Annotated in this window: 55 protein-coding genes and 2 pseudogenes (2 of these 57 running past the window's edge); 10 read left to right on the plus strand and 47 right to left on the minus strand. The window is 46.7% G+C overall.

Going from position 1 to position 57,671, the window contains the following annotated elements; translation table 11 throughout:
- The 3 genes from mdh to citZ form a co-directional block, all read right to left on the minus strand.
- Nucleotides 1–734: the 5' portion of a malate dehydrogenase gene (gene mdh / locus COP04_RS15475; RefSeq protein WP_100488844.1), read on the minus strand. Its footprint begins 202 nt before the window's first position; 734 of the gene's 936 nt are visible here — the first part of the coding sequence; it begins with the start codon at nucleotides 732–734; the stop codon falls past the left edge of the window.
- Between the two features lie 171 nt (nucleotides 735–905).
- Nucleotides 906–2,174 carry an NADP-dependent isocitrate dehydrogenase gene (gene icd, locus COP04_RS15480; RefSeq protein ID WP_100489721.1) on the minus strand — a complete coding sequence of 423 codons (1,269 nt, stop codon included), beginning with the start codon at nucleotides 2,172–2,174 and terminating at the stop codon, nucleotides 906–908.
- 101 nt (nucleotides 2,175–2,275) lie between these two features.
- Entirely contained in the window at nucleotides 2,276–3,391 is a 1,116-nt protein-coding gene (gene citZ / locus COP04_RS15485) for a citrate synthase (protein ID WP_100488845.1), read from the minus strand.
- A 230-nt stretch (nucleotides 3,392–3,621) separates the two neighbouring features.
- On the opposite strand from citZ, the gene ytvI reads away from it, so the two are divergent.
- Nucleotides 3,622–4,764 carry a sporulation integral membrane protein YtvI gene (gene ytvI / locus COP04_RS15490; RefSeq protein ID WP_100488846.1) on the plus strand — a complete coding sequence of 381 codons (1,143 nt, stop codon included), beginning with the start codon at nucleotides 3,622–3,624 and terminating at the stop codon, nucleotides 4,762–4,764.
- Here ytvI and COP04_RS15495 read toward each other — a convergent pair.
- The 10 genes and pseudogenes from COP04_RS15495 to COP04_RS15540 all read right to left on the minus strand — a co-directional run bounded on the left by COP04_RS15495 (nucleotide 4,761) and on the right by COP04_RS15540 (nucleotide 16,944).
- Nucleotides 4,761–5,192 carry an FxsA family protein gene (locus COP04_RS15495; RefSeq protein WP_100488847.1) on the minus strand — a complete coding sequence of 144 codons (432 nt, stop codon included), beginning with the start codon at nucleotides 5,190–5,192 and terminating at the stop codon, nucleotides 4,761–4,763. The genes ytvI and COP04_RS15495 overlap by 4 nt on opposite strands.
- Complete coding sequence (locus tag COP04_RS15500; protein WP_100488848.1) at nucleotides 5,189–5,611, minus strand: acyl-CoA thioesterase; 423 nt, start codon at nucleotides 5,609–5,611, stop codon at nucleotides 5,189–5,191. Before COP04_RS15500 ends, COP04_RS15495 begins: the two co-directional genes overlap by 4 nt.
- A gap of 166 nt (nucleotides 5,612–5,777) precedes the next feature.
- Nucleotides 5,778–7,214, minus strand: a pseudogene (gene pyk, locus COP04_RS15505) (pyruvate kinase); the annotation flags it as partial.
- 96 nt (nucleotides 7,215–7,310) lie between these two features.
- Entirely contained in the window at nucleotides 7,311–8,270 is a 960-nt protein-coding gene (pfkA, locus tag COP04_RS15510) for a 6-phosphofructokinase (protein WP_100489722.1), read from the minus strand.
- Nucleotides 8,271–8,298: 28 nt separating this feature from the next.
- A complete protein-coding gene (accA, locus tag COP04_RS15515; RefSeq protein WP_100488850.1) occupies nucleotides 8,299–9,306 on the minus strand; it encodes an acetyl-CoA carboxylase carboxyl transferase subunit alpha in 1,008 nt (335 codons plus the stop codon).
- Nucleotides 9,284–10,162 carry an acetyl-CoA carboxylase, carboxyltransferase subunit beta gene (accD, locus tag COP04_RS15520; RefSeq protein ID WP_100488851.1) on the minus strand — a complete coding sequence of 293 codons (879 nt, stop codon included), beginning with the start codon at nucleotides 10,160–10,162 and terminating at the stop codon, nucleotides 9,284–9,286. The genes accA and accD overlap by 23 nt, the downstream gene beginning before the upstream one ends.
- 239 nt (nucleotides 10,163–10,401) lie before the next feature.
- Complete coding sequence (gene dnaE, locus COP04_RS15525) at nucleotides 10,402–13,800, minus strand: DNA polymerase III subunit alpha (RefSeq protein ID WP_100488852.1); 3,399 nt, start codon at nucleotides 13,798–13,800, stop codon at nucleotides 10,402–10,404.
- Between the two features lie 111 nt (nucleotides 13,801–13,911).
- The gene (locus tag COP04_RS15530) at nucleotides 13,912–14,847 is read right to left on the minus strand and encodes a DHH family phosphoesterase (protein WP_100488853.1); all 936 of its coding nucleotides are present in this window, start codon (nucleotides 14,845–14,847) and stop codon (nucleotides 13,912–13,914) included.
- A gap of 60 nt (nucleotides 14,848–14,907) precedes the next feature.
- Entirely contained in the window at nucleotides 14,908–16,227 is a 1,320-nt protein-coding gene (locus COP04_RS15535; RefSeq protein ID WP_100488854.1) for a DRTGG domain-containing protein, read from the minus strand.
- 33 nt (nucleotides 16,228–16,260) lie between these two features.
- The gene (locus COP04_RS15540; RefSeq protein WP_100488855.1) at nucleotides 16,261–16,944 is read right to left on the minus strand and encodes a metal-dependent hydrolase; all 684 of its coding nucleotides are present in this window, start codon (nucleotides 16,942–16,944) and stop codon (nucleotides 16,261–16,263) included.
- A gap of 390 nt (nucleotides 16,945–17,334) precedes the next feature.
- On the opposite strand from COP04_RS15540, the gene COP04_RS15545 reads away from it, so the two are divergent.
- Entirely contained in the window at nucleotides 17,335–18,432 is a 1,098-nt protein-coding gene (locus tag COP04_RS15545; RefSeq protein WP_100488856.1) for a M24 family metallopeptidase, read from the plus strand.
- A gap of 452 nt (nucleotides 18,433–18,884) precedes the next feature.
- Here the strand turns inward: COP04_RS15545 and COP04_RS15555 are convergent, their stop codons facing one another.
- From COP04_RS15555 to ezrA, 17 genes are all read right to left on the minus strand, one after another.
- A complete protein-coding gene (locus tag COP04_RS15555; protein ID WP_100488858.1) occupies nucleotides 18,885–20,087 on the minus strand; it encodes an acetate kinase in 1,203 nt (400 codons plus the stop codon).
- A 21-nt stretch (nucleotides 20,088–20,108) separates the two neighbouring features.
- Complete coding sequence (locus COP04_RS15560; protein WP_100488859.1) at nucleotides 20,109–21,083, minus strand: class I SAM-dependent methyltransferase; 975 nt, start codon at nucleotides 21,081–21,083, stop codon at nucleotides 20,109–20,111.
- 48 nt (nucleotides 21,084–21,131) lie between these two features.
- Nucleotides 21,132–21,284: a hypothetical protein gene (locus COP04_RS19750; RefSeq protein ID WP_157800338.1), complete on the minus strand. Its 153-nt coding sequence runs from the start codon at nucleotides 21,282–21,284 to the stop codon at nucleotides 21,132–21,134.
- A gap of 270 nt (nucleotides 21,285–21,554) precedes the next feature.
- On the minus strand, nucleotides 21,555–22,028 hold the full coding sequence (ytfJ, locus tag COP04_RS15565) for a GerW family sporulation protein (protein WP_100488860.1): 474 nt from the start codon (nucleotides 22,026–22,028) through the stop codon (nucleotides 21,555–21,557).
- 2 nt (nucleotides 22,029–22,030) lie between these two features.
- On the minus strand, nucleotides 22,031–22,636 hold the full coding sequence (locus COP04_RS15570; RefSeq protein WP_100488861.1) for a DUF2953 domain-containing protein: 606 nt from the start codon (nucleotides 22,634–22,636) through the stop codon (nucleotides 22,031–22,033).
- A gap of 184 nt (nucleotides 22,637–22,820) precedes the next feature.
- Complete coding sequence (gene hisIE / locus COP04_RS15575; protein WP_100488862.1) at nucleotides 22,821–23,492, minus strand: bifunctional phosphoribosyl-AMP cyclohydrolase/phosphoribosyl-ATP diphosphatase HisIE; 672 nt, start codon at nucleotides 23,490–23,492, stop codon at nucleotides 22,821–22,823.
- Nucleotides 23,489–24,247, minus strand: coding sequence for an imidazole glycerol phosphate synthase subunit HisF (gene hisF / locus COP04_RS15580; protein WP_100488863.1), 759 nt, complete (start codon nucleotides 24,245–24,247; stop codon nucleotides 23,489–23,491). The genes hisIE and hisF overlap by 4 nt, the downstream gene beginning before the upstream one ends.
- The gene (hisA, locus tag COP04_RS15585; RefSeq protein WP_100488864.1) at nucleotides 24,216–24,974 is read right to left on the minus strand and encodes a 1-(5-phosphoribosyl)-5-[(5-phosphoribosylamino)methylideneamino]imidazole-4-carboxamide isomerase; all 759 of its coding nucleotides are present in this window, start codon (nucleotides 24,972–24,974) and stop codon (nucleotides 24,216–24,218) included. Before hisA ends, hisF begins: the two co-directional genes overlap by 32 nt.
- Complete coding sequence (hisH, locus tag COP04_RS15590) at nucleotides 24,974–25,639, minus strand: imidazole glycerol phosphate synthase subunit HisH (protein ID WP_100488865.1); 666 nt, start codon at nucleotides 25,637–25,639, stop codon at nucleotides 24,974–24,976. The genes hisA and hisH overlap by 1 nt, the downstream gene beginning before the upstream one ends.
- Nucleotides 25,636–26,229 (minus strand): imidazoleglycerol-phosphate dehydratase HisB, encoded by a 594-nt coding sequence (gene hisB / locus COP04_RS15595; RefSeq protein WP_100488866.1) that lies wholly within the window; start codon nucleotides 26,227–26,229, stop codon nucleotides 25,636–25,638. Before hisB ends, hisH begins: the two co-directional genes overlap by 4 nt.
- Nucleotides 26,222–27,511 (minus strand): histidinol dehydrogenase, encoded by a 1,290-nt coding sequence (gene hisD, locus COP04_RS15600; RefSeq protein ID WP_193437482.1) that lies wholly within the window; start codon nucleotides 27,509–27,511, stop codon nucleotides 26,222–26,224. The genes hisB and hisD overlap by 8 nt, the downstream gene beginning before the upstream one ends.
- Nucleotides 27,492–28,142: an ATP phosphoribosyltransferase gene (gene hisG / locus COP04_RS15605; RefSeq protein ID WP_100488868.1), complete on the minus strand. Its 651-nt coding sequence runs from the start codon at nucleotides 28,140–28,142 to the stop codon at nucleotides 27,492–27,494. The genes hisD and hisG overlap by 20 nt, the downstream gene beginning before the upstream one ends.
- On the minus strand, nucleotides 28,127–29,341 hold the full coding sequence (locus COP04_RS15610; RefSeq protein WP_100488869.1) for an ATP phosphoribosyltransferase regulatory subunit: 1,215 nt from the start codon (nucleotides 29,339–29,341) through the stop codon (nucleotides 28,127–28,129). Before COP04_RS15610 ends, hisG begins: the two co-directional genes overlap by 16 nt.
- Before the next feature lie 358 nt (nucleotides 29,342–29,699).
- Nucleotides 29,700–29,900, minus strand: coding sequence for an alpha/beta-type small acid-soluble spore protein (locus COP04_RS15615; protein WP_100488870.1), 201 nt, complete (start codon nucleotides 29,898–29,900; stop codon nucleotides 29,700–29,702).
- Nucleotides 29,901–30,021: 121 nt separating this feature from the next.
- Complete coding sequence (gene thiI / locus COP04_RS15620) at nucleotides 30,022–31,221, minus strand: tRNA uracil 4-sulfurtransferase ThiI (RefSeq protein WP_100488871.1); 1,200 nt, start codon at nucleotides 31,219–31,221, stop codon at nucleotides 30,022–30,024.
- 5 nt (nucleotides 31,222–31,226) lie between these two features.
- On the minus strand, nucleotides 31,227–32,369 hold the full coding sequence (locus tag COP04_RS15625) for a cysteine desulfurase family protein (RefSeq protein WP_100488872.1): 1,143 nt from the start codon (nucleotides 32,367–32,369) through the stop codon (nucleotides 31,227–31,229).
- Nucleotides 32,370–32,479: 110 nt separating this feature from the next.
- Nucleotides 32,480–34,180, minus strand: coding sequence for a septation ring formation regulator EzrA (ezrA, locus tag COP04_RS15630; protein ID WP_100488873.1), 1,701 nt, complete (start codon nucleotides 34,178–34,180; stop codon nucleotides 32,480–32,482).
- Between the two features lie 222 nt (nucleotides 34,181–34,402).
- Here ezrA and COP04_RS15635 point away from each other — a divergent pair.
- Nucleotides 34,403–35,169 (plus strand): annotated as a pseudogene (locus tag COP04_RS15635) (sulfite exporter TauE/SafE family protein).
- Here the strand turns inward: COP04_RS15635 and refZ are convergent.
- On the minus strand, nucleotides 35,154–35,828 hold the full coding sequence (gene refZ / locus COP04_RS15640; RefSeq protein ID WP_100488874.1) for a forespore capture DNA-binding protein RefZ: 675 nt from the start codon (nucleotides 35,826–35,828) through the stop codon (nucleotides 35,154–35,156). The pseudogene COP04_RS15635 and the gene refZ sit on opposite strands and share 16 nt — an antisense overlap.
- A 409-nt stretch (nucleotides 35,829–36,237) precedes the next feature.
- Between refZ and COP04_RS15650 the strand changes: the two genes are divergently transcribed.
- The 3 genes from COP04_RS15650 to COP04_RS15660 all read left to right on the plus strand — a co-directional run bounded on the left by COP04_RS15650 (nucleotide 36,238) and on the right by COP04_RS15660 (nucleotide 40,341).
- Nucleotides 36,238–36,687, plus strand: a complete 450-nt coding sequence (locus tag COP04_RS15650; protein WP_100488876.1) for a GAF domain-containing protein — start codon at nucleotides 36,238–36,240, stop codon at nucleotides 36,685–36,687.
- Between the two features lie 289 nt (nucleotides 36,688–36,976).
- Nucleotides 36,977–37,579 (plus strand): 30S ribosomal protein S4, encoded by a 603-nt coding sequence (rpsD, locus tag COP04_RS15655; protein WP_100488877.1) that lies wholly within the window; start codon nucleotides 36,977–36,979, stop codon nucleotides 37,577–37,579.
- Between the two features lie 170 nt (nucleotides 37,580–37,749).
- Nucleotides 37,750–40,341, plus strand: coding sequence for a transglycosylase domain-containing protein (locus COP04_RS15660; RefSeq protein ID WP_100488878.1), 2,592 nt, complete (start codon nucleotides 37,750–37,752; stop codon nucleotides 40,339–40,341).
- A 117-nt stretch (nucleotides 40,342–40,458) separates the two neighbouring features.
- Here the strand turns inward: COP04_RS15660 and ccpA are convergent, their stop codons facing one another.
- The 8 genes from ccpA to COP04_RS15700 all read right to left on the minus strand — a co-directional run bounded on the left by ccpA (nucleotide 40,459) and on the right by COP04_RS15700 (nucleotide 48,699).
- Nucleotides 40,459–41,457 (minus strand): catabolite control protein A, encoded by a 999-nt coding sequence (gene ccpA, locus COP04_RS15665; RefSeq protein WP_100488879.1) that lies wholly within the window; start codon nucleotides 41,455–41,457, stop codon nucleotides 40,459–40,461.
- Nucleotides 41,458–41,672: 215 nt separating this feature from the next.
- Nucleotides 41,673–41,957 (minus strand): YtxH domain-containing protein, encoded by a 285-nt coding sequence (locus COP04_RS15670; protein ID WP_157800339.1) that lies wholly within the window; start codon nucleotides 41,955–41,957, stop codon nucleotides 41,673–41,675.
- A gap of 28 nt (nucleotides 41,958–41,985) precedes the next feature.
- The gene (locus COP04_RS15675; protein ID WP_100488881.1) at nucleotides 41,986–42,408 is read right to left on the minus strand and encodes a DUF948 domain-containing protein; all 423 of its coding nucleotides are present in this window, start codon (nucleotides 42,406–42,408) and stop codon (nucleotides 41,986–41,988) included.
- 160 nt (nucleotides 42,409–42,568) lie between these two features.
- Entirely contained in the window at nucleotides 42,569–43,882 is a 1,314-nt protein-coding gene (murC, locus tag COP04_RS15680; protein WP_100488882.1) for a UDP-N-acetylmuramate--L-alanine ligase, read from the minus strand.
- A gap of 228 nt (nucleotides 43,883–44,110) precedes the next feature.
- Nucleotides 44,111–46,468 (minus strand): DNA translocase FtsK, encoded by a 2,358-nt coding sequence (locus tag COP04_RS20550; RefSeq protein ID WP_100488883.1) that lies wholly within the window; start codon nucleotides 46,466–46,468, stop codon nucleotides 44,111–44,113.
- Between the two features lie 35 nt (nucleotides 46,469–46,503).
- Nucleotides 46,504–47,133 carry a YtpR family tRNA-binding protein gene (ytpR, locus tag COP04_RS15690; protein WP_100488884.1) on the minus strand — a complete coding sequence of 210 codons (630 nt, stop codon included), beginning with the start codon at nucleotides 47,131–47,133 and terminating at the stop codon, nucleotides 46,504–46,506.
- A gap of 79 nt (nucleotides 47,134–47,212) precedes the next feature.
- Nucleotides 47,213–48,061 (minus strand): DUF1444 family protein, encoded by an 849-nt coding sequence (locus tag COP04_RS15695; protein ID WP_239984899.1) that lies wholly within the window; start codon nucleotides 48,059–48,061, stop codon nucleotides 47,213–47,215.
- A 107-nt stretch (nucleotides 48,062–48,168) separates the two neighbouring features.
- A complete protein-coding gene (locus tag COP04_RS15700) occupies nucleotides 48,169–48,699 on the minus strand; it encodes a DUF84 family protein (protein WP_420852766.1) in 531 nt (176 codons plus the stop codon).
- Between the two features lie 213 nt (nucleotides 48,700–48,912).
- On the opposite strand from COP04_RS15700, the gene COP04_RS15705 reads away from it, so the two are divergent.
- Complete coding sequence (locus tag COP04_RS15705) at nucleotides 48,913–49,239, plus strand: PepSY domain-containing protein (protein WP_100488886.1); 327 nt, start codon at nucleotides 48,913–48,915, stop codon at nucleotides 49,237–49,239.
- 50 nt (nucleotides 49,240–49,289) lie between these two features.
- On the opposite strand, the gene trmB is transcribed toward COP04_RS15705, so the two are convergent.
- The 4 genes from trmB to thpR form a co-directional block, all read right to left on the minus strand.
- Nucleotides 49,290–49,931, minus strand: a complete 642-nt coding sequence (gene trmB / locus COP04_RS15710; protein WP_100488887.1) for a tRNA (guanosine(46)-N7)-methyltransferase TrmB — start codon at nucleotides 49,929–49,931, stop codon at nucleotides 49,290–49,292.
- A gap of 173 nt (nucleotides 49,932–50,104) precedes the next feature.
- Nucleotides 50,105–50,908 (minus strand): phosphotransferase family protein, encoded by an 804-nt coding sequence (locus COP04_RS15715; RefSeq protein ID WP_100488888.1) that lies wholly within the window; start codon nucleotides 50,906–50,908, stop codon nucleotides 50,105–50,107.
- A gap of 204 nt (nucleotides 50,909–51,112) precedes the next feature.
- Nucleotides 51,113–51,883, minus strand: a complete 771-nt coding sequence (locus tag COP04_RS15720; protein ID WP_100488889.1) for an NERD domain-containing protein — start codon at nucleotides 51,881–51,883, stop codon at nucleotides 51,113–51,115.
- 85 nt (nucleotides 51,884–51,968) lie between these two features.
- On the minus strand, nucleotides 51,969–52,520 hold the full coding sequence (thpR, locus tag COP04_RS15725; protein ID WP_100488890.1) for an RNA 2',3'-cyclic phosphodiesterase: 552 nt from the start codon (nucleotides 52,518–52,520) through the stop codon (nucleotides 51,969–51,971).
- Between the two features lie 244 nt (nucleotides 52,521–52,764).
- On the opposite strand from thpR, the gene cysK reads away from it, so the two are divergent.
- From cysK to COP04_RS15740, 3 genes are all read left to right on the plus strand, one after another.
- Nucleotides 52,765–53,697 carry a cysteine synthase A gene (cysK, locus tag COP04_RS15730; RefSeq protein ID WP_100488891.1) on the plus strand — a complete coding sequence of 311 codons (933 nt, stop codon included), beginning with the start codon at nucleotides 52,765–52,767 and terminating at the stop codon, nucleotides 53,695–53,697.
- Between the two features lie 339 nt (nucleotides 53,698–54,036).
- Nucleotides 54,037–54,255 carry a DeoR family transcriptional regulator gene (locus COP04_RS15735; protein ID WP_100488892.1) on the plus strand — a complete coding sequence of 73 codons (219 nt, stop codon included), beginning with the start codon at nucleotides 54,037–54,039 and terminating at the stop codon, nucleotides 54,253–54,255.
- A 200-nt stretch (nucleotides 54,256–54,455) separates the two neighbouring features.
- A complete protein-coding gene (locus COP04_RS15740) occupies nucleotides 54,456–54,845 on the plus strand; it encodes a hypothetical protein (RefSeq protein WP_100488893.1) in 390 nt (129 codons plus the stop codon).
- A 90-nt stretch (nucleotides 54,846–54,935) separates the two neighbouring features.
- Here the strand turns inward: COP04_RS15740 and COP04_RS15745 are convergent, their stop codons facing one another.
- From COP04_RS15745 to leuS, 4 genes are all read right to left on the minus strand, one after another.
- The gene (locus COP04_RS15745; protein WP_100488894.1) at nucleotides 54,936–56,537 is read right to left on the minus strand and encodes a putative polysaccharide biosynthesis protein; all 1,602 of its coding nucleotides are present in this window, start codon (nucleotides 56,535–56,537) and stop codon (nucleotides 54,936–54,938) included.
- 267 nt (nucleotides 56,538–56,804) lie between these two features.
- The gene (locus tag COP04_RS15750; RefSeq protein ID WP_100488895.1) at nucleotides 56,805–57,089 is read right to left on the minus strand and encodes a hypothetical protein; all 285 of its coding nucleotides are present in this window, start codon (nucleotides 57,087–57,089) and stop codon (nucleotides 56,805–56,807) included.
- Between the two features lie 225 nt (nucleotides 57,090–57,314).
- Nucleotides 57,315–57,629 (minus strand): rhodanese-like domain-containing protein, encoded by a 315-nt coding sequence (locus COP04_RS15755; protein ID WP_100488896.1) that lies wholly within the window; start codon nucleotides 57,627–57,629, stop codon nucleotides 57,315–57,317.
- Between the two features lie 16 nt (nucleotides 57,630–57,645).
- Nucleotides 57,646–57,671 carry the final stretch of a leucine--tRNA ligase gene (gene leuS, locus COP04_RS15760; protein WP_100489724.1) on the minus strand. Its footprint extends 2,398 nt past the window's final position, so the window shows 26 of its 2,424 coding nt (coding positions 2,399–2,424); its start codon lies off the right edge, out of view — the gene reads right to left on this strand; it ends in the stop codon at nucleotides 57,646–57,648.

Below are 57,671 nucleotides of genomic sequence, written 5' to 3' on the forward strand. Positions count from 1 at the left end.
ATTGATTCCGCCATTTGGAATAATGCTGCTGCCGGGGCATAGTAAGCGCTGCCATTCCCGAGCAAAGAAACAATCTCTCCACCGCCCTTCCTTGTCCGTTCAACGATCGCCTCGATTCGTTCTTTCGAGATCAGCCGATCAATCGGTATCCCCCCCGCATAAGAGTAGCGGATTAGCGGAACCATGCAGTCCCCGTGCCCGCCAAGAACAAATCCCGTAATATCTTCAGCTGAGAGATTCAGTTCTTCGGCGATAAATGTCCTGAAGCGTGCGGAATCTAAGACGCCGGATTGGCCGATTACCCGATTCTTCGGGAATCCGGATTCCTTGTAAACGGTGTAAGTCATCGCATCCACCGGATTGCTCAGCACAATAATTGTGCAATCAGGTGAATATTTTACAATATTCCGTGTCACTTCCTTCATAATACCTACATTGATAGATACTAGATCATCCCGGCTCATGCCGGGTTTCCGTGCTACTCCCGCTGTGATGATGACAACATCGGAATCCGCCGTTTCACTGAAATCTGAAGTTCCTGCAACTTTTGTGTCAAATCCGAGAATCGGCGCAGATTCAAGCATATCCAACGCTTTTCCCCGGGTCGGTCCCTCCATCTTCGGAATATCCACCAGCACGACATCAGCCAAATCACTCCGGGCAATAAGAAAAGCGGTTGTTGAACCTGTAAAGCCAGCACCTACAACAGCGACTTTTCTGCGGTTAACCGACATTTTAATTCCCCCTATCAGTGTTGACATCAGCATTCTGTTCCTCAATTGGATGCGCTGTCATTTTGAAAAAGCCTAATGCAGGATAGCTTCCCGAGAAGAAAGATCTTCTGCATGGCTCATTTCTTCATATTATGATACAGCAGCGGGTGTGGTTATCATGATACTTTATTTTCATAAATTGCTAATCACCGCGTCCGCGAACTCCGAACACTTCACTTCATTTGCTCCATTCATCAAGCGGGCAAAATCATAAGTCACAGTCTTCGATGAAATAGTCTTCTCAATAGCCCGCGTGATCATTTTGGCTGCTTCATACCACTTAAGATGCTCAAACATCAGGACACCGGAAAGAATGACAGATGACGGGTTGACTTTGTCCAGGCCGGCATATTTCGGAGCTGTTCCATGCGTTGCTTCGAATATGGCTATACCCGTTTCATAGTTGATATTGGCACCCGGTGCAATTCCGATGCCACCAACCTGTGCAGCCAAGGCATCCGAGATATAATCTCCATCCAGATTCATTGTGGCTATCACGTCGTGTTCCGCCGGCCGTGTCAGTATCTGCTGAAGAAAATTATCAGCGATTGCATCCTTGATGATAATTTTTCCGTCAGATTCCGCCTGCTTCTGCGCTTTGGCAGCAGCCTGCTTTCCCTCTTTCTCGGCTATGGCATCGAACTGTCTCCACGTAAATGTCTGATCCGGGAACTCTTTTTCAGCAAGATCGTAGCCCCAGTTTTTAAAGGCACCCTCCGTGAATTTCATAATATTTCCCTTATGAACCAGAGTGACACTCTTGCGTCCTTCACTGATCGCGTAGCGAATCGCAGCACGCACCAATCGGCTGGTCCCTTCTTTTGAAACCGGCTTAATGCCGATTCCGGAAGTCTCAGGAAAACGGATTTTACGAACATCCATTTCATCCTGAAGAAAACCGATCACTTTCTTGACTTCAGGAGTTTCCGATTCAAACTCAATCCCTGCATAAATATCCTCAGTATTTTCACGGAAGATAACCATGTCTACATGTTCCGGATGTTTTACCGGAGATGGCACACCGTGAAAATAACGAACTGGACGGAGGCAGGTAAAAAGATCAAGTTCCTGGCGAAGCGCTACATTCAAAGAACGAATTCCCCCGCCCACAGGCGTTGTCAGCGGCCCCTTAATGGCAATCACATACTTTCTAATCTCGTCAAGGGTTTTCTGAGGCAGCCATTCACCGGTAAGATCAAAAGCTTTCTGCCCGGCCAGTACTTCTTTCCAGACAATTTCTTTCCGGCCCTGATAAGCTTTTTTTACCGCGGCGTTGAAAACTCTCGATGCCGCCTTCCAGATATCCGGACCGATCCCGTCCCCTTCAATAAAAGGAATGATCGGATGTTCAGGAACATTTAAAATACCGTCTTCTACTGTAATCTGTCTTCCCTCTGTCACGTTCATGCCTCCCTGCATCAGCTATACTCCACTTTTATTATACCAGCTTTTGCCGGGATCGTCGGCATACTGTGCCATTTGTGTCCGGCATTTCTCAATGATCAGCGCTCACTCATCGCCAGATATGGACGGAGTCCCGGTCCGTTATACTCGGCCCTCGGCCTGATCAGCCGGTTATCACTGTACTGTTCAAGAATATGAGCCACCCATCCCGACGTCCTGCTCATCGCAAAAACCGGCGTAAATAGATCTTTCTCAATACCCAGCGCATGGTAAAGTGTTGCCGAGTAGAAATCGGTATTAGGCAGCAATCCCTTTTTTTCTCTAAGCAATTGTTCAATGCGCACGGACATTTCATAGTACCGGGCGTCGCCGTCCAATTTCGTCAGCTGATCAGCCATTTTTTTGAGAATTCGGGCTCTGGGATCGCCATTTTTGTAGACTCTGTGCCCGAATCCCATAATTTTCTCCTTGCTTGCCAATGCGTTTTCAATATAAAAATTCACGTTATCAAGAGATCCGATTTTCTCCAGCATATTCATTACTTGTTCGTTTGCCCCGCCATGCAGCGGTCCTTTCAGCGCCCCGATCGCCGAAGTCACTCCGGAATAAATATCGGAAAGCGTTGCAACACAGACACGCGCTGTAAATGTCGAAGCGTTCAACTCATGATCAGCATGCAGAACCAGTGCCGTATCAAACGCCCGGGTTTCAACTTCCGTCGGAATTCGGCCCTTCAGCATATAGAGAAAATTTGCCGCAAAGCCGAGATTTTTATTGGGAGCAACAGGTTCAGCGCCCTGCCGGATCCGTGCAAATCCGGCTACAATCGTCGCGATTTTTGCCTGGATCCGGATGGCCTTGTCTTTGTTTGAAAGCAGATCCATGCGATCGGCATCAGGATCAAGAACACCCAGAGCGGAAACTGCCGTCCTGAGGACAGCCATCGGGTGGACGGTCTGAAGCGGATATGCCTTGATCAATGCAAAAATCTCATTGGGCACACCGGCATTCTCAGCAAGTTTATTCTTGAAAATATCAAGCTGATTGTCTGTGGGCAATTCACCATTCCAAAGTAAATAGATACACTCTTCAAAATTAGAATGTTCAGCCAGATCTTGAATGCTGTAACCGCGATATGTCAGCACATCGTTAGTGATCGAGCTTATGGCCGAGGTTGTTGCAACAACGCCTTCCAGACCCTTGGTCGTTGTCATGGAATCCCCTCCTTGAGAAAATTCTAGATTCATTAGCAGGCCAGTTTATCTGTAAGCGCTTTATAAACACTGGCCTAAAAAAACAACCTTTCAAGTTGATTATATCTGTTTGCGGCGATGTTGTGAACAAAAAACACCTCCGGAATATTTTTCTACTCAAACAGAGCGTGAAGGCCTGGACATATATTCTTCATTCCAGCATAGCGTAGGAAATAAGGTGGGATGAATAGATGAGCGCTCCTAACGCTAAGCCCTTCAGAGATTATTTGTTCATGGTACTGCGCGCACTGCTTGTTGTTGCAATAATCGGGCTGGCACTGACCATCTCATATTTTGCCGTCCGCATGGCTCTGCCCTTCCTGATCGCCTGTCTGCTGTCCCTGTTCCTTAATCCGGTTGTGACATTCATTGTGAAGAAAACCGGTATATCCCGCGGCCTGGCTTCATTTCTTCTGCTCTTTCTTGTATTCTCTCTTGCCGTCAGTCTGCTGCTCTTCATCTCTATTGCATTGATTAGGGGCATCACCTCGCTCACAAAGACTGTGCCCGGACAGCTTGAGTCACTGTTTGGCGATCTACAGACATTATTTTTTACAAAACTTCTCCCATCCTGGGAAAAAGCAGTTCATATTTTCTCAGGACTCACGAGCAGCCAGCAGCGTTTGATACAGGTCAATTTTGAAAGCATGACCGGAACATTGATCAATTTTCTGAACGATTCTGCCACCAGGCTGCTTTCAAGTTTGACACAATTTGTATCCTCTCTGCCTGATACCCTTTTTTCAACTCTATTTATTTTTCTTGCGGCATTCTTTCTTTCCAAAGACTCGGAACAAATCAAAACAAGGTTATCTCATTTGGCTTATTTCTCAGCACTTCGAACACCGGCGGTAAAAATGTGGCAGGAGCTGAAAAAAACATGTAGCGGATTTGTACGGGCCCAGCTTATTCTTGTTACTTTAACTATGATTCTTCTATATTTCGGGCTCCTTGTTTTGAAAGCTGACCATCCGTTTACGATTGCCTTTATTTCAGGAATGGTCGATCTGATTCCTTATCTTGGGACCGGCATTGTTTTTATTCCCTGGATTCTGTACCAGTTTCTGATGCACCACTATTTTTATGCGATTGGACTGACGGCTCTGTATACTGCTTCAGTCATCCAGCGCCAGCTGATTGAGCCAAAGATTCTTGCAACCGGCATCGGACTGGATCCGCTTGTCCTGCTAATCGCACTTTACTTCGGATTCAGATGGCTCGGATTTGCCGGGCTGATTATCTCGCCCCTTACGCTCATCATGGTCAGAGTACTTTACAAGGCAGGTGCATGGCACTTGATCTGGAACTACATCACCGGAAACAAGACAAGTTAAATCCTTTTTCGAAATGAAATGAATGTAAAGTCGCCGCGACTGATCTTGTTCTGAAACCAGCGTGCTATCCTTTTTCTCATAAAACCTCTCAATGAAGGAATGAGCAGGAGCAGGCCGACAGCATCGCTGATGAGTCCCGGAATAACTAAAAGAAGTCCTCCGAGAATCAGGCAGAGACCATCCAGAAGCGGCCGCCCCGGAATAATGTGCATACTGAGATCATCCCTGATGTGCCGCAAAATCGACAGACCCTGTTTCATGACCGTCCAGATTCCCAGTACTGCACTGATTAACAGCAATAGAAAAGTGTTCAAAGCACCAAAATGCCTTCCGACCCAAATCAGAAGGCTGATTTCCGCCAGAAGATAAATGAAAAATACGATCAGTGCTATCCGAAGGCGGGATCCGGTATTAATAGACCGCATCATGACAGCTCCGCCTCGTTAAGGATCAGCTGATGCAGCTCCGGATCTTTTTTTCTAAGAGAAATCGGACGCATTTGTTCGTCAGTCCAGCAATGCAGGCTCGTGCCATCAACAAGCAGCGTGCCGTCCGCTTCTTTCATCACTTTATAGCTGAAACTCATCTTAACACTGTCATAATTTTTTATCGTGGTTTCAACAATGACCGCATCATCAAACAGTGCCGGTGAATGGTAGTGAACCTCGATTCCAAGTACCGGCATCATCAGCCCTCTTTCCTCTATCTGGCGGAAAGAAAGGCCGGACTGCTTAATCCAGTCCGTGCGGGCAACTTCAAACCAGATGACATACTGGCTGTGATGAATAATGCCCATTTTATCTGTTTCATTATATCTCGCTACAATCCTTGTCCTGGAAGTTTTCAAACAAAGCACTCCAATCTCTATAAAATTTAAGAGAAGGCACCCGCTTGGAGTACCCTCTCTTATCATAAACCTTGCTATTCATGAAGAAAAACAAAAAATTTCTTTCAGGTTTACGGGTTACTGTAGCCCTGTAGCTTTATTTTTAACAAAAACCAGTTTCTTAAGCTTCCGTCAAACTTTCACCAACACGATGCACTCTGAGAACGTTCGTCTTGCCAGCTGCCGCAACTGGAAGTCCGGCAGTGATAACGACCAGATCGCCTTCCTTGACAAGTCCGGATTTAATTCCGCTGTCAACGGCAATTTCAAACATTTCATCAGTTGTTTTAGCCATTTCGCTTAATACTGGCGTTGCACCCCAGATGAGGCACATTTTATGAGCAACACGTTCTGAATTTGTTACGGCAATGATCGGAGCTTTCGGACGATAGTGTGACACAACACGGGCAGTATAGCCACTGACCGTAGACGAAATAATTGCACCGACGTTAAGTCCGAGAGCGGTATGTGCTACTGCTTCGCCAATTGCTGCGGTAACAGTCGGTTCACTTGACTCGCTCAACTTGCTCAAGATGCCGTGATAATCCAGTGCCGTTTCAGTTTTGGTCGCAATATTGTTCATCGTCGTTACGGCTTCAACCGGCCATTTTCCGGAAGCCGTTTCACCGGACAGCATGATTGCGTCCGTGCCGTCGAAAATTGCGTTGGCCACGTCACTTGCTTCGGCACGTGTACAGCGTGGATTTCTGATCATTGAATCAAGCATCTGAGTCGCTGTGATGACCGTTTTGCCGACTTTGTTACACATCCTGATCAGTCTCTTCTGAACGAGCGGAACATCTTCCGGCGGAATTTCCACACCAAGATCTCCACGGGCAACCATCAGGCCATCGGAAACTTCAAGAATTTCATCGATGTTGTCGACAGCTTCCTGGCTTTCAATCTTCGGAAAAATATAAACGTCATTAGCGCCGTGTTCCTTGCACAATTTACGGATGGCAAGAACGTCGGATGCGTGGCGGACAAAAGAAGCGGCAATAAAGTCAATGCCCTCGCCAATTCCGAACACAATGTCATCTGCATCCCTGTCTGTCATGCCGGGAAGATTAATGCTGACGTTAGGAACGATAATGCCCTTTTTGCTCTTCAGAACACCGGTATTCATAATCTTATTATGAATCAGGCCTTTTTCCTTATCAATGCCTGTTACAACAAGTTCAACCAGACCGTCATCAATCAGGATTCTCGATCCGACGCTTACATCGTTGATTAATTCAGCATAAGTAATGGAGAATTTTTCTGCTGTTCCAGCAACTTCGGTTGTCGAAATGTCAACAGATTTTCCTTCTTCCAGCAGCACTTCCGGAGTTGCCATGTCATGTGTGCGGATTTCAGGTCCCTTTGTATCAAGCAGTATACCAATTGTCTTGCCGGTTATCTCCATTGCTTTCCGCAAATTGACAACCTTCTGATGATGCTCTTCATGATCTCCATGGGAAAAGTTGAAACGTGCAACATTCATTCCTGCATTGATTAGCTGAACCAAACGTTCAACCGTATCACTTGCAGGTCCCAGCGTGCAGACAATCTTGGTTTTTCTCATCATAATACCCCCAGCTTTTTTTGTAGAGATTGTTCAAAATATCACAAGAAACAGCAACCGAAAAAACCGGCAATCTCATTTTATCTGAACTTTCTCTTATATGGATAATTCTTTTGCCAACTGATAGAGACTTTCATCAAATTGATGCTTCTTGGTTAAGAGGTCAAGAATGTCATGAGCAACAATTTTATTATTTTGAATAGCAATCATCTTGCCCTTTTCACCGCTCAGAAGCAGCTCAACAGCCTTGCTGCCCATACGGCTTGCCAGTACGCGGTCAAAAGCGGTAGGTGACCCGCCTCTCTGGACGTGCCCGAGCACAGTCACACGGGTATCCATATTGGCCTTGGATTTGATTTCCTTGGCAATTTCATAGGCGCTGCCGACACCTTCGGCAACAACAATAATGTTATGCTTCTTGCCGCGCTCAATGCCGCGGTTCAGACGTTCAACAATCGTGTTAATGTCTTCCTTTTTCTCAGGGATCATGATTGTTTCCGCACCGTCAGCCAGACCAGCCCATAAAGCAAGATCGCCGCATCCACGGCCCATGACTTCAATAATGAACCGACGTTCGTGGGAAGTTGCTGTATCCCTGATTTTGTCGATCGCATCAATGATTGTGTTCAGCGCAGTGTCAAAGCCAAGTGTGAAATCTGTCTCCGGAATATCGTTATCGATAGTTCCAGGGATGCCGATTGTCGGGAAGCCTAGCTGAGTCAGCTTGACACCGCCCATGAAGGAACCATCGCCACCAATAACGACAAGCCCTTCAATGCCAAATTTTTTCAGCTGTTCAATTGCAATGGCACGGCCTTCCTCAGTCTTAAATTCTTCACAACGCGCAGTATAAAGAATTGTTCCCCCGCGCTGTACGATGTCCCCGACATCGGCTACTCCAAGTTTCTTGATATTGCCGGTAATCAGCCCTTTGTACCCGTGATAAACGCCATAAACTTCGACACCGCGATAAATGCCCGCCCGAACAACGGCACGAATCGCCGCGTTCATTCCAGGAGCATCACCGCCGCTCGTCAGAACGCCAATCTTCTTAATCACAACTGTCACCTCATTTTTTTCCCATTTACTGTTTTATTGATAAATATGAAAATGCTGAATGATTTGCCGCATGACCTTGAATGGTGTCGAAATCGCCGATTGCCCGGTACTTTGCCAAGCGCTGTTCCCGTATCTGTTCCCCCGTCATCCCGTCAAGTTCCGACAGGGTTTCACACAAAGCTTCATCGATAAACTCCGACTGTCTTTTCGGGTCATGATGTGCACCACCCAAAACCTCCGGGATTAGTTTATCAATAATGCCGAGTTTTTTCAAATCCGATCCGGTAATTTTCATCGATTCGGCAGCTTTCTCAGCCTGTCCCGCATCTTTCCACAGAAGCGCTGCGGCGCCTTCCGGGGAAATCACCGAATACCATGAATTTTCGAGCATCAGCATCTTATTTCCGACACCAATTGCCAGGGCGCCGCCGCTTGCGCCCTCGCCAATGACTACGCTGATGACGGGAACAGTGAGCCATGACATTTCAAACAGGTTTCTTGCGATTGCCTCACTCTGTCCGCGTTCCTCTGCAGCTTTGCCGGGAAAAGCACCTTTTGTGTCAATAAATGTTACGATCGGCCGATGGAACTTTTCTGCCTGTTTCATCAGCCGCAGAGCCTTGCGGTAGCCTTCGGGATGCGGCATGCCAAAATTTCTTTTTAGATTTTCTTTTGTATCCCGTCCGCGTTGCTCGCCGATCACCGTTACAGGATGGCTGTGAAATTTCGCGATGCCGGCAACAATTGCGGCATCATCGCCGTAAAGCCGATCACCATGGCATTCAACAAAATCATTAAAAAGCAGTGGAATATAATCAAGGGTAGTCGGACGCTGCAGGTCTCTTGCGATCTGTACACGCTCCCATGGCGTCATATTGCTGTAGGTCTCTTTTTCGAGTTCCGCCAGGCGATCCTGCAGATGATTCAGTTCATCCGAAAGATCGATGTTTTTTTCATCCATGAACTGTTTCAGTTCTGTGATTTTATCCTTCAGTTCATTGATGGGCTTTTCAAACTCTAATTCCGGTCCCACCCGCAGCACCTCCTTCAGCATGTATTGATAATACATTCGCCAGAATCTGCTTCATTTCACTGCGCGGTACAACCTGATCCAGCTGTCCATGTTTCAGTAGAAATTCGGCTGTCTGAAAATCTTCAGGCAGCTCCTCACCAATGGTCTGTTCAATGATCCTTCGGCCGGCGAAACCGATCAAGGCGCCCGGTTCTGCAAAATTGTAATCGCCAAGAGAGGCAAAACTGGCGGAAACACCACCCGTCGTTGGGTGGGTCATGACCGAAATATAAAGTCCGTCGTGTTTACTAAAAATTTTCAGTGCAGCACTCGTTTTCGCCATCTGCATCAGGCTGAGCATGCCTTCCTGCATACGTGCGCCGCCTGATGCAGCGAAAATAAGCAGTGGAAGCTTTTCTTTATCGGCATATTCAATCACACGGGTAATTTTTTCGCCGACCACGGAACCCATGCTGCCCATCCTGAATCCCTTGTCCATAATCGCGACAGCAGCATTTAATCCTTCGATTCTGCCTCTTCCTGTCAGCACCGCTTCGTTCATTTTTGTTTTCAGTCTGTCTTTCTCAAGCTTATTCATATAGTTTGGAAACTGCAGTGGATTTTTTGAAATCATGTCTTTATCAAACTCTTCAAAAGAACCGCTGTCAAAAATCATCTCCACGCGGTCAAATGCCCCGAGAGGATAATGATACCCGCAGGACTGGCAGACATACAGATGCTTTTTTAATTCTTTGACGTACATGATTTTCTTGCACTTCGGACATTTCATGACAATGCCTTCAGGAACATCCTGTCTGGCCTGCGCCGAAGGAACCGTGGCATACTTTTTCTTTTTAACAAAAAAATCCTTTATCAAGTATATCACCCTCTATCTTGTTCAAGATAAAATTGCAGGCATCTCACCGACAATTCATTTTTTCTTCACTGATTATTCATTGAATCGTCGATTGTTTCCACCATATTTCGCAGTTTTTCGACTGAATTATCAAATTGCTAAAATAATGCCATATGGATCAGGGAGCCTTTTTGTGGCGGCTTACTAGCATGACGAAACGCTCCCAAACTTCATTATTATAACAGAGGAGCCCACAAATATTAAGAAAAAATCCTGCCGGACCTGATTGACACATTTTCTGTGCCAAGCAGTCTGCGCATATTTTCTATAAAGTCACGATTCAGTGAAACCGAAAATTGAGGAGCCAGGGCCATCGTTTTCCCATCGCGTTCATAATAAAGAACTACCCGGTGGATGCCATTGGCGTTTCCTATGGCCGTTTTCAGCTGAACTAATATTTCCGGGCGATGATGTTTCCTGTCGATTTTAAAAAAGAGGACAGCATTCTTCTTTTGTAAGTAATTCTGTAAAGTTTCCGCACGTACGACGTTAAGCTGGAGGCCTTCTTTCCTCTTTTTTTCGGATATACTGGCTTCAATAACCAACAGCCAGTCATTTTGGAGGATATTTTGATTTTTTTCAAAACACGCCGGGAAACAGACCGCATCTGCGGTTCCGGACTCATCGCTCAATGTCAGAAAAGCCATGGACTGGCCTGCTTTCGTCCGAATTATTTTCGACTCCTCCACCAGCACGGCAAGATATACTATCCGGGATTGATGGGATTGATCCATCCGACCAGCCTGCCCGATCGTCAAAAATCCGGGAGGCATCCCTTTCCTGAACCGTTCCAGTGGATGGGAAGACAAATACATGCCGAGTGCTTCCCGCTCATAGTGAAGTTTTTCCTTGGACGTCAGAGGAGGGACTTGCGTATAATCCTCTTCCCTGCTATCCGTCAGCCGCAGCGTCCCCTGGCCGGCAATATTCTTCTGTTCTTCTTCCCCCGAGCGGATCGCAAGGTCAAGCGTTGCCAGTAAAACTGCCCGATCCGTTCCGAATTCATCCATCGCCCCTGCAAAGATCATTGATTCAATGGCCTTCCTGTTCACCTTGCGTAACGACACTCTTCGGCAGAAATCATAGAGTCCCTGGTAGGCACCGCCTGTTTCACGCTGGTTCAAGATTTCATCAATCGCGCCTCCACCCAGATTTTTTATCGCTGAAAGGCCGAAACGTATTGCTCGTCCTGAAGGCTCGAAGGTTTTAAAGCTCTGATTAACCGATGGAGCAAGCAGTGCGATTTCCGATCTGCGTATTTCCTGCACAGCGGCATTCATTTTATCAGGATTCCCGGATATGCTTGAGAGGTGGCAAGCCATAAATGCCTGAGGATAGTGAGCTTTCAGATAGGCCAGCCGGTAGGACACGAAACCGTAGGCCACGGCATGCGACCGATTGAATCCATAATTTGCAAAACGGACAATCAGATCAAAAATCTGGCTGGCAGTTTCCAGGCTGTAATTATTTTTCTGGCTGCCACTGAGAAAGTCTTTTTTCTGATCTTCCAGCATGTTTCTTTTCTTTTTCGCCACGGCCCGCCGCAGAATATCCGCCTGACCGAGTGAATAGCCCGCCATTTTTACGGCAATCTGCATGATTTGTTCCTGGTACACAATCACACCGTAAGTCGGTGCAAGTATCTCCTCCAGATCAGGGTGCGGATAGATGACCGGTTCATCCCCGTGCTTCCGTCTGATATAACGATCAATGAATTGGACCGGGCCCGGCCGATACAGCGCAATAACAGCTACTACGTCCTCAAAGTCAGTAGGTTTCAACTTGCGCAGAACCTGTCTCATCCCTTCGGATTCAAGCTGAAAAACTCCGGTCGTCTCGCCAAGCCCAAGCATCCTAAATGTCGCCGGATCCTCCGCGGGGATCATTTCTGCTGTGAGCCGCTTCACGGAAAGAACGGAAACTCTCCTGATCACCTCTCTAAGAAAGGTCAGATTGCGAAGGCTCAGAAAGTCAATTTTCAACAGGCCCAGTGATTCCAAAACTTCCATTGGGTACTGTGTCACCGGAATACCGTCGTGCCCTTCCTGAACAGGGACTGTATCCGTCATTGGATTGTCACTGAATACAACCCCCGCAGCGTGGATGGACGTATGGCGCGGAAGTCCCTCGATTTGTTTTGCAAGATTAAAAAGTGCTGCCGCATCTTCCGAATCGCGGATCATCGCCTGCAGCTTCGGCGATTCCTTCAGAGCTTTTTCAAATGTCATTTTCGGGAGGGATGGAATCAGATGCGCCATTCTGTCGACCAGGCGCGGATCCGAATTCAGCACCCGGCCGACATCGCGGATAGAGGCTTTTGCTGCCAGCGTTCCGAACGTAATGATCTGGGCCACATGATCTTTCCCATATTTTTCACAGGCGTAAACGATCATTTTATCCCGGTCCACATCCGGAAAATCCATGTCAATATCCGGCATCGTAATCCGTTCTGGATTCAGGAATCGTTCAAACAGCAGGTGATACTTAAGCGGATCTACCTCAGTAATAGCCAATATGTACGCGACCAGTGATCCTGCGGCCGACCCGCGGCCGGGGCCGGGCGTATAACCGGATTCTCTGGCATGGCGAATCAGATCGCTGACAATCAGAAAGTAATCATTAAACCCCATCTGGCCGATAATTGCCAGTTCTTTTTCCAGGCGCTGCCTGACCTGTTCTGTAATCACCGGATATTTTTGCAAAAGTCCGTGCTCACACTGCTCCCTCAGAACCTGTTCCGAAGTTTTTCCTTCAGGCACGGGAAAAGCGGGAAGCCGCATGCGTCCGAATGAAAAATCGAGATGACACTCTTCAGCAATCTGCCCGCTTATCTCAATTGCCTCAGGCATGTCGGAAAATCGCCGGCCCATTTCAGCCGAGGATTTAAAATCGCTGTCGGCTTTTTCATTGATCAGATCATCCTCAAGCTTCGCACCGCTGTCAATGCATCTCAGGCATGAAAACGCCCGGGCATCGCCAGCGTCTAAATATTGAATGCTGTTTGTCGCAACGAGCGAAAGCGAAAGCGACCGGCCCAGTGTTCTTTTTGCCTGTTCCGTCTGATCACCGCGAACAGATCCGCGGCGCTGGCACTCCAGATAAAATCTGCCGGGAAACATCGCGCGGAATTGCTTTGCAATCATTTCAGCCTGCTGCACTTTTCCTTTTGAAAGAAGAAGATCAATGATGCCGTCCCTGCCGCCGGATAGAGCGATCAGACCCTCTGAATATCCGGCAATTGATGAGATTTCAACGCATCTTTCCTTCTGGCACTGGACAAGCGATGCCAGCTTAACAAGATGGACATATCCCGCATGATTTTCAGCAAGCAGGACAATGGCACCTGTATCCTGCCCGTTTCTATTCAAGTGATCATCGCCCGTGCCGGCAGCAATCGAAAGTTCCATGCCAATCACCGGATGGATGCCTGCTTTTTTGCATGCATTATAAAACGGAATCACGCCATATAAAACATTTTTGTCGGTCAGCGCAAGCGAAAGCTGTCCTTCTTTCTTCGCCCGTTCAACAAGTTCGCCAATGCGGCATGTGCTGTTGAGCAAGCTGTATTCACTGTAGACGTGTAAATGTGCAAAGGGCATGCTGCTTTCTCCTCCCCATCCGGTTTCTTCATTCGATCCGCCGAAAAATCACTTGTGTGAAATTTTATTAGCCTGAAAAATAGCGCACGCCTTCCAGATTCCCTCAGGCTCTCAGGCAGTCTGTCTGCAAAGCGCTTCAAGATCGGCAATCAGCCTATCCGCTTCCTCCCAGCTGTAAACCGTTGCACCTGATGCCAGGGAATGGCCCCCTCCATGATAGTTTGCGGCAAGCTGATTGATCACCGGCCCTTTTGACCGAATGCGGGCGCGGATCAGCCCCTCCTCTTCGGAAAAAAGAACCCATGCTTTCAGTCCCTTTGTATTTGCAAAACAATTAACCAGTGCCGAAGCATCAGATGACTGCAAATTGAAGGAATGAATCAAATCCTGAGACAGTTTTATAAAACCGAGGCCTTCGCCTGTCAGTGTAAAATGCTGAAGCACATATCCATTCAGACGGACCAGATCCAATTTTCTTTCATAAAGCGTGTCAAAGAATTTTTGCCGGTCAAAGGGCTGCTTCACTAATTCGGCAGCTGCAAGGAATGTTTCTTTAGTCACATTGCTGAACTGGAAACGCCCCGTATCCCCGACAATGCCTGCAAACAGCAGCCTTGCCGCCTGTTCGGTCAGAACAAATTCTGGATGGTTTCGATAAATGGACGTGATCATCTCGCTCGTTGAACTGGCTTCCGGCTCTACCCATTGGGGTTCTCCATAAGAGTCAACAAGTGGATGATGATCTATTTTTATGATGCGGGCACCGCTGGAATACCTTTCGTCTGAAACACGTTCCCGGTTTGCCGTATCGCACACAATCACCAATGCACCTTGGTAAAGGGTATCGGCAATTTCATCCATTGGCAAAAGGAAACGCAGATCATCGACTTCCTCGCCGACAATAAAAACCTGTTTTCCAGGAAAATTGTCCCGAATCAGGCAAGCCATCCCGCCCTGAGAACCAAGCGCATCCGGATCGGGCCTGACATGCCGGTGGATAATTATAGTGTCAAAGTGGCGGATCTGTTCAAGAATCTCATCAATCAATTTATGCTCCTCCAAGTAGCTAAAATTTGTTGCCGTGGCTCGGAATGCGCCACTTTGAAACTAAAACCTGTCTATAAACTGAACAGTCAGCAATGCTTTTCCACAGATCTGACCGTCAACAAATAACTCTATATCAAGTTTCCCATTGCGCCGCGTCTTTTCCAGAACTTTAGGCAGAACGGTCACTGTCTGTTCAATCTGCACGGGTTTAAAGAAATAAAAGGAAAGGTTGTCCGCGACCAGATCGCCTTTTTTTAAATGACTCAGAACACGCCTTCCGACAGCAGTGATCATCGACGTCATAATTCCGTACGAAAGAAAGCCGAGATAATCCGTCATCTGCGGCGACACAGAAAAACTGAAGGCATAGCGATCGTCCTCAGACAAATCCTTTAGGCTTGCCGAAACCAGATCCTCAACTGTTTCGCCCATCTGGGGCTGCTGCTGAACCATCTGCAGTGCCTTCAGAACATCCCGTCTGGTGATAATGCCAAGCAAATGTTTCTGTCCATCAACAACCGGAAGACATTCAATACCTTCCCAAATCATGCGGTGAGCAGCGGCAGCAACTGAAGTCGTTGGGCTGACTGTTAGTGGTTCCGGTGTCATCACCTCATGAATGAACCCAGCCTCTGAATGCGCCATAACATCTTTCATGGCCACAATGCCGACTACTTTCATTTTTTTATCAACAACCGGAAATCTGCTGTGCGACGTCAACCGGTTAAGTTCATGCCATCTTGCGGGCGGATCTTCACCCAGAAGAAAATGTGTCTTGGGCAGGGGAATCAGTATATCGGAAACATGGACAATTTCTTTCTTGATCAGTTGATCATATATTGCTCGGTTTATTTTTGCTGCTACCGTAAAGGTATCATATGACGTCGATATAACCGGCAACTGCAGACGGTCGGCAAGGCTGCGGATTTCATCACTTGCTTCGAAACCGCCTGTAATCAGAACCGCCGCGCCTTCAGTCAACGCATAGCGATGCACGGTATCCCGATTACCCGCAATCATCAGATCATTAGGACCTATATACCTCTTCATCGCATTCAGTTCCATGGCACCGATCACGAAATGGTTCAGTGTTTCTGACAGACCACTCTTTCCCCCGAGCACCTGCCCATCCACGATTTTAACGACGGAATCAAAGGTCAGTTTTTCTATATTCTGTTTTTGCTTTTTTTCAATGCGGATCGTGCCCACGCGTTCAACGGTACTGACGAAGCCCTGAATTTCAGCGTCTTTAATTGCGCGGTAAGCTGTGCCTTCACTGACATTTAAATTTTTCGCCGTCTGGCGGACTGAAATTCTGCTGCCGGTATCCAAATTCTGGATATATTTTAAGATCTGGTCGTGCTTTGTTTCCGTCTCCACGTCATTTACCCACCCTTTCCATATGCGGCTCTTTCAAAGCTCCATGGACTGACCGGGTTCAAGGACGATTCCATTGCCATTCAACCGGCCGGTAAATTTCGCCGGATCCTGGCGAATGACAGGAAATGTGTTGTAATGAACAGGGACAACTTTTCCTGCCCTTAACCATTTCGCTGCAATCAATGCATCATCGGGTCCCATGGTAAAATTATCACCGATTGGCAGAAATGCGAGATCAATGTTGTTTTGTTCGCCGATCAATTTCATGTCAGAAAAGAGAGCTGTGTCACCCGCATGATAAATAGTTTTCCCTTCAAGATCGAGGAGCAATCCCGCGGGCATGCCTGTGTAAACAATTTTTTGATTGGCCGTTTCTGTCACGCTGGATCCGTGGAATGCTTGCGTCAGCTTCACTTTGCCAAAGGGGAACTGATATGCGCCCCCAATGGACATCCCGTGCGTTCCGAGACCTTGCCATTCAAAATAAGTTGCAAGTTCAGCCACTGCAATAACCAGTGAACCGTCACGTTCAGCAATCTCCCGGGTATCCAGAGTATGATCGCCATGTCCATGTGTAAGTAATATCGCATCAATTTTAGGCAAGTCATTGATTGTTGTCTTTGCCAGACTATTTCCGGAAATGAATGGATCAATCAGCAGGTTCGCTTTCATTGTTTGGATAAGTACCGTCGAATGACCAATATAAGTGATTAACATACGATTTACCCCCGTTCACGTTTGAAATGCCGCAGCATCCGAAATTGACCTGCAATCCGGATCCTTTTTCAAAGGCTTTGTTAAACTAATCTGTTGCTTTTCGCTCCACGCGCTCGCTGTTCCCGCAGGAGCCTCGCACCTTCCAATCAATGGGCTGGTGAAACCAACATTGAACTTTAACACAGCCCCTTCAAAAAAAGTATTTTGCAAACTGAACCATACTGGTTTTAATAGATTTATTATACACTACACTCAGGATAATTCGGAGGAAAGCGTCCGTGTGAAGAACCGGCCAAATAAAAAATCGTCAAATTGTTCCAGCTATTGATGACCGCTGTGTCTCTTATTGTGATACATTAAAGGTATTATTATTTCATTGGAGTGACCTCAGTGGCAGATAAAATTACAAAAATTGAAATGTGGCTTCAGAATCACGAGGGTAGGTTTGCCTATATCGCCGACCCAACCAACGTTTTCTACCTGACACAGTTTAAATGCGACCCTCATGAACGGTTTCTGGGACTTTTTGTGTTCCCGGACGCGGAACCCTTAATGATCTGTCCCGAACTGGAAGTAGGGCAGGCCCGTGCATCTGCATTTGGACATGAGGTGATTGGCTACCGTGACGATCAGGATCCGTGGACTTTTGTGCGGAAAGCCCTTGAAGATCGAAAACTTTCATCCGGAAAGATATTTATCGAACCGAGTACACTGCCTTTCAGAAAAGCCATGGCAGTGAAAGAACTTTACCCGGATGCCTCTTTTTCTTCAATTGAGTCTTTTCTTGCCTCGATGCGGAAAATAAAAGATAGCGCTGAGTTAGCAGCCATGAAAAAAGCCGGGGAGATTGCCGACAACGCGGTCAAACTTGGCGTTGAAGCAATTAAAAAAGGCCGGACCGAACAGGTTATTATTGCCGAGATCGAACATGAGCTGGCAAAACACGGTTACTCGGAAATGGCGTTTGACACCATGGTTCTGACTGGTGAGAACAGCGCGGCACCGCACGGCCATCCGGGCAGCCGCCAGATCAAGGAAGGCGACTTTGTCCTGTTTGACTTGGGTGTCGTCATTGACGGTTATTGTTCGGATATTACCCGAACCGTTTGCTATAAATATATTTCTGATGAGCAGAAAAAAATATACGATGCGACACTTCGGGCGAATATGGAAGCAATCAAAGCCGTACATGAAGGACTTCGCATTGGGGACCTCGACGGCGTAGCAAGGAAAGTGATTACCGACGCAGGTTACGGTGACTATTTTACACATCGGGTCGGTCACGGTCTCGGCTTGGGTGAACATGAAGAACCTTCCATGAGCGCGGATAATGACCAGACGCTTCAGAACGGAATGGTATTCACCATTGAACCCGGAATCTATCTTCCCGGTGTTGGCGGTGTCCGGATTGAAGACGATGTCTATCTGAGTGAGAAAGGACCGATAACTCTGACTCACTATCCGAAAGAATTGCAGATTATTTCCTGATATACGGTAGATCGAATCCCTGTTTTCACAAAAATAAGAGTTAAGGCTGTCTCCCCGGCCGGAAAAGCCGGTTGGGGAGACAGCCTCTTTGTTTATGTGCAGTTCCGCGCCGTCACGCATTCAGTTTTAGAGTGGAACCAATAAGTAAACGGATAATAGCTAAAGTTTTTAAGCAGTCATGACTCGTTAGCGCTTCCGGATTCCGCCTGATTCGGCACACCCGCGCCGGCTCACTGGCATAGCGTCGAAACAGGAAGCCCAGGTCACCCCGATAATCTTTCTGCCACGGTTTCTGCTTAACTGGAGTATCACCTTAAGCGGATAGAGATAGCCGCGTTGAGCCCAACGAGAATATTCAATCTTAAATCCCATCTTCAGGTCAACGTAAAAACAGAATGCCATATGCTCCCAGGCGCAGAGGAACCAGCCGGAATAATGATCCTCCGTTTTTTTCATATATTCTGATGTTGTTTGGACAGCCGTACAGTATCTCTTGCAATCATAACTTCTTCATTTGTAGGAATGACAAGCACCTTAACGGGAGAATGCGGGGCGCTGATCAATGTTTCTTCGCCGATTGCTTTGTTCCGGTCATGATCACCATACACACCCATAAACTCGAGCCCGCTCATCACTTTTTCACGGATCATCGGGCTATGTTCCCCGATTCCCGCGGTAAAAATAATTGCATCAACCCCGGACATTTTTGCCGCATAGGAACCTATATATTTCTGTATGCGTTCGATGAACACATCGATGGCAAGTTTGGCGCGCTTATTCCCCCGCTTCGCTTCCTTCTCAATGTCCCGGAGGTCGCTGGAAAATCCGGTCAGGCCAAGCAGCCCGCTTTTCTTATTTAAGACATTCACAACTTCAGTCGCATTCATACCGGTCTTATCCATGATATAGGGGATCAGAGCGGGGTCGACGTCCCCGGAACGCGTCCCCATGGTCAGCCCCGCGAGCGGAGTAAATCCCATTGAAGTATCAATCGATTTTCCGCCTTTAACTGCTGTGATGCTGGCCCCATTCCCGAGATGGCATGAAATAAGGCGAAGTTTTTCGATCGGACGGCTCAGTAGTTCTGCTGCCCGGATTGTCACATATTTATGGCTCGTTCCGTGAAAGCCGTATTTTCTAACCCCGTATTCCGTATAATATTCGTATGGCAGACTGTACAGATATGCTTCGCTACCCATGGTTTGGTGGAAGGCGGTATCAAAAACAACCACTTCCGGCACGCCCGGAAGCACTTCGCGAAAGGCCCTGATACCAACCAAGTTGGCCGGATTATGCAGCGGCGCCAGTTCAGAGAGGTTTTCAATTTCCCTAATGACTTCATCCGTAACCAGTGCCGAATCATTAAACGTTTCACCGCCGTGAACCACGCGATGTCCGATGCCATCGATTTCTTTCAACGAACGGATGATTTTCAAGGAAGTCAGTTTTTTAAGAAGTTCCCGGACCGCTTCTTCGTGATCAGAAATCGAAGCAATCTCCTGCACTTTTTCCCCTCTGACACTGATCGTAAAGATGGAGTCCGACAAGCCGATTCTCTCGACGGAGCCCTTTGTAATCAGCTCTTCAGCGGGCATATCCAGAAGCTGAAATTTTAGTGAAGAGCTGCCTGCGTTGATTGCCAGAATTAATGCCATGCCTTTAGCCCCCTTATCATCTCATACCGAGCGTCCTGCAAACCAGCGATCCAGCTGCGCCATAAAGCCGCGCATTGCCTGTTCATCCATGAAATCAGGCATTTCTGCCAGTAGAGCCTGTTTGTGGGGCGTAACATTCTGCCCTTTTTTCTGCATCAGCAGGATACTCTTCGCCGCTTTTCCATCCTTAAAAAGCGAAAGAGGCAGCTGAAGAAGGGCCAGAATGATTGCATGTTTTTGCAGAAAGTCATGAAAACGGCGCTCCCGGTCATCTGCAAATAAGCGATTGGGTATCAGATAAAGCAGATAACCTGCTTCTTTCAAATATTTCAACCCCTGCTCAATAAAAAGAAAATGCGTGTATGCTTTTCCATTAATCCCGTTCAGTTCATAGCTTTCAGCCGTCTCCTGATCCGGGTAGTATCCAATCGGAACATCGCAGACCGCAAAATCCGTCGGTTCAGTAAGAATGGGTTTAAGTCCGTCCTGATGAAAAAGATGAATATCTTTTTGCTGCAGATTTGCATTTGTATAAGCCAGTTTGATCAGCAGATCATCCGTGTCCGCGCCATAGGCTTCTACATGATCTGCTTTCGTCTGATTCAGAATTCCAGTCAGAAGATTGCCCGTGCCAACTGCAGGATCCAATATAGTGAAAGGCGCTTGTTCCGCCAGCAGAGCCACAATATGTCCAATCAGCATGACTAAAGCATCCGGTGTCATCTCATGGCCCGGCTTCGGATCAGCCTTCATGCCCTTAAGTGCGGCGAGCTGGAATGCTCTCCGGACATCCTCGGCTGTCATCTGCTCACGAAAAAAAGAGGCATAAAGCGGACGGAGCTGATCGCTCAGCGCCCCCTCACTGACTGTATCATTGTATATGTCTTCTCCGGCCCTGCAAAGTCCTTCAAGATAGGAGATATGACTCTTATTTTGAAGCAGCAGAGCAGAACGGTCAAGGATTGAAAATAGGTCACTCACCAGCGATGTTTGCACTTCGATTTCCTCCATCATTAAGTAAACGCTTACAACAAAAAATATACATTAAAGAAGCCGAATTACAATTGTTGAAGCTACCATTGGTAAAATGCCGGCAGAAAACGCAATCAAAGAAGCCTCAGGCATCCCGCACGCAGCAAATTCATTTTCCGTTAAATCTACCTGCTTTCTGCCAAAAGGCACCTGATTCAACTTCAAGATCACTCCCCCTTACCGGCAACATCCATTGAAAAAATAAGTATTTCAAAACTTCCGGGACACATTCAGACTTTATAATCTAATTTTAGCGACAGAATAATAAGAACGCAAGCTGTACTTGTTGCAGCAAACCAAATGTTAAAAGACAATAATGATTTACGTTTTAAGAACAATGAAGTTTCAGCGCCAGAAATGAAAAACCGAAACGAAGGCCTGATTATCCTCCATTTCGATTCATTCTGCGGAATAAATTAACGGCAATGATTTTTTTTAAAATTCTTCTTCATCTTGCCAATCACTTCTATGTCTTTTTCTGCGCGGTTTAATTTCTGGTTCATCACTGCCTGCTTTTTCCAGAATCTCTTTTATTTTGTCAACCGTCTGAGGCGCAAGATCAATCATCCGCTCGTACAGATGAGTGCTGTTATCCAGATGTATGGTTTTCACACCTTTCGGGCCAACGATCAGAAACGCAATGGGGGTAATTGATACACCGCCCCCTGCACCGCCGCCGAAAGGCAGATAGGCTTCCGTTTCCTCGCTTGGTTCCTCATCCGGATTTTCATTTTGCGTATTAAATTCACTCCCGCCGGCAACAAAACCGAAACCGACTCTGGAGATTGTAATAATCATATGGCCGTCTTCGGTCTCAATCGGATCACCGATGATCGTTTTGACATCGATCATCGACTGAAGGTTTTCCAAAGCTGTTTTCATGAGCCCTTGTATCGGGTGATCTGCCATGTCTATTCCCCCCCTTTCAGCTGCCGCCTGATTTTCCTCATCATACTTATAGCTTCTCCCACATTCAGAGACATCATGCATGAGAATTGGGATGCAAATCGCTGTTCCTGAAAAAGGGGAACGACCTCAACGTGCGGCCGATCGATGGACATTTTTCCGATCAGCGGCATAATCATTGACTTAGCCGACCAGATCATACCGCAAAGAATAGCCGTATCCCGCGCATCGCCGGATCCAAAAGATGTTCTCCATAAGAAATGGCTGAGGCACAATTTATCCGAAAGATGGAGGGATCGAATAGTACCAGCCGTTTTAAGGGACAAGCGATACCAGTCACTCAGGGACTTGACTATGCTTTGGTCCGCATGGTGCTCACCAGACACCATGCTGGATTCATGCAGCTCTTCAATGGCTTTCTTAATCTTTGCCGGATCAGCTTTGAACGAAAAAAGTTCCTTCTGCCAAAAGCCAAACTTTATTGAGAATTGGGCGGTTTCTGCATCAACCAGACCGTCAACTTTAATCGTCAGCGTGCTTCTCCAAATGACAAACACGAGAATAAACAATGCGGCCAGCAGGCATAAAATCGCTATGAGAATAATCATCATCCATTTTCCACTTCCGGACAGGTGCAATAAATTCCGTCGCAGGATTAAAATACCATTTATTAGTGTCTGCTCATGCACAAAAACTATCCTGTTTATCCATGGAAAACTGAACCGAATTAAGGAAAAATCGAACCGAATCGAGTTAAAAACGAACGGAACGTGTAAAAATTGGCATTTGCATCAGTTAGTCGAGATTTTTTGCTTTTTCACGCTGGAATTCACTTTTTTCACGGTGACGTTGCTCCAGAACGCGCAACACTCGGTCAAATCCGACTTTCTGCTCGCGAAGCATGACCAGCGTATGATAGATCACGTCTGAAACTTCCCATTCCAGCTCGGCAACCGACCGGTTCTTGGCGGCGATAATTACTTCGGAAGTTTCTTCACCAATTTTTTTCAGAATCTTGTCGATACCTTCGTTAAAAAGATAGGTCGTGTAAGTGCCCTCAGGACGTTCTGCTTCACGCTCGGCAATCACATGCTCCAATTCGGCGAGAATGCTGTAACGGTCGCTGCCGCTCAGTACCGCCTCCTGCTTGTCGCCTTCTTCAGTTTTAAAACAGCTGTAGCTCCCGGTGTGACATGCGGGGCCGGCGGGATTTACTTTAACGAGCAGTGTATCCGAATCACAATCCACAGCCCAGTCGATAATTTTCTGTGTGTTTCCGGATGTTTCTCCTTTGTGCCAGAGTTTCTGGCGCGACCGGCTGAAGAACCAAGTTTCCCCAGTCTCCATCGATTTCTGAAACGACTCTTTATTCATATAGGCCATCATTAAAATTTCTTTGCTCTGCGCATCCTGGACAATCGCCGGGACGAGTCCTTTTTCATCAAATTTGATATCTTCTGCTTTCATCGGATCGCCACTCCTTTTTCTTTTAAATACTTTTTAACTTTTGCAACCGAGGTTTCCTTGTAATGAAAAATTGATGCGGCCAGCGCGGCATCTGCTTTTCCCAGGCGAAACGCGTCCAAAAAATCGGAAGCTTTTCCCGCACCGCCGGATGCAATGACCGGAACAGCTACAGCCTCACTGATTTTCCGTGTCAGGTTCAGTTCGAAACCGTTTTGCTCGCCATCCCGGTCCATACTAGTCAAAAGAATTTCGCCTGCACCAAGCGATACAGCTTTCTTTGCCCATTCGACAGCATCAAGATCTGTTTTTTTCTGGCCGCCATGTGTATAGACCCGGTATGTACCTGTCTCTGGATCAAATTTAGCATCAATGGCGCAGACAATGCACTGGCAGCCAAAAAAATCCGCGCCGGCCGAAATCAGTTCAGGATTTGCGACCGCCGAACTATTGAGTGATATTTTGTCCGCCCCCGCACGAAGCAGCGTCTTGATATTTTCCAGTGAGTGGATGCCGCCGCCAACAGTAAAGGGGATGGCAAGTTTGGCAGCTACGGCCTTGACAACCTCAACCATTGTGTTTCTTCCTTCACTTGTTGCCGAAATATCCAGAAACACCAGTTCATCGGCACCCTCCCCGTTATAGTACATCGCAAGTTCTACCGGATCGCCCGCATCGCGCAAATGGATGAATTGTTTACCCTTGACGACACGCCCTTCTTTGACATCAAGACAGGGGATAATTCGTTTTGCCAGCAACTGTCTTCACCGCCCTTACAGCTTCTCTGAGAAGAATCTGCTTCGTATACAGCGCCTTTCCAATAATGGCGCCGCTTATTCCACCGGAAGCATTCCCGGCCATTTTTTCAAGCTCTTTTATTGTTGTGACACCACCGGAAAGGACAACAGGAATACCGATTTCCGCAGCCAGCTTTTCTGCGCCGGCAACATTGGCGCCCTGGAGTGCTCCGTCCCGGGAAATGTCGGTATAAATGAACCGGCATGCACCCGCGCGGATCAGCTCCCGGGCAAGCTCAGTTGCGCTTAGATCAGATACTTCAAGCCAGCCCTTCACAGCGACTTTCCCATTTTTCACGTCCAGACCGATCGTTACTTCATCCGGATACTTGCGGAGTGCTTCCCGGGTAAATTCAGGATCAGCAATCGCCGAACTGCCGAGAACCACTCTCCGGACTCCTCCGTCCAGATAAAATTTCACCGTTTCCAGACTGCGGATGCCCCCGCCGACTTCAACACGGATCGGAACTTCCGATGCAATGTTTCGGATTATTTGCTGATTCACCGGATGTCCCGCCTTGGCACCGTCAAGATCGACGACATGAAGCCATTCGGCTCCCTGATCATAAAAGCTTTGGGCCACACTGACCGGTGAAGCATCATAAACTGTGGACTGTCCGTAATCTCCCTGATAGAGACGCACGCACTTCCCGCCCAGCAGATCAATGGCGGGATAAATCGTAAACATTAGGCATCCCCCCCGCTGTCCGCAATGGATTCCGACCGAGGCACGTTTCTGACAAACCGCAGATAATTATTAAGGAGGGCCTGGCCGAATCCCCCGCTCTTTTCAGGATGAAACTGTGTGCCAAATACAAGGCCGTTTCCCACAACAGCCGGTACCAAACCGTGATAATCCGCACTCGCAATCAAAATGGAGGGACGATCCGTGACCGCGTAATAGGAGTGGACAAAATAAGCGTAATCGGGATTAAGGTTCTGCAAAAGGGGTGAGTCCGGTTTGCTGAAATCAAGCGTATTCCAGCCGATATGCGGTACTTTATAGCTTTCGCCATTTTCTGCAGTGCCACTGAAGCGCACGACACGGCCCGGGAGAAGCGCCAGTCCGCGGGTCAGGCTTCCCTCTTCACTTTCATCAAAAAGCAGCTGCATGCCGAGACAAATACCCATCAATGGTCTCTCCCGGGCATAGCTGCGAAGAAAACCGGTTAGTTTTTTTTCATTCAGCAAAGCCATGGCATCCTTAAAAGCGCCGACCCCGGGAAGGATCAGCCCATCCGCCTCATCCAGCTTTTCAGCATGATCACTGATGAAATAGGATTCTTCAAGCCTGATCAGAGCACGACTGAGACTGTACAGATTGCCCATTCCATAATCAACAATTCCAATCATCCTAATGTTCCTTTCGTTGAAAGGACCCCCTGGATCCTCGGATTTTTAAGGGATGCTGTGTCAAGGGCTCGTCCCAATGCTTTAAAAACCGATTCAATAATGTGGTGCGTGTTCTCTCCGTATCGGACGCTGACATGGAGGTTCATCCGCGCCTCTATAGCAAGTTTATCAAGAAATTCGGCGACCAGCTCCGTATCGAATGCGCCGACTTTCTGTGCCGGCAACGTCCCGTGAAAAACAAACGCCGGCCGGTCGCTGAGATCAACCACCACTTCGGAAAGAGCTTCATCCATCGGCACAATGGCGTAGCCATACCGGTTAATTCCCTTTTTATCGCCCAATGCCTGGTGAATGGCCTGTCCCAAGCAAATAGCGATATCTTCAGTGGTGTGGTGATCGTCCACATCGACATCTCCGCGCGCGTCAACTTCAAGATTGAACAAACCATGTCTGGCAAACAGCGTAAGCATGTGAGTCAGGAACGGCACACCGGTTTTCAATTGTGATGTGCCATCCCCGTCAATCGAAAAATTCAGTTTGATTTGCGTTTCAAATGTATTTCTCTCAACGAATCCTTTTCGATCAGCCATGGATAGGAACCCCTTTCAATCGTTTCTCAACGGCACGGGCATGGCCTTCAAGTCCCTCGTAACGCGCGAAAGCAGAAATTGCGGCCCCGTTCTCCTGGATCGCCTGGTCTGTATAACGGATCAGGCTGGATCTTTTAATAAAACTTTCGACGCCCAGCGGACTTGCATAGCGCGCGGAGCCATTCGTCGGGATAATATGGTTTGGTCCGGCAAAATAATCACCGACCGGTTCAGAACTGTATATGCCGAGAAAAATAGCTCCGGCATGGCGTATGAGCGGCAGAATAGCTTCGGGATCTGCAGCTGCAATCTCGAGATGCTCCGGTGCAATTTTGTTCACGATCTCAGCAGCTTCCTTAAGGTCTTTGACAAGCACAATTTTCCCGACGGTTTCAATCGACGGTCCGGCGATGTCACGGCGCGGCAATGTTGCCAGCTGACGCTCAACTTCCCGGTCAACTTCTTCCGCAAAGGGACGCGACGGGGTAATCAGCACCGGCATGGACATTTTGTCGTGCTCAGCCTGGGACAGCAAATCGGCGGCAATCCATGACGGATGTGCCGAATCATCAGCCAGAACAGCGATTTCGCTTGGTCCGGCCAAGCTGTCAATCGCAACATCGCCGAATACCTGTTTCTTTGCCAGCATGACGTAAATGTTGCCGGGGCCGACAATTTTATCAACCGGGCGGATGGTCTCCGTGCCATAGGCGAGCGCAGCAATGGCCTGAGCACCGCCGGCCTGATAAATTTCAGTGATTCCTATTTCCTGTGCAGCCGCCAGCACGCCATCGGCAATCAAACCGTTTTTCTGTGGCGGTGAGATCAGGACAACGCGTCCGACACCGGCAACAAGTGCCGGGATTGCGCCCATCAGGACTGATGACGGATAGCAGGCCGTTCCCCCTGGGACGTAAACACCCACTGAATCCAGGGGCGTCACTTTCTGGCCGAGCACAACGCCGTTTTCAACCGTTTCAGTCCACGACTCAGGTTTCTGTTTTTCGTGAAATGACCGGATATTTGCCGCTGATTGGCTAATCGCCCGGCGCACTTCTTCGGGGACACGAGCTGCGGCTGCGGCCGCTTCTTTTTCACTGACACGCAGCTCCGCCAGCTCTATACCATCAAATTTTTTAGTGAAGGCCTTGATCGCCTGATCCCCTTCGGCCTTTACTTTTTCTATAATCGCCTTAACTGACTGCTGTACAGCTTCTTTAGCTTCAACTTTTCGCTGCTTCAGGAAAACCAGATTCCCGTTTTCAATCCATTCCAATTTTATTCCCCTCCGTCGCCCGGATCATTTTCTCCACTATTTCATCAATGGCTTTCTTTTTCAGGCGGTAGCTGACCGGATTGACAATCAGTCGCGAACTGATATCCATCAGCCGGTCAAATTCGACCAGCCCGTTTTCTTTCAGTGTCTGGCCGGTCGATACGATGTCAACAATCGCATCTGCAAGCCCGACAATCGGTGCCAGCTCGATTGAGCCGTTCAAAGCAATCAGATCGACCTGCTCGCCCCGTTTCCGGTAATAATCAGAAGCAATATGAGGATACTTTGTTGCGATTTTCATATATGGGTGATTGCTGCGATGATGCGGCAATCCCGCTACCGCCATGTAGCATTTGCTGATACCGAGGTCTACCATTTCATAGACATCGCGCCCGCTTTCGAGCAGCACATCCTCCCCGGCGATTCCGATATCCACGGCGCCATATTCGACATAGGTTGGAACGTCAACCGGTTTTGCCAAAATAAAACGGAAGGGTTCTTCATCCAGATCCAGTATCAGTTTACGTGTCGTCTCAAATGTTTCCGGCAATGCAAAACCCGCGTATCTGAGGAGATGGCAGGCATCCTCGAAAATGCGTCCTTTCGGCATGGCCACCGTAATTACCGATTCGTCCATCCTTCTGTCTCCGTTCTGTCCGTATTTAGAAATTTCCTGATCATATCAAACTGCCCGGCGAAGGCATCCGGATCTTCAATGCCGTCAGCATGCTGAAGAACAACGGCATAGCCTTTCTCCCTTTCCTGATTAGCGAAATGAAGCGCTCTGCCTGCATTTTCACGATCGTAGATGACCGCCTGTTTCCGCGGCTCCGTCTGAAGTTCCGCCTTGTGCATGGCACTCATCAGCCGGTCAAGCCGGATGCCGAATCCGGTCGCCGGGCACGGCCGTTCAAACTGTGCGAGCAAGTCATCATAACGGCCTCCGCTCGCAACAGGAAAACCAAGATCTCCGCCAAATCCCTGAAAAACAAAACCAGTGTAATAGTTCAAATGCGGGACAAGAGTAATGTCCAGATCAATTTTTCCATCCAGATGATCTATTTTCAACAAATCCATAAGTTCCACAATATTTTGATAATAAGAATGGACGGGTATCGCCGATCCGGCAGTCATTGACTGGAGATAGTCCAGCGTCTCATCATTATTAAGTCTCCTGGAATCGATAAATGCATTAAGTTTCCAAACTGCATGATTCGGCAGTCCCAGCGAAGCGACATACTCATGAAAGCGGACGTCATTTTTATTGTAAAGCAAATTTCGAAGCTGTTTGACTGTATTTTTATCTTTCACAATATCATAAAAAAGTGCATTAACAAAGCCCACATGGCCGACTGCCAGCCTTATAGATCCCAACCCGGTTTTTTTCAGCAGAGCAATCATCAGCGAAATTACTTCTACATCCGCATAAGGCGTAGCATCCCCAATCAATTCTGCTCCGGTTTGCTCGAATTCACTTGGATGCCCTCCTCCTTTCTTCTGGCTGCGATACAAAGCCGTTGTGTAAGCGAGCCGGAGGGGCAGCGGGTCCCTTCTAAGGCTTGAAGCCGCAATCCGTGCAATCGGCGTTGTCATATCAGGCCTCAGAACCACGGGATGGCCTTCGACATCCAAAAATTTAAATAGCTGGCTGTCCTCGATCGCCGAAGCGCGTCCGACTGTTTCCGCATACTCCAGTGCCGGCGTCTGCAAAAAATCATAACCCCAGCGCTGCAGCTCCTGCCGGAAAATATTTTCCAGTTTTGCAATCGCTCTTTGTGCCTGAGGAAGCAAATCGCGCAGTCCAAGCGGCTTTTCAAACATATAAGGTTGTGTCATCAGTCGTTCCCCTTCTCCGCAGTTTTCTCTGTCTGTAGCTTTTTATGGCTCCGTGTATCGATTGCTGCACTTTCATATCAAACAAAGATGTTGAATTTCTCAGCTGCTTTACTTCGCTAGTATGATAAAGCATGTATTGTGTATTTTAGTGCAAAATTATACAGAAGTCAATATGATCTGACTGATCTAATATCTATTGCAGAGGATTTTTTTCTGCATAGAGGATGTTCGAAAAATCCATGAAAAAGGCTAGAAGGATCTTCTGCAAAAAACGCGCCCTTTTCGTCCTCTTTTTCGAACAGACTCTATATAAAAAGGGGCGGCTTTGGCCGCCCCTCTTTGAACATATTTTTTTCAATTAGAATGCTTTTCCGCCAAGCTGCTGCTGTGCAGTTGCTACGAGACGTTTCGTAATTTCACCACCGACAGAACCATTGGCACGTGAAGTCGTATCCGGGCCCAGGTGGACACCAAATTCGGAAGCAATTTCAGTCTTCATCTGTTCAAGCGCCTGTTCTGCACCTGGAACAAGAATTTTGTTGCTGTTATTATCAGCCATGTTTCTCACCTCCTTGTGCCATTATCATGTGCAAGCACGATTCGTGACATGCAAAAAAGGAGGTGGTAATTATTTCAACAATGGGCTGTTTATTGAACAACTAAAAGATTTAAGAAAAGCATTATAATAGATCACTGAACACATCTTCACTGTCTTCAGATTTGATCGTCAGTGTTTCGATACCGTTGACCGCTTCTTCAGTCAGGGCATCCACGTCAAAAAAATGTTCAAATCGTTCTGCGTGCAGCCTGTCCGGCCTGGTTCTCGGCGCTTTGGGAAGAAAAATTGTGCAGCAGTCTTCATAAGGCCGTATGGATATCTCATAAGTGTCTATTTTTTGGGCAATCCGTGCGATATCCAGCTTATCCATTGTAATAAGCGGCCTTATAACAGGCAGATCGGTAACCTGGTTAATAGTATTCATGCTCTCCAGTGTCTGGCTGGCTACCTGCCCGAGACTTTCTCCCGTCGCCAATGCGAGGGCACCCGTTTTCTGCGCCTCTTTCTCGGCGATGCGGAACATCAGCCGCCTCATGATTGTGATTCTGTAGTCCTCTGGAACTGCGTCACGGATTGCCAGCTGGGCTTTTGTGAAAGGTACAAGATGCAGTTTGACCGTGCCGCCGAAGGACTGGATTTTTTTTGTCAGATCGATAACTTTCTGCTTTGCGCGGTCACTTGTATATGGCGGACTCTGAAAATGAATGGCTTCAACTGTTGCACCGCGTTTCGCCAGCAGATAGCCCGCCACAGGGCTGTCGATTCCCCCGGAAAGCATCAGCAGAACCTTGCCGCTGGATCCGACAGGGAGTCCCCCAGCCCCTTCATATTCGTGGCCATAAATCCTTGTTTCGTGATACCCCACTTCAACCCGTAATGTAATATCGGGATCATGGACATCGACGGAGATCCCTTCACAATTTTTCAGCACATACGCGCCCAGTTCCTGATTCAGTTCACTTCCGTGAATAGGGAATCGCTTGTCTTTTCTGCGTGCGGCAATTTTGAACGTACGGGCGCCATTTTCGGCTCTCATAATACGAATTGCTCCGCTGCGCATCGCGTCAAGATTGTTTTCCACTTTAATTGCAGACGAAATATTCTGGATGCCAAAAATTTGTTTCAGAACAGCAATGACCTGATCGGCATTTTCACCATTGAGCTGAATCTCAATGTCGTCAAAGTGCCTTTTGATGGCAAGTTGAGGAAAGCGTCTTAATTTTTCCACCACGTCATTTTCGAGCTTCTGAACAAAATTCATTTTGTTTTTTCCTTTAAGAGTAATCTCTCCAAATCGAATAACTAAATAATCGTAAATCACTTATTTCACCTCATGACCATTTTCAACTGCTTCACATTTTCAGCTAGAGAGGAAAGAGAAGCAGCAATTTCTTCATTCGTATTTTCAAATGCTGTACTGATCCGAATTGCCTGTCGTGCCTCTCCTTCAGGGACACCCATCGCTAGCAGCACGCCGCTCGCCCCGGTGTCTTTGGATGAACAGGCCGATTTTGTGGAAACATAGATTTCGTTTTCTTCCAGCGCATGAACCAGCACTTCGGATTTGATTCCCCCGAACGAGACATTCACAATATGAGGTGCAGATCCGGAAAGCGGCGTGTGAATCACCGCATTTTCAATGTTTGAAAGTCCGGCACGCAATTGCTGTTGCAAATCAGATAAATGGCGGATGCCCGCTTCTTCATGCTCGGCAGTCATTCGGAGCGCTCTGACCATACCGCAGATTCCAGGCAGGTTCTCAGTCCCCGAGCGCATAGCATCCTCCTGTCCGCCTCCGGAAAAGAGCGGAGCAAGCACCGTCCCCTGACGGACATAGAGAATTCCGGTGCCTTTCGGGCCATGAAATTTATGGCCGGATATGGTACAAAGATCAATACCGCTGTTGTTTAGCTGCAGTGGCACTTTAGCGAATCCCTGAACATGATCCACGTGAAAAACCGTCGTCGGTTTTGTTTTCAAAAATTCACCGATTTCCTTTACAGGCTGGATCGTACCGACTTCGTTGTTCACGTGCATGATTGAAACAAGGATCGTATCTTTTCGATAAGCTTTCATGAAGTCTTCAACGGAAATTCTGCATTCACGGTCAACTGGAAGATAAGTAACCTCAAAACCCATTTTTTCAAGCTGTCTAAATGCATTCAGGCTTGACGCGTGTTCGACAGCGGTGGTAATCAAGTGACATCCACGGCCGCGATAGGCCAGTGCTGCACCCTTAATTGCCAGATTATTGCCCTCTGTACCACCTGAAGTAAAAACAATCTCTTTTGCATCCACTTTCAGAAGCCGGGCTGCCTGCTCGCGTGACTTCGAAAGCAGTGATTCACTCTTCCCCCCCAATGCATGAATGGAGGACGGATTGGCGAAAAACTGCTCAGAAACGGTCCGATACGTATCCATCGCTTCTGTATAAGGTTTTGTTGTTGCACTGTTATCTAAATAAATCATTGATCGCTGCGACTCCCTTCAGAAAAAGCTGACTTATGCCGTCTTCTTCGGCACTAATCTTCTACGTGCTTAGTCGCATCTTACCACGACCAGTTATGAATGTCGAAAAATCAAGCCTGATGTTCCTGTTCCTGATATAAGTCAATTCTTTTCATAACTTTCGGCTCTTTTCTTTCGACTGCTTTCACGGCTGCCTCTGCAGAAGCCTGGTAATCATAATTTCGAAAAAAGTTTTCAGCAATCTTCAGTTCGCTGTCAATCTGCGGATCGTTGCTTCTATACCGATTTCCGTAACGGATCATTTCTTCGGCAAGGGATGCCGTATCAACAAGTGTCTGGCCCTGTTTGCGGACATCCGCGGTATCGGCTTCTGCATCACTGAGCGCTTTCTGCACCTCAATCATATTCAGAGGTTTTTCATCCAGTTTATCGTTGACAAATTTCAAATGCTCGCCTGCCTGGTCAAGAGCCGCGGCAAAAGCTTGCGGAACGCCCGGAATATTGCTTTGCCTGATCATTCTTCCAGTTTCGAAAAGCGAGTGCCGAAGCTTGCGAATCATTTCTTTTGCCTCGATTTCGTCTTTTCGCAGCGTTTTAATTTTTTTATCAAATTCCGTGGTCAGCGACTCAACATTCTCAATATCCGTCCTGATTCCGTTCAGCTGTTCAAGAGCCGTGCTGAAAGCTTCCGAATGTTTTTTCAGCAGATCATCCGCTTCATAAAAACCCTTTTTCAGCTTATTATAGGTTCTGCTGATTTCGCGCTGTGCATTCAGATCCTGGTCATCAATATGGTAACTCTCCCTGACAGTCTCTGTTGCCTCCGACACAGCTTTGATACGTTCACCGACATTTTCCAGCTTCGATTCAATCTCAGGCGCTACTTCACTGACTTTTTTCCGGCTTAAGACTTCTTTTTCAAGCTGTCCGTACAGCCAGTCCAGTTGATCATGTATACCTTTCAGACCTTCCGACGCCTGGTCCAATTCCAGCCTGCCTACAGCCTCTCCCAGTACATGCAGCTGCTTTTCCGTTTCCTCCAGCTGTTCATCGATCTGAAGATGCTGAAGCGCATAACCCTGTTCCTCCATTTCGATTTTGCCCTGGCGCAGCTCCCTGAGCTGATCCGGGATCGTTTGCCTGATATCCTCGTACAAATCCGGAATCCGATCAATTTCATCCTGCACGGAGCCAATTGCTGTTTTTACATGCAACAGGGCATCTCTTGCTTCGATATAATTCCCGTTTTCAGTTTCGTCACCATATTTTTTATAATGTTCATCAATATCTTTGACGTATCCTTCAAGAAGCGGAAGCGCTTCTCTGAATTGGCTGCGCCTGGTGATCATCAGCTTTTTGACCTGGTGGTAGGATTCCTTGATCGATGTGATATCTTCACGGTTCTTGCTTTCACTATCCACAACAGTATTCAATTCAGCCAGTATTTCATTTATCTTCAATTCAATTTTATCCATTTTGCCGTTCAGGTCTTTGACCAGATGTTCCGCTTTTTTAAATCGATACTTGTCCGTCAGTTCTTCCGCTTCAAAAAGACCCTCCTCGACCGAAGGCAGATCGCCAGTAACAATACTGTCCCAGTCGGCGCGCCACTTCTCAAATTTTTTTTCCGTCTCCCCGGCCATTTTCAGCTGTTTGACTTTTGCCATTTCCTTAACAAAAGGGCGGTTTCCGAGTTCCGTCCTCCGGGTTTCGGCACGATCAATCTCCCCGTACGTTTTCTTTCTCATCCACGTACCATAAGCAATAATAAGAACAATAAGCAAAATAAGGCCGATCACCAAGTAAAGCATACGGAATTTCCCCCATTCTCGTATGAAACACTGAATCCAATTATATTCTATTGTATCAAAAAAACTGTCTGTCAAGGACAAAAAAAGTGATAATCCGTCGATTTTTACACAACTTCTATCCGAAATGAACACCTGAAGTTGTTGGCAGTTCCACAAATACCGGTGTGAATGTTATAATCAGCAGCATGACAGGCTTTGTTCACGAACGGAGATGGCTGAACGGTGACGGATTTACCGACTTATTTATTTCTTCTTGCAGCGGGCTTTTCCTCTGGCTTTATTGATGCGGTGGTCGGCGGTGGAGGGCTGATTTCTACTCCTGCCCTGCTGTCAGTCGGCCTTCCTCCTCAGATCGCGCTCGGTACAAACAAACTGGCCAGCTCCACGGGATCACTGACCAGCACCCTGGCCTTCATTCGGTCGGGAAAAATCAATTTGAAGCTGACTTTAAAATTATTTCCACTGTCATTCATCGGATCAACATTCGGTTTCTCGTCCATTTTCTTTCACCCTCTCTTCTTCGCCCGCTCATTCTCATCTTGCTTTGCGCAGTGACTGTCTATACCCTGACTAGGAAAAAGTGGGGTGCTTCGTCCAATTATATTGGCCTGACAAAAAAAACGGAGCTTTGGTTCCTTCCGCTCGTCTTTTCAATCGGATTTTATGACGGTTTTCTTGGTGCCGGAACGGGCTCTTTCCTTATTTTTTCATTTTTGTTGCTTGGTTTCGACTTTATTGGCGCGGCGGGAAACGCCAAAGTACTGAACTTCGGCAGCAACATTGCGGCATTAATTACTTTCGCCATTCTTGGATACGTCAATTATAGAATTGGTGCTGTGATGGCCTTCGCATTGATTACTGGTTCGTGGTGCGGGGCAAAATTCGCCCTTAAAAAAGGGGCTTCCTATGTAAAAATGCTGTTCGTAATTATTACAATTGCCTTGATCGGGAAAAATATTGTGGATTATTTCATTCACTTGCTTAGCTGATTCCGCGAACCATCAGACTCTTTTTCCACTTGCGTGACTTGTTCCGCCCATTGGCTGATGTAGCGAAGGTAATTGATACGAAAGGAAGGCTCACTTGGGCGGAGAAAAAAAACTTCCCGAAGGAACTGGGGCTGCAGAAAAGGCATGATTACCAAATCCCTGTACTGAAGAACAGTAAATTCAGCAGCTTGAGGATCTGTCGCCGCATCCGGAAGGATCTCTTCAAAAATCTCGATCAACAAATACTTTTCCTTCATCAGATAGCTGGACATCAGTTCCCGGACCAGCTGGTTATCCAGTGTCATTTCCCTATGGCAAAAACGGGAAAGATAAAAATATTTTTGTTGGTACGTGATCAGCCTGTCCGCAATAAACACAAGCCGATCACCCGCTTGTTTGCCGGATACAGCTGCATCCTGTCCCGCATCTTCCAATTCATTCAGATAACCTTCAAAGAAAGATGACATCAGATATTCGAGCAGCCCCTGTTTCCCGCCGAAGTAATACGATACAAGAGCCAGATTAACGCCGGCATCTGCAGCAATCGCCCGCACGGATGTCCCGTCATACCCGGACATATTAAATAGCTTCAGAGCAGAATGAATAACCGCTTCCCTCGACTTTTTCCCGCCGGCCGGATTTGCATGTTCTGACGGCATCTGCACACATCCCTTTCCCGATGAAAATATTATATCCTATAAGAAGGTGTTTAAAAAGTCACCGAATGATGCTGCAAATTTCTTCGTTGGCTTTGTGCTAAAGGCGTGCGCAGAAGTCAGCACATCCTGCGCCAGTTCACGTAGCGCCAATCTACGTTCCGGTCCTCGAAACTTCGCCGCCTCGACCTTCCGACGGTCATGGATGACCTCGTGCAGGCGTTGCAACACGATGCTGCGTTTTTAGCCCGCAACCGTTCTCCTTTGCCACCTTTTTGAACAGACTCTATAATATAAAAATATTCTTTTAAAAGGGCGCTTCCCCTGCAAAAAACTTTCGACAACCCAGCTGAAACTTTCTCCGTGATCTGATAAAATGAGAGTACTTTCGTAGAAAGTTGAGGAAAAAAAGATGAATTCTGTCAATAAAACAAGAATCCAGGTTCTTGAATCGTTAATCAAAGATGAACCGAATCAGATAGCCAATCTTGCAAACAGCGCCGCCTGGCTTAATCAATGCCTTGACCGCATTAATTGGGTCGGATTCTATCTGCTCAAGAAGAATGAACTCGTCCTCGGGCCATTTCAGGGCAAACCCGCATGCGTCCGCATTCAGGTAGGAAAAGGAGTCTGCGGTACCGCAGCAAAAAGAAAAGAGATCGTGCGCGTTGCCGATGTGCATGATTTTCCCGGACATATTGCCTGTGACGAAGACTCGCGTTCGGAAATCGTTGTTCCCCTGATTGTCGGAGATAAGCTGATCGGCGTTCTCGATATTGACAGTCCTGTTACCGACCGATTTTCTGAAGATGACCAGCAGTTTCTTGAAGCTTTTGCAGAAACACTGGCTCTATATCTGTAATCTTCCGGGCCTTGCCGCGGCCTGTCAATGCTTGACAAAGTACTCCGGGAAAAGGTATAATTGCGTTCGTGTAAAATGAGGCAGAACCGGAAAGAATTCGGAGTCCTTTTATTTTGTCCCTCTTATGAGATGAGGTGCACCGTGTAACCTAGGCTGCCTGGGCGAAGATGCAAGATGGCAAAATAGCTTCGGAAAAACTACCGGAGGTGTCATTTTATACCGATCAGAGAATGCTCAGTAGAAAGTTGCTGGACAGCTCTAATAAAATGACAAAGGAGGAGTCATAATTATGGCTCGCTATACCGGTCCAGTATGGAAAAAATCACGCCGTTTGGGCATATCGCTCAGCGGAACAGGAAAAGAACTTGAAAGGCGTCCTTACGCACCAGGTCAACACGGCCCGACCCAGCGTATCAAGCTGTCCGAATACGGTCTTCAGCAGCAGGAAAAGCAGAAACTGCGTTTTATGTACGGTCTGAATGAACGCCAGTTCCGCCGCACATTTGATGATGCGGCTAAATTAAAAGGCGTTCACGGTGCAAACTTCATGATTCTGCTTGAGTCCCGTCTCGACAACCTTGTTTACCGAATGGGTTTTGCACGGACGCGCCGCCAGTCACGCCAGCTTGTCAATCACGGCCATATTACTGTGAACGGCAAACGTGTCGATATTCCTTCATATCGAGTAAAGCCTGGAGAAACAATCGGCGTTCGTGAAAAGTCAAAGAATCTGCTTGTTATTAAAGATGCTCTGGAGACAAATACATTCGTTCCTGAATATCTGTCCTTTGATGAAAAAAACATGGAAGCAACTTTCAGCCGGCTTCCTGAACGTTCAGAGCTACCTGCAGAAATCACGGAAGCAATGATCGTCGAATTCTATTCAAAATAAATTGACTGAACCACTCCCGTCCGCAGAAAGCAGACGGGAGTTTTTTTACCTTGTTTTTCCTTTTCAAGTTTTTTAATTTAAGCTAAGATATAAGAAAATTGGCGTAAAATAATGTAAACGCTTCGTCAGAACCATAATCATTTAGTACAACTAATTTAAGGAGATGTGCCATGCGCCTCCAATTCAAACGTTTTTCCGATCTATTTGACAAATTTGCGGAATATTGGTCTTCAAATTCTAGAATCCAGACCCTGTACATCGCAAAGAATATCGTCTGGCAATCATTTTTAATGACAATTTGCGTCTTGGTTATCTGCTTTTTTTTCGTGGCCGGTACTGCCTCGGGATATTTTGCGAAACTCGTCCGCAATCAGCCTGTACTTAGCTATAAAACGCTTAATCAGGACATTACCAATTACAGCGAGAGCAGTGTCAGTTATTTTGCCGGTAACATCCCGATCGGCAAACTGAACAGCGACTTGGTCCGTACAAATACACAGTTGAATGATGTCTCTCCAAACTTGACTCATGCCGTGATCGCTACCGAAGATGAATTTTTTTATCAGCATCACGGCATAGTTCCCAAGTCGGTTATCCGTGCAGCCATGGAAGAAATTCTACATAAATCACAGATCTCCGGAGGAAGCACAATCACGCAGCAGCTGGTGAAAAATCAAATTTTGACAAATCAGGTTACTGTTGACAGAAAATTCAAAGAAATGTTGCTGGCCATGCGAATTGAAAAATTTTTCAGCAAAGATCAGATTCTCGAAGCTTATCTTAACATGGCTCCTTTCGGCCGGAATTCAACAGGCAAAAACATTGCAGGCGCAGAAGCCGCGGCAGAGGGCATCTTCAATGTCAGTGCGGACAAACTGAATATTCCTCAGGCCGCTTTTCTGGCTGGGCTGCCGAAAAATCCGTTTACCTACTCGCCCTTCCAGAGTCAGGGCGAAGTAAAAAAAGATATATCGGCAGGAGTTAACCGTGCACACACCGTGCTGAGAAGAATGTATGAGACCGGATATATTAATAAAAGGCAGCTGGATTCGGCACTGAAATATGACTACCGCAAGCACTTTTCGAAACCGGGAAAATTAATGAACAACGATTATCCCTACTTGTCACAGGAAGTTGAAAAACGATCGACAATCATTCTTGCCGAGAAGCTGGCCGGGCAGGAAGGATATAACGGCAGCAGTTTTTACAATGATTACCTGAATTACGGGAACATGCTCTATGAGCAGAGCAATCATGTTTATGGAAACAGATCCCTGGCGCAGATTGCGAAAATACACGGATATAATTTCAGTGCCGTTAAGAATCATTATCAGCTCTTTTCCAGCCTGATGAACACCGCATTAAAAGATCTGCAGTATGGTGGATATAAGATTTATACAACGATCAACAAACCAATTTATGACGACATGCAGCGCTTTGCACAAAATTATACCGGTTACAGTCCGGATCGAACGATTACTGTACAGAATGGTAACGGAAAGACTAAAAAAATGACAGATTCGATGCAGGTAGGCTCCATACTGATTGATAACAGGACTGGGAAGATCATTAGTTTTGTCGGCGGGCGCGGTTTTCAAAAATCGCAATATGATTATGCTACTGAAGTCACAAGACAAAACGGGTCGACGATGAAACCTTTGCTTGTATATGCTCCTGCGATGGAAATGGGCCTGATTCAGCCCGGCTCAATTGTCGCCGATCTGCCCTACCAGCGCACGGTGAACGGCCAAGTTTATGCACCGACCGACTATGGTTCAACTGCCACCACAAAAATCTTCCATGGCTTTGAAACAGTCAGATCCGCTTTGGCTGCCTCACATAATGTTCCCGCTGTCGACACGTTTACAAGATTAAGCCTGGCAACTAATAAAGCACCCGATTACCTAAAAAAAATGGGCATCACGTCTCTAGTCGGTACGGACGGATACAATGTCTCAGCGGCTCTTGGCGGAATCACCCGGGGGGTTACTGTTGAAGAAAATACAAATGCCTACACCACTTTTGCCAATAACGGCGAATTCATTGATGCCTATATGATCGCAAAAATTGTAGATAGAAAAGGGAACATTGTTTATCAGCACCAATCAAATCCGGTTCGTGTTTTTTCACCGCAGACCAATTATCTGATGCTCGACATGATGCGTGATGTTTTTAAAACCGGAACCGGACGGGGCCTTCCAGGTATGCTTAATTTTTCTGCCGATTGGGCTGGTAAAACAGGAACATCGCAGAATTGGCGCGATTCCTGGCTTGTCGCCTCCAATCCGAATATTACCATGGGTGTCTGGAATGGCTATGCGCATAATGATCAGCTGAACAGATACACCTATTCAACACAGACACGCCAGTTATGGGCCGGTTTTGCCAACAGCGCTTACCACGATGATCCGCAGCTGATGGCACCGAAAGAACAGTTTAATCAACCCGCGGGTATTTCTAAGGTAACAATGTGCGGCCTGACCGATCAAAAACCAACTCAAATGTGCCAGTCCGCAGGCTTTGTCACGACAGATCTTGTCAACAATAAATACCTGCCCACGCAAACTGTTGAGGCGCTGGAACCTGCAAATGCTCCTGCCGGCACCGGAAATAAGAACAGTAAGGATTCAAATCAGCTGGGGACGAGTAATGGAGCCGTTCTCGGGGGATTCAGAATCAAGCCGGAAATCATGAGTTCACGTTTCCCAAATATCGATCTGAAATCGGCAAACCCGACTCTTTTGGGAAGGATTAGGCCATAACTCGCCTTTTTTAGTGATATTCCCCCGTTTTAAAAAAAAGGGATGTCCTAATGGGACAGCCCTTTAAATCATTTTGCAAAAACAGCAAACTCCTCGGTTTGCTATTAATGCACTTCGTTATTTTGTAGACTGGCGGTAATCAATCCGATGGGGAAGAACGATTTTCGCGTTAGTCACTTTTTCATTATTCATTAGCTTTGTGAGCAGACGCATGGCTACGGCACCAATATCATATGTAGGTTCAGCGATACTGGACAGGGTCGGACGCACCATCTGAACCAGACGTGTATTCTCACTGCTGATCACTTCAATATCATCGGGAACTTTAAGACCTTCATCTTGGATTTCATGAACCGCTCCGATCGCCATTTCATCTGAATCAACAAAAATGGCTGTCGGCTTGTTTTCCTGTGCCAGAAATTGTGCCGTGGCTTCTTTCCCGGATTCATAAGTATAATCTCCAATGGAGAACAGCGTTTCATCAAATGATATATCCGCAGCGGAAAGGGCCCGCTTGTACCCGTTCAGCTTGTATTTTCCGCTGATCGGTGCTTCCAGAGGGCCGTCAATAAATCCTATTTTGCGATGTCCTGTTTCGACAAAGTGTGAAACAACCTCGAAAACGGCCTGTTCATAGTCAATGTTAACAGAAGGGATTTTATCATTTTCATCCACAGTAGCCGCCAATACAACCGGAACTGAAGATTGTTTAAATTCTTCGATATGTTCTTCTGCAACTTTCCCGCCCATGAAAACGATGCCGTCAACCTGTTTGCCCAGCAGCGTCTGGATCAGGCGGATTTCTTTGTCTTTGTTCTGATCGGAGTTGCATAAAATAATATTGTACTTGTACATTGTAGCGATGTCTTCGATGCCACGCGCTAATTCTGAGAAAAACACACTTGAAATATCGGGAATAATGACGCCGACGGTCGTTGTCTTCTTGCTTGCCAACCCTCTTGCAACCGCATTGGGACGGTATCCCAGCCTTTTAATGGCCTCCGAAACTTTTTTTCTGGTCGTCGGTTTAACATTCGGGTTCCCGTTGACCACCCGGGAAACGGTCGCCATAGAAACGCCAGCTTCACGGGCAACATCATAAATCGTAGCACTCAATTGTCCATTCCTCCTCTTCTATTATCGATCCGGTGTGGGTTGGCCACAGCTGTAACGTTTTCATTTTTCCGCACTACAAAAGTACATCAAAATAAAATTGATGCCATACCTATTCATTTATGTCCATCATAACAAACCATTAAGCATTAAGCCATCTAAATGATGCTAAAAAGCGACAAAAAGCCCTATTTTTTAGCAGGTACGGCTAAAAACTGTCAAACATAGTCTTTCGGGATCGGGATCATCTGCTCGCTGCTGTCAGATTCCTTTTTATAAGAAGTAACTGCTTTTTTCAGATCAATTGATTTTTGCCGGGCAGCTTCAATCAGGCCGGCACTTTTCCCCTTCAGGGAAACACTCTTGCGCTGCACATTCTGAACCAGCTGTTCCCCGGAAGGGACAGCAATAAGATAAACCGCAGCAGCGCCAATCAACGCACCAAATAAAACTCCGGATAAGAATGCAGGGCCCTTCCTTAGTCGTCCATCAGCATTTCCCATAGCCAGTCCCCTCCTTGCGACGGTTTGATTAACGGTCCGAGTTTTTTTTGCCTTGCCAGCGGTGCAGCAAATCGATTGCAGCTTTTCCCCACTGAAGTGTCTGCGCGATTTTTCCGGCATGTTCTTCCCCGCTGTTTTCGATACTTGTTGTCACTTTACGGACGGATTCATTAACATTGCTCAACGACTCTCCAAAACCCTGAACTGCATCAAAAATACCATTCAGACTTTTGGACTTATACTGCACATCGGCCGCCAGTACATTGGTCCGGTGAAGCAGTTCCGTGGTCTCTTCATTCAACCCTTTCATCTGCTCCTGCATATCCTCAAGTGTTGACGCGACATCATCCATGGTTTTCTGAGCGGATTGGAGTGTCTGCGCAAGAAAATACACAAGTACTGAGAAAGCTATTGCGATAATGGCGACAGCCAAGTAAAGGATAATGATCACCGAAATTCCCCCTTTTATAGATTCCGTATTAGTTTGATGTTTTAGCGCATTTCTATACCTGTTATCTGGGTTAAAGGCGGTAGAACTTTCCGCTTTTGGAATCTCTTCTCCATCTTATCACGTCACACTAGTGAAAAAAAGCTGGACAGGGGTGCTGGGATTACGGCTTCAAAACTTTTTTATATTCATTTTGATATTTTTGAATATCACCTGCGCCCATGAAAAGCAGCACACTATGCTTGTAGTTTTTCAAATCTTCAATATTGCTGTTGTGCAATATATGCGATCCCGGTATTCTATCCTGTAAATCGTGGATGGAAGTTTTGCCGCTTTTTTCACGTGCAGAGCCAAAGATGTCACAGAGGTAGGCTTCGTCTGCGGTTTTCAAAGCCTCTCCAAACTCATCCATAAAAGTCATCGTTCGGGAATACGTATGAGGCTGGAATATGGCAACAATTTTTCTGTCAGGATATTTTTCACGTGCCGCCTGAATGGTTACACGAATTTCTGTCGGATGATGTGCATAGTCATCAATCATGACTTGATCAAATTCGGGCAGCTTCGATTCAGAAAATCTGCGCTTGACACCTTGAAACAGAGCAAGCCGCTCCTGCACTAGTTGAAGCGGAACATTCATATAATTGCAAAATGAAATGATGGCAAGCGCATTCAACACATTATGTTCCCCGTAGCCACGTATCTTAAAGTGACCATAAAAATCATTGCGCACATAAACATCGAAGGCTGTTCCAGAATCGTCGGGCCGGAAATCAATATTCCGGGCCTGAAAATCATTCTCCTCATTAAAGCCATAGTAAATAATAGGCACATTTGATTTGATCATTTGCAGTTTATCATTGTCCCCACAAGCAAAAATCGCTTTATTCACTTTAAGTGCCAGTTCCTGGAAAGCGTTCACTACATCATCCAGATCCTTATAATAGTCCGAATGGTCAAATTCGATATTCGTGATAATGCAGTAATCAGGATCGCTATGCAGAAAATGCCGCTTGTATTCACAGGATTCCCAAATAAAATATTTGGCCTTTTCATTTCCTGAGCCGGTTCCATCACCAATCAAGTACGTCGTCGGCGCAAATTTTTCAAAGACAAAGGACAGCATTCCGGTCGTCGATGTCTTGCCATGTGTACCGGTTACAGCCACACTGGTATATTTTTCAGCCAAATCGCCGAGAAAATCGTAATAGCGGCGAACAGGAACTTGCAGCTCTTTGGCGCGCACAATTTCTTCATGCTGATCAGGAAAGGCGTTGCCTGCGATCACCACTTCATCAGTCGTAATGTTGTCTTTTGTAAAAGGTAAAATTTTTATGTTTTTATCTTCCAGCGCTTTTTGTGTAAAGAAACGTTTTTCAACATCGGAACCCTGTACTTCATGATGCAGATCCTGAAGTATTTGCGCCAATGCGCTCATTCCGGTTCCCTTTATTCCAACAAAATGGTATTTCGTCATAAAATGACCTCCATAAAATGCTTCATCCCCGGTTCTGCCATGAATTTGACAGTATACTCATCTTACGCTGAGAAGTGTCCAACGTTCCGGCAGAATCGAATTCTTCCAACAAAGAAACAGCAGCCGGCCTGTTTCGTCCTATCCGGCGCAGTCATGTGTTTTAACCCGTCACCTATTTTAACCTTTATCACTGAAGTTGTAAAAGTATATTTATGTATCATCCGCTATCTATTCTCCAACGTTATCTCTCGTTACCAAAACCTGTCTCGGTTTGCTTCCATTTGCCCCTGAAATGACATTGCGGTTTTCCAAATCCTCGACAAGCCGTGCCGCCCGGTTATATCCGATTCTGAAATGGCGCTGAATGCTGGAAACCGAGGCCTGGCCCTGTTCAATGACAAACGCCGAGGCAGCTTCCAGCAGATCGTCCTCCATCTCCCCTGTTTCTGTAGACAGATTTTTGCTGTCCTCAGCCGAAAATAAATAATGATCGTTTGTGCGGTCTCCGAAAGCGCCTGTTACTCTGTTAATTTCCTCATCGGAAACAAAGCATCCCTGAATTCGTTTTAAGCCGCGCGCACCATTTTCCGCAAACAACATATCGCCCCTGCCAAGCAGCCTTTCAGCCCCTCCGCAATCCAGAATAGTCCGTGAGTCAGTCTGTGATGATACGCTGAACGCAATGCGTGTTGGGATATTGGATTTAATCAGGCCGGTGATCACATCCACTGAAGGACGCTGTGTTGCAAGCAGTAAATGGATGCCGGCAGCACGCGCCTTCTGAGCAATACGGCAGACGGCCTCCTCCACGTCTTGAGGAGAAACCATCATTAAATCCGCGAGTTCATCAATGATAATCACAATATAAGGAAGGTGCTGGCCGCTGCCGGAAGCATCCTGATTTTTATTAAAGCTTTCAATATCGCGAACACGGCTTGCAGCAAACTTGTGATAGCGCTTTTCCATTTCCTCAACAGCCCACTTAAGCGCTAATGCAGCTTCCTTCGGTTCTGTAATCACCGGAGCAGCAAGGTGGGGGATGTTTTGATAAGGCGCCAGTTCAACTACCTTTGGATCAATGAGCAGGAAGCGTACATCGTCCGGCGAAGTTTTATAAATAAGGCTTAGGATCAGCGAGTGGATGCAGACACTTTTCCCGGATCCGGTCGCGCCGGCGATCAGTCCATGGGGCATTTTTGCCAGATCTGTAACGATCTGGTTCCCCGATACATCCTGGCCAAGCGCAGCGGTCAGCGGTGCCTTGCTTTCCAGAAAAGTTTTCGAACTGAGGATCTGCTTCAACAGAACCGGTTTGCACAATTCATTGGGGATTTCAATGCCTACAGCACTTTTTCCTGGAACAGGCGCGATGCGTATCTGCCTGACAGCCAAGCTCAGTTTGATATCCTCAGTCAGCCCGAGCACTTTATTTATTTTTACACCCGGATGAAGATGAATGTCGAAACGCGTGACACTCGGTCCCTGCACATATCCGATCAGATCTGCTTCCACATGAAAATTTGCAAGCGTTTCTCCCAATACTTTTTCTTTCTCAGCAATCCAGGATGAATTGTCCTCCGAAGTTTCAGGCAAATCGTCAAGGAGACTGAGGGGCAGCTGTAGTCCTTCCGAAGGTGTGCTGCCATAAGGCCGACCCGCTGAGGATCGATTTAAACGATTTACAGAATGCTCCAGCGAATGGCTGCGTTGATGATCTGACTGAAACATCAGAACATTAATGGGCACCTTTGACTGCGTTCCGCTACGGTGCGGTGACCGGTTTAAGCGGCTTCTTACCGGTACAGGGTGGACGGTTTGACGATCTGCTTCAGAAACAGAGCGACGTTCCGGCAATACTTCTTTTCCAGAATGGCTGCCATACTGATTTCGATGGCTTTCGTCTGTATCCGGCAATGAAATGTGCCCTTGGATGGTTTGGTGGAGCTCGGACCGCTCTGTATCCGCGATACCGGAATATTGATTTCGATCACCGGAACTGCGTTCTGTGCCGCTCGTTCCCCCGAGGCGCTGCAGTGACGGCTCGTCAATCACTTTTTGCTCAATCACCGGACCGTCTTTTCGTGAAGGAATAATCGACCGATTTTTTGTCAATTCTCCGTTTTTTACTTCACTGATCTGCTTTTTCTCCTGCCCCTCCTTCTGCGCATCAAGATAGTAATTTTCCGGATGATTGGTCCGATAAAAATTTTCCGGTGGTTTTCGAAAGCCGAATACCGGGGAAGGCACCTTGCTCAGGCGGAACGGTGGTTTTTTAATGGATGCCTTTTTCAGTACCATTTCGTCATGATCATCATGAAAAACATTTTCATGGCCCTCTTCATCCCGCGGCTCCGAATCAGACTTTTTGCCGTTACCGGAGGAGGAAATATTAGTATTTTTCACATTTCCTTCAGGATACTGTGAAAACATTTTGACCTCGATTTGTCGATGGGCATCTGTAAAGCGGCCTACTGAAGGCGAACCTTGATCTATTTCACCGTGCGTATGAAAAATGGCTTTTATTCCTTCCGGGTCTTCATCTTCATCTTCTTCTGCATCAAAAAGCCGGCGCCACCAATCCCACATGCCGTAACCCCCTCTCCATCAACATTATTCAAAATTCATCCCTGTATCTGTTCACTGTGAATCAAAGAAAAGAAATTATGCCCGACCGCTGTGCTTTCATTTAAGACGAGAATGCCCCGTTTTTGCGGCGCACCTGGCAGCGCCAGTTCCTTCGCCGAGCAGATCATGCCGTCCGAAGCGACGCCTCTCAGAACGGATGGCCGAATAATCATTCCATCCGGCATCAGAGCCCCGACCCGGGCAACGACCACTTTCTGTCCTTGATCAATATTTGGTGCGCCGCAGACGATTTGCAATGTGTCTGATCCCACATTCACACGGCAAACATGCATATGGTCGGAATCCGGATGTTTTTCCATTTTCTCAACAAACCCAGTAACAATCCGGGGTCTCTCGTCAGATGGAAGTATGTCCTGAAATCCGGCACCGGCGATCTGCCTGTTCAGCAATTCGAGAAACGTATCATTCTGAGTGATCAGTCCATTTCTCTGATCCACAGGGATAAACCGTGATGCCTTGAAAAAATTAAAGCCTAATGTATCTTTCGAAACCGGATCATAAATTCTGGATACATCTGCTTTTCTTTCGAAATTTTGTTTTCCACCCTCTTTGATATAGGCAATTAATACATCGCCTATGCCATTCTTATTATAATAAAGAATCATCTATTATTTCTCCTTCCAATTTTCGTTTTGAATGAATCATATAATGCTTACCTATATTAAAAACTGTTTGAAGCGGAAATCAGTTTTCCGTCCTTCTGCCAGGTGCCGGGCGCCGATGTGCCATAATAAAAATCGGTTCGAGTGTCCCGTGTTCATAAAGAAAAGGCAGAATCGTAATCGGCACTCTCCCCTCCGAATAAAACTTCATGACCATTTGGGCAAGTATGTCATAGCCTTCGGGGTTGACAATATCACCAAAAATAAGCACATCCTGATGAGGGACAGCGACGGTCAGATCTCCTTTTGCACGCTCCTTCACACTGTCCAGAAGATGCCGGTTTAAAATTCTGCTCGCATCATAGCCGTCATTGTAATTAATAAAATAAAATGAATTATTTTTTACAACATCTTTTTTTGAAGATGAGGGAAGCTTCATTAAGTTGGTGTTTGCCAACGCAATAACCGACTGTACATCCATTCCTTCACGTTCAATAAACTTTTCGTCAAGAAGCCTATAGGTATTTTCAAGGTCAAGTGCATAAAGAATTTTTGTTTCCGCTGTATGCGTGCTGAAGATCAGATTTTTATTATCTTTTGTCCGAACCGGAAAAGAAGCGGAGCGGATGACGGGATAAATCTTATTTTCATTGCCCTTGATGCGCACAGGCGCATCCATTGCCCGCAGGCCCTGGTCAACCGCGTGAATACACTCCAGAACCGCGCCCTGCCCTTTGTTTTGGTACTGTTCAAGAACATCGGTAAGCGTCACGGTGATGCCCATACCGCTGTTTTTATTTTCAACTCTAAGCTTCCCGGACCGACTGTCAAAACGAATAGTCCTGTTATCAGATTGCAGCTTCTTCGTTAATTCTTCTTTTAATTCATGAAGATCCATCGATTGAAAGCCTGTCCTTTCCCTTTGACTCATCACTGCCATCATCAAAGTATAAAACTATTTTATCATAGACCCGGCAATCCATGCAGATGACCGGGATTCTCCAATCGCAGAATCAGGCTTTCAGCAGCTGCAAATCCTCAGTTCTCCTTATTTTCATGTGCATAGACGCCATCAATCAGGCGGAGAATATACAGAAACATATCACTTCTCGTAACCATGCCGTCTGTCAAAATGCCGATCGTGCCTCCGTGTTTACTCACGTTCTTCTGGTGCGCGTACTCGTCAGCAACGTCGCCAAGTTCACGTCCTGACAAGACCCCTTCAGCCAGAAACTTTGGAAGGACAATCCGCGCTCCCCCGGCGGTTATCACATGACCGGAGCGATCTGCTATTGCCCCCCAGTTGACGAGATACATTTCCCCGTCCAGCATACTGACGCCCCCCTCCAGCCCAACGCCGAAAATGATCGATCGATCTGCTTCAAGTGCGGCTTTAGCGCGGTTAATTGATCCCTGGCGCGTCTCGTGATCGGTCATTGGCATTGCGGAAACGCCTGACGGCACATCAAAACTCTTGATCTCCGCCGCTCTGCCGCTTCCCGTGACAAGACGCCTTACTGCATCAATTTTAGCCGGATTTTTTGTCCCCACCCCGATGATTACCACCATCATTTTGCCTCTCAATCGAGACAAGATCATAACAGTTTGTTTCGATCTTGCCCAAAATTATTTTTTTCCAGCATCTATATAAATACCAACTAAGAAAAAGGTCTGTTTCCATCCTCCGTCCGCATGAATCATCGCCCAAAGTCCCTGACTTGGTTTCAGTGGATTTTCCGAATATACTTAGAATAAAATAGAAGAAGACTGGGAGGAAAAGCCATGAATCAAAAAATCGGGTCGATTATCCTCGCCGCAGCTGCGGCTGGTTTTGCGGCAGGAATTACCGCAGAAAAAATAAACATGAGAAACCGCAGACCGCTGAGTTCGGAAAAAGTGCTCAGTATGGTCAGAAAAGCAGCAAAGGAAAATCTTCCGATTGACGGAGCCTGGATTTTTTTATCTCCACATAAGATCACAAGAAACGCCCTGACGACCGAAGCCTATCAGGGAGGATTCACGACCAAAGAAACTGATTCAGTAAAACATTACGACTTCATTGCCGATGCGCACACTGGAACGCTGATCGAGCTTAAAAGGCAGCAGTGAACGACCATGCAACCGGTGCCGAATTAAAGTTTAAAGTTGCCGGGACTTGCTCAATCATTGCATACAGCTTCACAGCGGTAAATCCGCTGGCCTTTTTTCGAAAATTTTTCTTCATATTCAGTCATGATATTTTCTCTGTCATTTGCATGATGCAGGTCAAGGCTAATATTTCGCAGCAGAAAGCCATACTGCGAAAAGCTTTCCAGTGAATATTCGAAAAGGCCCTGATTATCCGTCTTAAAGTGGATAGCCCCATGGCTTTTTAAGACATATTCATATTGTGCAAGAAAAGCCGAATAAGTCAGGCGTCGCTTCTCATGGCGGTTCTTGGGCCATGGATCGCAGAAATTCAAATAGATGTCATCCACTTCGTCCTCTGCAAAATATTCTGTCAGTCCGCGCGCATCGGCATTGATCAACCTGACATTTTTTAAATTCGCATCCAGACACTTTTGCAATGCCGATACGATGATACTTTCGTGCAATTCTATGCCAATGAAATTCGCATCCGGATCTTTTTCAGCCATGCCGACAATAAACTGACCCTTGCCTGTGCCAATTTCAACACAGAGCCGCGCTTCACGGTGAAAAGCCTCGCCCCATTCACCATTGTAATATTTTGGCGACCGTATCACTATATCCGTATAATGCTCAAGTTTTCCCCTTGCCCAGGGTTTATGGCGTACTCTCATTTAACGTTCTCCTTTATGCATTGGTACAGTTTACATGTTCTGCTTCACCGTCTGACAATAAATGATTCAACAAACGATCCTGTAACACCTGTTTTTAGCATCATCCGCACTAAAAAAAGGCAGACTGCAACATGAACCTCCCCTCTCAGGCTGACAGGAAGGCTGGGGAATAATCAGAGTGAACGAACCACCTGTGCCGCATAATCATTCAGCCAGAGAAGATCCTTTTCAAACAGGATCATTTTTTTTGCCTCGGCATGTTCCTGGTGCCAGAACATAAACCTCAGCGTCATCGCAATCATGTGCCAGACAAGACGAAGCTGCAGCGATTCATCAAGTTCCCATCCATAAAGTGCCAGCCAATCTTTCCAGTTATCCTCTTCGACATACCAGTAAAGCAGCATGGCCAGATCCATTGCAGGATCGGCAATGACTGCCTGATCCCAGTCAACGAGATACAGACTGTCCTCATTCTGATTCAGCAGCCAATTGTTGTGATTGACATCTGAATGGCAGACAGCCTTTTTCTCAATATCTGCTCTTTCTGCCGTCTCCTGAAGAAAAAGCAGTGACGTGCGGAGTGCCTGTATGTTTCCCCGACCTTTCGCCTGGTTGACCAGACTTTCGGCAATCTGGCCTGTTGTAACAGGCAACTTACCCAGCTGTTTCATCATGAACAGGAGCGGATCCGATGTATGTATTTTTTTAAGCAGCTCGGCAACCTTGGCGGATTTCATTTCTTCAGGTTTCAGCACTCTGCCACTCATCCATTTCTGAGCGGTCAGAACATCGCCATTGCCCATCCGCCTGGTCCACAACAATTTTGGGACAATTCCTTCCGCCGAAAGGACAGCCAGAAAAGGCGATGAGTTTCGCTTAATAAATAGTTTATTTTCCCCGGATTTTGCCATATAGGCTTCACCGGTCATGCCGCCGGCGGATGATAGTTCCCATTCCTCGCTGTCAAAAAATCTCATCAGACAGGCCACCTTTGCCCCTTAAATCTTGCCTTTGAAAAAGGCAGTCCCTCAACTGTGATTAACTCAACTTTTTCATTATTTTCACGAACATGATAAAAAGACTATGAATAAAAATATACCACTTTCCATTTGATTCAACAATCATTTCGTCACTTATCCCATCGGCAGAAATCACCAAATGTTTCAACATTGAATTCAGGATCATGTATTTTGAAAACGCGGTGAAGCGATCGTTTCAAAATGATTCAGCAATGCTTCCGCTGCCTCAATCTGTACCCTTTTCATCAGCAGTGAGTGCTGGGAAAGCATCTCGAACCATTCGCGTTCATTGCGAAAATCTACAAAACTTTCGCCGGCATCTTCGTGCACGAATTCAATGTAGCTGTCCGGAGCATATGCCGTTGAAACAATCTTCATCCCAATTCCGCGATTTTTTAAGAATGCGTCGACCACAGCCCGTGTTCTGTTCAGAGAAATCAATGGATTGAGCACCTCCCGTTCACCACCCGACACGATCTCTTTCCATTTTCGCCCCGAAACTTCCTGGAAGACACTGCCGTTTTCACCGGACATCGGCTTGACACACCAAATCGTGTCGTTCGTAATGATTAAAGAATCCAGCTGCACAGCTGCCGACTGAGTAAGGAGAACAGGACGATAGATCAGAAAGGCAATATCATTGACTTCCCCCAGCAGCCTTTTTATCCACTCCGCTCCTTCTATCTCTTCAGGGCATGAAGATCGCTGGTCAGACGTCCTCGTCGCCCAGTCCAGCTGTATCCTGTACAGCCAGGCCGTAAATTCCTTGCCTAATTTCACCTGATGATCCAGGTCTTGTAACGTGCTGCTTTCTGCCCTCTGCTTCCATTCATTTAGCCGCCGGTTCTTAAGCCAGATGAAACGATTCGCATAGCGGCGAAGATCCACTTCGTAACGCGATACACATTGCCGGAGTTTAATCAATTGCGCCATCATTTTCACTTCTTTCAGCTTCCGCTCTATTGTATATCAAAATAAGCGTGCAGCGATTCCCCATTGGAATCCGTTCTCTCGCTCACTATGAGTCACCGAATAAAAAAGTTCTGACAGGCCTGTAGCGCGGATTTTCCTGACGGACGGCGAAAAGACTGATTCGGTCAATTGTCCAGCCTATACCGTGATTCCGGGACTCTTCCGTATCCGCAAAAGGTTCACCGGACAGCCATCCTTTTGCGAGTGTAATATGCGGATGATAGGGTCTTCTGTCCGCAGTAAAACCGCAGTCACCCAGCAACCCATTCAGTTCATTCTGAATTTTTCCTAATTCCGGGCAGGGCAAAAGCCCTGCAAAAACAACCCTTGGATGGTTTTGATCTCCGAATCCTTCTACACCGGAGATGGAAATCTGAAATGGTTTGAGCGGCTTAGTCACCTGTTCGGCAATGCCGCAGACCGTAACCATTTTTTCCGGTGTCAAAGGACCGAAAAAGAAGAGTGTGATGTGATAATCCCGGAGGTTTTTCGTCCATTTTCTATAAAAACTATGCCTGCCTATCCGCTCCGCTTCCTGTATTAAATAATATCCGACTTCTTGCGGGACCGGAGCGGCCAAGAAATAATGATCCTTCAAGACAACATCCCCTCTGCATTGATCATATTACCGTAAATCTCCCCATGCAACTTTAAAATTGTTTCAGAGTGGCCGTTGCATAACTTGCTCCAATTAAGCAGAAATATTTGAAACATCTGCTGAATGATTCTGAATCCTGTATAATGGGGATAAATAGCCTTTCACAGGCTTTGGCATTCAGCGGAAGATTATTCAATCACTGAATGAGACATGATAAATGTAACAACGAAAGTGAGTGACTGTAATGATAAGGATTGCTGACTCGATCGATGAACTGGTCGGCGGAACGCCAATGGTCCGGCTGAACAGGCTCCCCGATCCGAACGGCGCCACAATTTATGCAAAGCTGGAATACTTCAATCCGACAAAGAGTGTCAAAGACCGTGCCGCGCTCAATATGATTCTCGCCGCTGAAAAAGAAGGCAAGCTGAAAAAAGGGGCAACGATTATTGAGCCCACCTCCGGTAATATGGGGATCGGCCTGGCAATGAACGCTGTATCAAGAGGTTATCAGGCGATCATTGTTATGCCGGATACCATGACCATAGAGCGGATTAAACTCCTGGAAGCTTTTGGTGCCAAAGTTGTCCTCACTCCTGGAAGAGACAAAATGCCTGGTGCCATTCGAAAAGCGAAGGAGCTTGCAGAGAAACTTCCAAACAGCTTTATGCCAATGCAGTTTTCTAATCCCGCGAATCCGGAGGCCCATCGCAAAACTACGGGTCCAGAAATTATCCGTGACGTGACGTCACTGGACAAGCCACTGAAAGCACTTGTCGGAGCAGCAGGAACTGGAGGCACAATCACAGGAGCAGGCAAAGCCCTGAAAGAAGTATTTCCGGACATGACCATCCACATCTGTGAACCGGCGGCCTCCCCCACTCTGACAGGCGGAAAGCCCGGCCGTCATAAAATAGTTGGAACCAGCCCTGGCTTTATTCCAAATACACTAGATCTTTCCCTGGTTGATGAAGTGCTTAAGGTCAGCGATGAGGACGCTTATGAAATTACCCGAAGACTGGCAAAGGATGAAGGAATTCTTTGTGGGCCTTCGTCCGGAGCTTCCGTCTATGTTGCCTTGCAGGTAGCAAAGCGGTTTAAACCTGATGATCTGATTGTATGCATGGTTAACGACACAGGTGAACGCTATCTATCTGGTGACATCTTTCAACACTGATCAATTCAAACACCCTTTGATTGTCTGAAGCTGTTTTCATGTACACTCTGAAAAACAGAAACAAGCTGGGGAAAAAGAATTCATTCGCTTAGCAAAAGAAAATGAAAAAAGGTTTGACTTTTGCGAATTAAGCGGTATATTTAAATTATTTAATAGAATAGTTGTATTATTCTTCATGCATTAGGTTGAATTGTCCTGTTTGGGTGCCGTCAGAAAAGTCATGATCCTGTTCAATCATTCATAAAAGAGGAGAAAATGGGAATTTAACAAGACACATCTTTCGCATTCCGCAATTTTCAAACATCCTCTTTAATGATAAAAAATCTGGGGAGTGGTGATTTGAGTCCTTCAACTGATCGTATGCTAAATCGCGTTAAGTCTGTTTACTTATTTATCCGCAGACAAGGTCCTGTCACGACGAAAGAGCTGGTTGAAGAATTTGACATGACACAGAGAACCATGCAAAGAGACTTGAATATTCTAACGTATAACCATTTGGTCAGGAGTCCTAGAAGAGGCCAATGGACGGTAACAGAAAAAAAAGTAAAGGTATCGTGAGCTGTTTTTTTAAACAGCTCTTTTTTATTTGCCTGAATTTTGGCTGGAGGGAATTAGAAGAGGCCTGTTTAAAAATATTGTTCAGCGTTGCGCACCACCGCTCAATCACAGGCTGATGTCCCGATTACCACGGTCAATTTTACTTCCTTTTCATAGACTAATAACTGAGTTTAAAAAACATGATCAGGGAGGGTTTTTGTATGTTTCCATATAGCGACCTGAATTCTTCTGCGGCCGGTGGACTGCCTGCAGGACAGAATCATTTTCAAACTGCGGATAGTCAGGGATCCTTTACGCCCCAGGGTTTTGCCCCGGCAGAGCGCCCGTTTCCCTACCCCTATCCACAAGAAACAGAAAACGCAATCGCCGGAAACAGCTTCGAATGGTACGGTACGCCCCAGAACAGACAGCTGCCCCGACCGCCACAGCCAGGCGGCGGAGACCTGGAACGCCGTGTCCGTCAGCTCGAACGCCAGCAGGACCGTTTCGGACGCGAGCTTAACCAGATTGACCGGCGGCTTCGAATCATTGAAAGACGGTTTGGTATCCCCGTCCCCCCTGTTCCGTTCCCGGGAACGCCGCCAAGATAAGCTCAAATTAAAAAGAGGGCTGGGAAACATTTCATTTCTCCAGGCTCTCTTTTTAATGCAGCAAAGTTTTGCATGTCTCTGCATTTGTTTTTAACGCGCGCGGGCCGAACGGGACCTGCCCATTACCTTCCGAAGCAGCCCCGTCCACCTGGCAAGCAGCAGATAGACGGCAGCGCCGGCAAGTACACTCAGGAGGATGATAACAAAAGCTTTTCCTCTACTATTAGGGAAACCACCGCCAAACAGAAGAAAAATCAGTTTAATGGCCAGAGCCATGATTCCTGTGTAGACTGAAATATGGATTAATTGCCGGGCGATTAGCGAGAAGTGATAGTCCGTTGCCTTGCGAATTGAGAAAACAATAATAAGAATTGAAACTAAATAGCCGATGTTAGTGGCAATAATTGGACCGACCATTCCGAAAAGCTTCATGGACACCGGATTGAGTAATATTTTTACGAGCACGCCGGCTCCAAGCGCGATCAATGTCATGAGCTGCCGATTAATTCCCTGAAGAATAGAGGCTCCGACCTGAAACAGTGCGAATAACAACGCAGTTGGCGCGTACCAAGTCAAAATGCGCCCCCCAATTTTCAGAAGTTCAGGAGAAACAGTGTACAACAGTCCGTGGAGCATATATCCGAGCACTGAGAGACCTACAGCCGCAGGTATCGTTAGAAACAATACAAGTTCAAATGCCTGGGTTATTTTTTCATTTACAGCCTGGTTATCACCTTTTGAATATGAAACAATGATTGCCGGCACGGCGCTCATTGCCAACGATGTTGCCAGCGTCACGGGAATCAGAACTAACTTCTGGTCGTTCATCGTCAAATCGGTGATGACAGCTTCTTTTACTGTGTTACCATAATTCAGATAATGAAAGGCCATAAACTGATCAATCAGCTGGTAAAGATTCATCGCGATGCCAACTGCAATAAAGGGGACTGAGTAAGTGACCAATTCTTTATACATGGCAATCAACGACATCTTGTACCGCCCCATTGGCCTATTTTCACTTGTCGTTTTCCTTAATCTGAAGCGGCGAAGCACCCAGTAATGAAGCATCACATAAAGTCCGGCCACAGCCCCTACAAAAGCCGCAAATGTGGCCAAAGCCGCAGCGGTGACAACGGTTCCGTGTGCTACTTTAACGGCAATAAAAGCACCGATCAGGATAAAACCGACACGGGCAACCTGTTCAGCAACCTGCGAAACGGCTGTCGGCCCCATCGACTGAAACCCCTGAAAATAGCCGCGCATCAGACTCATGACGGGCACAATAATGATTGCAATACTGACAACACGAACGACAAGGACAACATTGTTAAATTCTCCCTTAGGAATATCACTTAACGTCGCAATTTTCGGAGCGCTGAGAAAGAGAAGAAGAAAACCAACAACCCCTGTTACAAGCATTAACAAGAATCCGGACTTCAGCAGACGCCTGCCGGATTCATAGTCTCCCATTGCATTATATTTTGAGACAAATTTCGACACAGCGAGTGGCAGGCCAAGCGTTGAGACACTTAGCATAAGCGCATAGGGTGTATAAGCATACTGGTAAAGAAAAGACCCTTGTTCCCCTGTCAGCCAATAATAAGGAATAACAAACAAAATACCCAGAAAACGTGAGACAAAGGCGGCGACAGTCAGAATCATCGTCCCTCTGATCATTTTTGATGCAGCCATAACTTTACGCTCCCAAAAATCCATAAAATAGGATTAATTATGTATCCACGACCCTTAGTATTTTACCACAATAAATTCTAATTCAAAGATAACTATGAGGCAGCTTTGACACATTTTGACGAAACCAACAGAAAAAAATTATTCCGCATATTTTTCAGACAGAAAATTTTCTTAATCCCGCTGACTTTATTTAAAACAGTCTGTAGCCTCCTGCATAATGGCCCATGAGGCGGACATGAATTTTTATTTACCCAAAACTTTAAGCCGTCAAAACGTACGGCTGTTCGCAGCGAGGCAGCGCTTTCTGTCTTGAGCACATTTCTTCCTCAATAATTGCAGGCCTGCCGCTTTTCCGAGCAAGCCTGTCCATTTAACAAGCGCCAGACAGACGTTCCAATGACAATACTGATTCATACGAAAGCAGACCCCAAGCTGTGCGGAAAACAGCCGCCGGACGCGGTAAGAAATCAGTTCAATGACCGGAACATCACTCGTGCAGCAAACGATATATGCCAATGGCTGAGCAATCATTGAAAAACGATAAATCCGCATCCGAATAACCGCCACGATAAATCAGAACAGAAAACCCATAGTTCCTAAATCGATAATCTGGGCGATCAGCCTGTAACTCTTTGCATTTTATCATACTTCCGAATCAAAGCGGGTGATCACTGTATCTTTACCACAATTTATTTTAGAAGGCCAAGTTCAGTCCTCATAAAAGCCCTCTGCACTATTCCGCAGAGGGCTTTTATTCATTGTTTGATTAAAACAACGTTAGTGCCGTTCAATCGCGCCCGTCCACGCCAGCATGCCGCCTTCCATGTTCCGGACATGAAAACCCTCGCTCTGAAGAAACTCCGTGGCCGCAGCGCTCCGATGCCCGGATCGGCAAACCATCACATAATCTTTCGACCGATCCATTTTCTGAAACTGTGACGGGATATCGGCAAGACGAATGTGGATCGCCTGAGGTATTTTCCCGGCAGCTACTTCATCATCTTCCCTTACATCAACGACTGTGACCCAATCGCCTTTTTCCAGCATACATTTCAGTACATCCGGGAAGACCGTGGGGATTTCATCAGCCATGTTCATCACTCCCGCATCATTTGACTACAATATTGACCAGTT

Origin of the sequence: Sporolactobacillus pectinivorans (genome assembly GCF_002802965.1) — a bacterium.
Classification (GTDB): Bacteria; Bacillota; Bacilli; order Bacillales; family Sporolactobacillaceae; genus Sporolactobacillus; species Sporolactobacillus pectinivorans.

Coding starts and splice junctions, on each gene's coding strand:
- citZ (WP_100488845.1), bottom strand. CDS start 3,391: ATGACAACGACCAAGGGTCTGGAAGGCGTTGTTGCAACAACCTCGGCC.
- ytvI (WP_100488846.1), top strand. CDS start 3,622: ATGAGCGCTCCTAACGCTAAGCCCTTCAGAGATTATTTGTTCATGGTA.
- COP04_RS15495 (WP_100488847.1), bottom strand. CDS start 5,192: ATGATGCGGTCTATTAATACCGGATCCCGCCTTCGGATAGCACTGATC.
- dnaE (WP_100488852.1), bottom strand. CDS start 13,800: ATGCCCTTTGCACATTTACACGTCTACAGTGAATACAGCTTGCTCAAC.
- COP04_RS15540 (WP_100488855.1), bottom strand. CDS start 16,944: ATGTTAATCACTTATATTGGTCATTCGACGGTACTTATCCAAACAATG.
- COP04_RS15555 (WP_100488858.1), bottom strand. CDS start 20,087: ATGGCATTAATTCTGGCAATCAACGCAGGCAGCTCTTCACTAAAATTT.
- ytfJ (WP_100488860.1), bottom strand. CDS start 22,028: ATGGCAGATCACCCGATACAAGGGCTCATGAAAACAGCTTTGGAAAAC.
- COP04_RS15570 (WP_100488861.1), bottom strand. CDS start 22,636: ATGATGATTATTCTCATAGCGATTTTATGCCTGCTGGCCGCATTGTTT.
- hisIE (WP_100488862.1), bottom strand. CDS start 23,492: ATGAAAGCAGAAGATATCAAATTTGATGAAAAAGGACTCGTCCCGGCG.
- hisA (WP_100488864.1), bottom strand. CDS start 24,974: ATGTTTACGATTTATCCCGCCATTGATCTGCTGGGCGGGAAGTGCGTG.
- hisH (WP_100488865.1), bottom strand. CDS start 25,639: ATGATTGGAATTGTTGATTATGGAATGGGCAATCTGTACAGTCTCAGT.
- hisB (WP_100488866.1), bottom strand. CDS start 26,229: ATGGCTGATCGAAAAGGATTCGTTGAGAGAAATACATTTGAAACGCAA.
- hisG (WP_100488868.1), bottom strand. CDS start 28,142: ATGGACGAATCGGTAATTACGGTGGCCATGCCGAAAGGACGCATTTTC.
- COP04_RS15610 (WP_100488869.1), bottom strand. CDS start 29,341: ATGACACAACCTTATATGTTTGAAAAGCCGCTTGGACTGCGCGATTTG.
- COP04_RS15615 (WP_100488870.1), bottom strand. CDS start 29,900: ATGGCTGATAATAACAGCAACAAAATTCTTGTTCCAGGTGCAGAACAG.
- COP04_RS15625 (WP_100488872.1), bottom strand. CDS start 32,369: ATGATTTATTTAGATAACAGTGCAACAACAAAACCTTATACAGAAGCG.
- ezrA (WP_100488873.1), bottom strand. CDS start 34,180: ATGCTTTACTTGGTGATCGGCCTTATTTTGCTTATTGTTCTTATTATT.
- refZ (WP_100488874.1), bottom strand. CDS start 35,828: ATGCCGTCAGAACATGCAAATCCGGCCGGCGGGAAAAAGTCGAGGGAA.
- COP04_RS15650 (WP_100488876.1), top strand. CDS start 36,238: ATGAATTCTGTCAATAAAACAAGAATCCAGGTTCTTGAATCGTTAATC.
- rpsD (WP_100488877.1), top strand. CDS start 36,977: ATGGCTCGCTATACCGGTCCAGTATGGAAAAAATCACGCCGTTTGGGC.
- COP04_RS15660 (WP_100488878.1), top strand. CDS start 37,750: ATGCGCCTCCAATTCAAACGTTTTTCCGATCTATTTGACAAATTTGCG.
- COP04_RS15670 (WP_157800339.1), bottom strand. CDS start 41,957: ATGGGAAATGCTGATGGACGACTAAGGAAGGGCCCTGCATTCTTATCC.
- murC (WP_100488882.1), bottom strand. CDS start 43,882: ATGACGAAATACCATTTTGTTGGAATAAAGGGAACCGGAATGAGCGCA.
- COP04_RS20550 (WP_100488883.1), bottom strand. CDS start 46,468: ATGTGGGATTGGTGGCGCCGGCTTTTTGATGCAGAAGAAGATGAAGAT.
- ytpR (WP_100488884.1), bottom strand. CDS start 47,133: ATGATTCTTTATTATAATAAGAATGGCATAGGCGATGTATTAATTGCC.
- COP04_RS15695 (WP_239984899.1), bottom strand. CDS start 48,061: ATGAGTCAAAGGGAAAGGACAGGCTTTCAATCGATGGATCTTCATGAA.
- COP04_RS15700 (WP_420852766.1), bottom strand. CDS start 48,699: ATGGTGGTAATCATCGGGGTGGGGACAAAAAATCCGGCTAAAATTGAT.
- COP04_RS15705 (WP_100488886.1), top strand. CDS start 48,913: ATGAATCAAAAAATCGGGTCGATTATCCTCGCCGCAGCTGCGGCTGGT.
- trmB (WP_100488887.1), bottom strand. CDS start 49,931: ATGAGAGTACGCCATAAACCCTGGGCAAGGGGAAAACTTGAGCATTAT.
- COP04_RS15715 (WP_100488888.1), bottom strand. CDS start 50,908: ATGAGATTTTTTGACAGCGAGGAATGGGAACTATCATCCGCCGGCGGC.
- COP04_RS15720 (WP_100488889.1), bottom strand. CDS start 51,883: ATGGCGCAATTGATTAAACTCCGGCAATGTGTATCGCGTTACGAAGTG.
- cysK (WP_100488891.1), top strand. CDS start 52,765: ATGATAAGGATTGCTGACTCGATCGATGAACTGGTCGGCGGAACGCCA.
- COP04_RS15740 (WP_100488893.1), top strand. CDS start 54,456: ATGTTTCCATATAGCGACCTGAATTCTTCTGCGGCCGGTGGACTGCCT.
- COP04_RS15745 (WP_100488894.1), bottom strand. CDS start 56,537: ATGGCTGCATCAAAAATGATCAGAGGGACGATGATTCTGACTGTCGCC.
- COP04_RS15750 (WP_100488895.1), bottom strand. CDS start 57,089: ATGCGGATTTATCGTTTTTCAATGATTGCTCAGCCATTGGCATATATC.
- COP04_RS15755 (WP_100488896.1), bottom strand. CDS start 57,629: ATGGCTGATGAAATCCCCACGGTCTTCCCGGATGTACTGAAATGTATG.